52 protein-coding genes and 2 pseudogenes (2 of these 54 cut by a window edge) are annotated in these 57,671 nt (G+C 68.8%); 24 read left to right on the forward strand and 30 right to left on the reverse strand.

The features are described 5' to 3' along the window. The 3 genes from AC07EQ_RS04750 to AC07EQ_RS04760 all read right to left on the reverse strand — a co-directional run. Positions 1-361, reverse strand: partial view of a cupin domain-containing protein gene (locus AC07EQ_RS04750; protein WP_478386575.1) — the 5' portion only. The gene continues 113 nt to the left of window position 1, outside the view; the window shows 361 of its 474 coding nt (coding positions 1-361); it begins with the start codon at positions 359-361; its stop codon lies beyond the left edge, outside the window. A 63-nt stretch (positions 362-424) separates the two neighbouring features. Further along, positions 425-1,633: a cytochrome P450 gene (locus AC07EQ_RS04755; protein WP_478386576.1), complete on the reverse strand. Its 1,209-nt coding sequence runs from the start codon at positions 1,631-1,633 to the stop codon at positions 425-427. Then, positions 1,633-2,748, reverse strand: a complete 1,116-nt coding sequence (locus AC07EQ_RS04760; RefSeq protein WP_478386577.1) for a type III polyketide synthase — start codon at positions 2,746-2,748, stop codon at positions 1,633-1,635. The genes AC07EQ_RS04755 and AC07EQ_RS04760 overlap by 1 nt, the downstream gene beginning before the upstream one ends. 958 nt (positions 2,749-3,706) lie before the next feature. Between AC07EQ_RS04760 and AC07EQ_RS04765 the strand changes: the two genes are divergently transcribed. Next, the gene (locus tag AC07EQ_RS04765; protein WP_478386578.1) at positions 3,707-3,877 is read left to right on the forward strand and encodes a hypothetical protein; all 171 of its coding nucleotides are present in this window, start codon (positions 3,707-3,709) and stop codon (positions 3,875-3,877) included. Between the two features lie 561 nt (positions 3,878-4,438). On the opposite strand, the gene AC07EQ_RS04770 is transcribed toward AC07EQ_RS04765, so the two are convergent. Beyond that, positions 4,439-4,918, reverse strand: coding sequence for a riboflavin kinase (locus AC07EQ_RS04770; protein ID WP_478386579.1), 480 nt, complete (start codon positions 4,916-4,918; stop codon positions 4,439-4,441). A 28-nt stretch (positions 4,919-4,946) separates the two neighbouring features. After that, entirely contained in the window at positions 4,947-5,390 is a 444-nt protein-coding gene (locus AC07EQ_RS04775) for a hypothetical protein (RefSeq protein ID WP_478386580.1), read from the reverse strand. Between the two features lie 173 nt (positions 5,391-5,563). Here AC07EQ_RS04775 and AC07EQ_RS04780 point away from each other — a divergent pair, with 173 nt between their 5' ends. From AC07EQ_RS04780 to AC07EQ_RS04795, 4 genes are all read left to right on the forward strand, one after another. Continuing rightward, entirely contained in the window at positions 5,564-5,944 is a 381-nt protein-coding gene (locus AC07EQ_RS04780) for an ArsR/SmtB family transcription factor (protein ID WP_478386581.1), read from the forward strand. Between the two features lie 104 nt (positions 5,945-6,048). Continuing rightward, the gene (locus AC07EQ_RS04785; protein WP_478386582.1) at positions 6,049-7,938 is read left to right on the forward strand and encodes a cytochrome c oxidase assembly protein; all 1,890 of its coding nucleotides are present in this window, start codon (positions 6,049-6,051) and stop codon (positions 7,936-7,938) included. Between the two features lie 45 nt (positions 7,939-7,983). After that, positions 7,984-8,202, forward strand: coding sequence for a hypothetical protein (locus tag AC07EQ_RS04790; RefSeq protein ID WP_478386583.1), 219 nt, complete (start codon positions 7,984-7,986; stop codon positions 8,200-8,202). Then, positions 8,192-10,438, forward strand: a complete 2,247-nt coding sequence (locus AC07EQ_RS04795) for a heavy metal translocating P-type ATPase (protein ID WP_478386584.1) — start codon at positions 8,192-8,194, stop codon at positions 10,436-10,438. Before AC07EQ_RS04790 ends, AC07EQ_RS04795 begins: the two co-directional genes overlap by 11 nt. Before the next feature lie 352 nt (positions 10,439-10,790). Here the strand turns inward: AC07EQ_RS04795 and AC07EQ_RS04800 are convergent, their stop codons facing one another. Then, the gene (locus AC07EQ_RS04800) at positions 10,791-11,771 is read right to left on the reverse strand and encodes an MFS transporter (RefSeq protein WP_478386585.1); all 981 of its coding nucleotides are present in this window, start codon (positions 11,769-11,771) and stop codon (positions 10,791-10,793) included. On the opposite strand from AC07EQ_RS04800, the gene AC07EQ_RS04805 reads away from it, so the two are divergent. Continuing rightward, positions 11,756-11,959 (forward strand): CGNR zinc finger domain-containing protein, encoded by a 204-nt coding sequence (locus AC07EQ_RS04805; RefSeq protein ID WP_478386586.1) that lies wholly within the window; start codon positions 11,756-11,758, stop codon positions 11,957-11,959. The genes AC07EQ_RS04800 and AC07EQ_RS04805 overlap by 16 nt on opposite strands. Before the next feature lie 13 nt (positions 11,960-11,972). Here AC07EQ_RS04805 and AC07EQ_RS04810 read toward each other — a convergent pair whose 3' ends face one another. The 4 genes from AC07EQ_RS04810 to AC07EQ_RS04825 form a co-directional block, all read right to left on the reverse strand. Further along, entirely contained in the window at positions 11,973-12,518 is a 546-nt protein-coding gene (locus AC07EQ_RS04810) for a TetR/AcrR family transcriptional regulator (RefSeq protein ID WP_478386587.1), read from the reverse strand. Next, positions 12,502-13,992, reverse strand: coding sequence for an FAD-dependent oxidoreductase (locus AC07EQ_RS04815; protein ID WP_478386588.1), 1,491 nt, complete (start codon positions 13,990-13,992; stop codon positions 12,502-12,504). Before AC07EQ_RS04815 ends, AC07EQ_RS04810 begins: the two co-directional genes overlap by 17 nt. A gap of 198 nt (positions 13,993-14,190) precedes the next feature. Beyond that, positions 14,191-14,520, reverse strand: a complete 330-nt coding sequence (trxA, locus tag AC07EQ_RS04820; RefSeq protein WP_478386589.1) for a thioredoxin — start codon at positions 14,518-14,520, stop codon at positions 14,191-14,193. 67 nt (positions 14,521-14,587) lie between these two features. Beyond that, positions 14,588-16,006: a dihydrolipoyl dehydrogenase family protein gene (locus AC07EQ_RS04825; protein WP_478386590.1), complete on the reverse strand. Its 1,419-nt coding sequence runs from the start codon at positions 16,004-16,006 to the stop codon at positions 14,588-14,590. 462 nt (positions 16,007-16,468) lie between these two features. Between AC07EQ_RS04825 and lipA the strand changes: the two genes are divergently transcribed. Further along, the gene (gene lipA / locus AC07EQ_RS04830) at positions 16,469-17,503 is read left to right on the forward strand and encodes a lipoyl synthase (RefSeq protein ID WP_478386591.1); all 1,035 of its coding nucleotides are present in this window, start codon (positions 16,469-16,471) and stop codon (positions 17,501-17,503) included. Between the two features lie 457 nt (positions 17,504-17,960). Here the strand turns inward: lipA and AC07EQ_RS04835 are convergent. The 3 genes and pseudogenes from AC07EQ_RS04835 to AC07EQ_RS04845 form a co-directional block, all read right to left on the reverse strand. Beyond that, positions 17,961-18,297, reverse strand: a pseudogene (locus AC07EQ_RS04835) (IS5/IS1182 family transposase); the annotation flags it as partial. Positions 18,298-18,332: 35 nt separating this feature from the next. Continuing rightward, the gene (locus tag AC07EQ_RS04840; RefSeq protein ID WP_478386592.1) at positions 18,333-20,246 is read right to left on the reverse strand and encodes a BCCT family transporter; all 1,914 of its coding nucleotides are present in this window, start codon (positions 20,244-20,246) and stop codon (positions 18,333-18,335) included. 1,213 nt (positions 20,247-21,459) lie between these two features. Then, the gene (locus AC07EQ_RS04845) at positions 21,460-22,023 is read right to left on the reverse strand and encodes a CGNR zinc finger domain-containing protein (protein WP_478386593.1); all 564 of its coding nucleotides are present in this window, start codon (positions 22,021-22,023) and stop codon (positions 21,460-21,462) included. Between the two features lie 179 nt (positions 22,024-22,202). On the opposite strand from AC07EQ_RS04845, the gene AC07EQ_RS04850 reads away from it, so the two are divergent. Continuing rightward, complete coding sequence (locus AC07EQ_RS04850) at positions 22,203-23,066, forward strand: alpha/beta fold hydrolase (protein WP_478386594.1); 864 nt, start codon at positions 22,203-22,205, stop codon at positions 23,064-23,066. Positions 23,067-23,252: 186 nt separating this feature from the next. On the opposite strand, the gene AC07EQ_RS04855 is transcribed toward AC07EQ_RS04850, so the two are convergent. The 5 genes and pseudogenes from AC07EQ_RS04855 to AC07EQ_RS04875 form a co-directional block, all read right to left on the reverse strand. After that, positions 23,253-23,828: a Wadjet anti-phage system protein JetD domain-containing protein gene (locus AC07EQ_RS04855; RefSeq protein WP_478386747.1), complete on the reverse strand. Its 576-nt coding sequence runs from the start codon at positions 23,826-23,828 to the stop codon at positions 23,253-23,255. Between the two features lie 111 nt (positions 23,829-23,939). Continuing rightward, positions 23,940-24,056, reverse strand: a pseudogene (locus AC07EQ_RS04860) (DUF3322 domain-containing protein); the annotation flags it as partial. 129 nt (positions 24,057-24,185) lie between these two features. Next, a complete protein-coding gene (locus AC07EQ_RS04865) occupies positions 24,186-25,421 on the reverse strand; it encodes a HEPN-associated N-terminal domain-containing protein (RefSeq protein ID WP_478386595.1) in 1,236 nt (411 codons plus the stop codon). Between the two features lie 534 nt (positions 25,422-25,955). Beyond that, a complete protein-coding gene (locus AC07EQ_RS04870) occupies positions 25,956-26,177 on the reverse strand; it encodes a universal stress protein (RefSeq protein ID WP_478386748.1) in 222 nt (73 codons plus the stop codon). Then, positions 26,072-26,800, reverse strand: coding sequence for a universal stress protein (locus AC07EQ_RS04875; protein WP_478386596.1), 729 nt, complete (start codon positions 26,798-26,800; stop codon positions 26,072-26,074). The genes AC07EQ_RS04870 and AC07EQ_RS04875 overlap by 106 nt, the downstream gene beginning before the upstream one ends. Before the next feature lie 204 nt (positions 26,801-27,004). On the opposite strand from AC07EQ_RS04875, the gene AC07EQ_RS04880 reads away from it, so the two are divergent. Beyond that, positions 27,005-28,009, forward strand: a complete 1,005-nt coding sequence (locus tag AC07EQ_RS04880) for an Acg family FMN-binding oxidoreductase (RefSeq protein ID WP_478386597.1) — start codon at positions 27,005-27,007, stop codon at positions 28,007-28,009. Between the two features lie 167 nt (positions 28,010-28,176). Here AC07EQ_RS04880 and AC07EQ_RS04885 read toward each other — a convergent pair whose 3' ends face one another. The 3 genes from AC07EQ_RS04885 to AC07EQ_RS04895 are packed head-to-tail and all read right to left on the reverse strand — an operon-like array spanning position 28,177 to position 31,844. Continuing rightward, positions 28,177-30,348 carry a xanthine dehydrogenase family protein molybdopterin-binding subunit gene (locus AC07EQ_RS04885; RefSeq protein WP_478386598.1) on the reverse strand — a complete coding sequence of 724 codons (2,172 nt, stop codon included), beginning with the start codon at positions 30,346-30,348 and terminating at the stop codon, positions 28,177-28,179. Next, complete coding sequence (locus AC07EQ_RS04890; protein ID WP_478386599.1) at positions 30,345-31,331, reverse strand: FAD binding domain-containing protein; 987 nt, start codon at positions 31,329-31,331, stop codon at positions 30,345-30,347. The genes AC07EQ_RS04885 and AC07EQ_RS04890 overlap by 4 nt, the downstream gene beginning before the upstream one ends. A gap of 12 nt (positions 31,332-31,343) precedes the next feature. Beyond that, the gene (locus AC07EQ_RS04895) at positions 31,344-31,844 is read right to left on the reverse strand and encodes a (2Fe-2S)-binding protein (protein WP_478386600.1); all 501 of its coding nucleotides are present in this window, start codon (positions 31,842-31,844) and stop codon (positions 31,344-31,346) included. Positions 31,845-32,139: 295 nt separating this feature from the next. On the opposite strand from AC07EQ_RS04895, the gene AC07EQ_RS04900 reads away from it, so the two are divergent. From AC07EQ_RS04900 to AC07EQ_RS04950, 11 genes are all read left to right on the forward strand, one after another. Further along, entirely contained in the window at positions 32,140-33,729 is a 1,590-nt protein-coding gene (locus AC07EQ_RS04900; protein ID WP_478386601.1) for an ABC transporter substrate-binding protein, read from the forward strand. Continuing rightward, positions 33,726-34,760, forward strand: a complete 1,035-nt coding sequence (locus AC07EQ_RS04905; RefSeq protein WP_478386602.1) for an ABC transporter permease — start codon at positions 33,726-33,728, stop codon at positions 34,758-34,760. The genes AC07EQ_RS04900 and AC07EQ_RS04905 overlap by 4 nt, the downstream gene beginning before the upstream one ends. Positions 34,761-34,765: 5 nt before the next feature. After that, positions 34,766-35,608, forward strand: a complete 843-nt coding sequence (locus AC07EQ_RS04910) for an ABC transporter permease (protein ID WP_478386603.1) — start codon at positions 34,766-34,768, stop codon at positions 35,606-35,608. 8 nt (positions 35,609-35,616) lie between these two features. Next, positions 35,617-36,594 (forward strand): ABC transporter ATP-binding protein, encoded by a 978-nt coding sequence (locus AC07EQ_RS04915; protein WP_478386604.1) that lies wholly within the window; start codon positions 35,617-35,619, stop codon positions 36,592-36,594. Then, positions 36,591-37,361, forward strand: a complete 771-nt coding sequence (locus AC07EQ_RS04920; protein ID WP_478386605.1) for an ATP-binding cassette domain-containing protein — start codon at positions 36,591-36,593, stop codon at positions 37,359-37,361. The genes AC07EQ_RS04915 and AC07EQ_RS04920 overlap by 4 nt, the downstream gene beginning before the upstream one ends. An 11-nt stretch (positions 37,362-37,372) precedes the next feature. Continuing rightward, positions 37,373-38,446 (forward strand): sugar phosphate isomerase/epimerase family protein, encoded by a 1,074-nt coding sequence (locus tag AC07EQ_RS04925; protein ID WP_478386606.1) that lies wholly within the window; start codon positions 37,373-37,375, stop codon positions 38,444-38,446. Next, complete coding sequence (locus tag AC07EQ_RS04930; RefSeq protein WP_478386749.1) at positions 38,446-39,372, forward strand: sugar phosphate isomerase/epimerase family protein; 927 nt, start codon at positions 38,446-38,448, stop codon at positions 39,370-39,372. Before AC07EQ_RS04925 ends, AC07EQ_RS04930 begins: the two co-directional genes overlap by 1 nt. A 19-nt stretch (positions 39,373-39,391) precedes the next feature. Further along, a complete protein-coding gene (locus tag AC07EQ_RS04935; RefSeq protein WP_478386607.1) occupies positions 39,392-40,687 on the forward strand; it encodes a hypothetical protein in 1,296 nt (431 codons plus the stop codon). A 139-nt stretch (positions 40,688-40,826) separates the two neighbouring features. Then, positions 40,827-41,615 (forward strand): IclR family transcriptional regulator domain-containing protein, encoded by a 789-nt coding sequence (locus tag AC07EQ_RS04940; protein WP_478386608.1) that lies wholly within the window; start codon positions 40,827-40,829, stop codon positions 41,613-41,615. Positions 41,616-41,814: 199 nt separating this feature from the next. Continuing rightward, positions 41,815-42,543 (forward strand): TetR/AcrR family transcriptional regulator, encoded by a 729-nt coding sequence (locus AC07EQ_RS04945; RefSeq protein WP_478386609.1) that lies wholly within the window; start codon positions 41,815-41,817, stop codon positions 42,541-42,543. An 11-nt stretch (positions 42,544-42,554) separates the two neighbouring features. Further along, positions 42,555-45,137 carry a PEP/pyruvate-binding domain-containing protein gene (locus tag AC07EQ_RS04950; RefSeq protein ID WP_478386610.1) on the forward strand — a complete coding sequence of 861 codons (2,583 nt, stop codon included), beginning with the start codon at positions 42,555-42,557 and terminating at the stop codon, positions 45,135-45,137. On the opposite strand, the gene AC07EQ_RS04955 is transcribed toward AC07EQ_RS04950, so the two are convergent. Beyond that, positions 45,134-45,430, reverse strand: a complete 297-nt coding sequence (locus AC07EQ_RS04955) for a hypothetical protein (protein WP_478386611.1) — start codon at positions 45,428-45,430, stop codon at positions 45,134-45,136. The two genes, AC07EQ_RS04950 and AC07EQ_RS04955, sit on opposite strands and share 4 nt — an antisense overlap. Positions 45,431-45,463: 33 nt before the next feature. Further along, entirely contained in the window at positions 45,464-45,772 is a 309-nt protein-coding gene (locus AC07EQ_RS04960; RefSeq protein WP_478386612.1) for a DUF6221 family protein, read from the reverse strand. 235 nt (positions 45,773-46,007) lie between these two features. On the opposite strand from AC07EQ_RS04960, the gene AC07EQ_RS04965 reads away from it, so the two are divergent. Continuing rightward, entirely contained in the window at positions 46,008-47,117 is a 1,110-nt protein-coding gene (locus AC07EQ_RS04965; RefSeq protein ID WP_478386613.1) for a peptidoglycan recognition protein family protein, read from the forward strand. Positions 47,118-47,220: 103 nt separating this feature from the next. On the opposite strand, the gene AC07EQ_RS04970 is transcribed toward AC07EQ_RS04965, so the two are convergent. The 5 genes from AC07EQ_RS04970 to AC07EQ_RS04990 form a co-directional block, all read right to left on the reverse strand. Continuing rightward, positions 47,221-48,570 carry an MFS transporter gene (locus AC07EQ_RS04970; protein ID WP_478386614.1) on the reverse strand — a complete coding sequence of 450 codons (1,350 nt, stop codon included), beginning with the start codon at positions 48,568-48,570 and terminating at the stop codon, positions 47,221-47,223. A gap of 153 nt (positions 48,571-48,723) precedes the next feature. Next, positions 48,724-50,142: an aspartate ammonia-lyase gene (locus tag AC07EQ_RS04975; protein ID WP_478386615.1), complete on the reverse strand. Its 1,419-nt coding sequence runs from the start codon at positions 50,140-50,142 to the stop codon at positions 48,724-48,726. A gap of 71 nt (positions 50,143-50,213) precedes the next feature. After that, entirely contained in the window at positions 50,214-51,344 is a 1,131-nt protein-coding gene (locus tag AC07EQ_RS04980; RefSeq protein WP_478386616.1) for a M20 family metallopeptidase, read from the reverse strand. Beyond that, on the reverse strand, positions 51,344-52,021 hold the full coding sequence (locus AC07EQ_RS04985) for a DUF1028 domain-containing protein (RefSeq protein ID WP_397525781.1): 678 nt from the start codon (positions 52,019-52,021) through the stop codon (positions 51,344-51,346). The genes AC07EQ_RS04980 and AC07EQ_RS04985 overlap by 1 nt, the downstream gene beginning before the upstream one ends. Beyond that, the gene (locus AC07EQ_RS04990) at positions 52,018-52,440 is read right to left on the reverse strand and encodes a RidA family protein (RefSeq protein WP_478386617.1); all 423 of its coding nucleotides are present in this window, start codon (positions 52,438-52,440) and stop codon (positions 52,018-52,020) included. The genes AC07EQ_RS04985 and AC07EQ_RS04990 overlap by 4 nt, the downstream gene beginning before the upstream one ends. A gap of 290 nt (positions 52,441-52,730) precedes the next feature. Here AC07EQ_RS04990 and AC07EQ_RS04995 point away from each other — a divergent pair, with 290 nt between their 5' ends. Beyond that, on the forward strand, positions 52,731-53,978 hold the full coding sequence (locus AC07EQ_RS04995; RefSeq protein ID WP_478386618.1) for a flavin-containing monooxygenase: 1,248 nt from the start codon (positions 52,731-52,733) through the stop codon (positions 53,976-53,978). 53 nt (positions 53,979-54,031) lie between these two features. On the opposite strand, the gene AC07EQ_RS05000 is transcribed toward AC07EQ_RS04995, so the two are convergent. Together AC07EQ_RS05000 and AC07EQ_RS05005 are read right to left on the reverse strand one after the other, a co-directional pair. Then, complete coding sequence (locus AC07EQ_RS05000; RefSeq protein WP_478386619.1) at positions 54,032-54,943, reverse strand: LysR substrate-binding domain-containing protein; 912 nt, start codon at positions 54,941-54,943, stop codon at positions 54,032-54,034. A gap of 32 nt (positions 54,944-54,975) precedes the next feature. Next, positions 54,976-55,581, reverse strand: a complete 606-nt coding sequence (locus tag AC07EQ_RS05005; RefSeq protein ID WP_478386620.1) for a TetR/AcrR family transcriptional regulator — start codon at positions 55,579-55,581, stop codon at positions 54,976-54,978. A 115-nt stretch (positions 55,582-55,696) separates the two neighbouring features. On the opposite strand from AC07EQ_RS05005, the gene AC07EQ_RS05010 reads away from it, so the two are divergent. Both AC07EQ_RS05010 and AC07EQ_RS05015 read left to right on the forward strand, forming a co-directional pair. Then, complete coding sequence (locus AC07EQ_RS05010; RefSeq protein WP_478386621.1) at positions 55,697-57,172, forward strand: aldehyde dehydrogenase; 1,476 nt, start codon at positions 55,697-55,699, stop codon at positions 57,170-57,172. A 124-nt stretch (positions 57,173-57,296) separates the two neighbouring features. Continuing rightward, positions 57,297-57,671 carry the 5' portion of an aspartate aminotransferase family protein gene (locus AC07EQ_RS05015; protein WP_478386622.1) on the forward strand. Its footprint extends 1,026 nt past the window's final position, so only the first 375 of its 1,401 coding nucleotides appear in the window; it begins with the start codon at positions 57,297-57,299; its stop codon lies beyond the right edge, outside the window.

Consider the following 57,671-nt stretch of genomic DNA (forward strand, 5'->3'; position numbering starts at 1 on the left):
CGAAGTACCGCTCATGATGCGACGGCGGCGACGACTGGAAGAACATCCGCGCCGCAACCTCACCACGATTGGCGAACGCATGCGGACACCCCGGCGGCACGAACATGACACTGCCCGGACCAGCACGACAAACCCGCTGCCCCGACTCGCCCTCCCACTCCGACCAGCTGTCCCCACCACGCACGACCGGCTCGAACGCCAACAGCTCCAGCTCACCCTCCAGCACGTAGAACAACTCCTCGCTGGAGGCGTGCACATGCGCACCGACGTCGAAACCCGGCGGCACCACCACCTCGAAACTCGACGCCGCCGACGAATGCGCCCCCGTGACCTTGAACGTCACGTCCTGCGCACCCGTCACGATCCGCTTCCCATCACCAGGCGGAACGACCAAACCCTGCATCAGCGCTGAACCTTCCCCGAATCACCAGGTCACCGGCAGACCGACCGGGCCACGGATCATCACGTCCTCCCGCCACCGGACCTCCTCCGGCGGCACCGCCAACCGAAGCCGGGGGAGACGCTCCACCAAACCACCCAGCAGCACCTGCGACTCCATCCGCGCCAACAACGGCCCCACGCAGTAATGCGGCCCATGCCCGAACGCCACGTGCGGAATCTCCGCACGCCCCAGATCGAACCGCTCCGGATCGGGAAAGACCTCCGGATCCCAGTTCGCCGTCACGTACGAGACGTGCACGACATCCCCGGCCCGAATCCGAACACCCCGGATCACCACGTCCTCGGTGGCCACCCGCGGCTGCCCGACACCGCGCTTGTGCGGGATGAAACGCAGCAGCTCCTCCACCGCATGCGGAACCAGCCCGGGCTCGGCCACCAATCGATCCCGCAAACCCGGCTCCGTCAACAGCACGTACACCATGTTCGAGCTGTTGTAGCGAACCGCGTGCCACCCGTTCAGCGACACCAGCATCACCAGCGCGCCCAGCTCCTCGTCATCGATCTCGCCACGATCGCGCGCAGCACCCAGCACCGTCAGCAGATCATCACCCGACTCCTGGCGGCGCCGCGCCACCAACTTGTGGAAGTACGCGTACAACTCGTCCTTGATCCGACCGTTGCGAGCCACCTCCGACTCGTCGCGCGCCATGCTCAGCAACGTCTCCGAGCACCACATCAACCACGGCCGATCGTCCTCCGGAACACCCACGACCTCACCGATCATCGCCATCGGAAAGGGCGCCACCACGTGCTCCACCAGATCGGCCGGCGGCCCCGCGCTGACCAACGCCGCAATCCGCTCGGCCACCACCTGCTCGGCGCGCGCCCGCAACCGCTCGACGTTGCGCTGCGCGAAGACCTTCGCCGCCACCCGCCGGATCCGCGCATGCCCCGGCGGATCCGCATAGCTCACCGCCCGGTCCAACGGGATGACGTGCTTCGTCATCCGCGGGAACGGCTGGCCCGCGATCGCCGCCCGGCTGAACCTCGGATCCGAGGTGACGAACTTGACGTCCTCGTACCGCGTCACCAGCCACGCCTCACCCGACCCGAACTGCATCCGGATCCGCGCCACCGGCTCGTCCCGCAAGAACGCGGCCAGATCCGGATCGAACCCCACCCCGGCGATGTTCGGCGGCACGTAGCTCCGCACCGGACACCGATCAGACATCAGCGACCTCCCAACGGACGCGCAACCGCCATCTGCTCACCGCGGGGACGCACGATCGTAGGCTCCGGCGCCGAAATCCAACTGCCGACGGCCATCTCCGCACTGATGCCCGGGCCGAAACCAGCGATCAACCCACGCGCCCGATCGGGCACCGAACCCTCGTCGAACATCCGCAGCAGCGCATCGAGCACGACGCCGCTGGCGATGTTCCCGTACTCCGTGAGCGTCGCCCGGCTGTACCGGAACGCCACCGGCGGCACTCCCAAGAACTTCGTCAGATCGTCGAGGATCCGCGGCCCACCCGCATGGATGATGTAGAAGTCCAGCCCCGCGACATCCCACCGATGCCGATCCGCCAATGCACGAAGCGCCGGCGCCAGCGGCTCCATCGTCGTCGGCACCCGCTTGTCCAACCGGAAGTGGAAGCCGGTGGCCTTCACCTGGTAGGAAATCCAGTCCTCGGTATCCGGGATCATCGCCGCGGCATTGCGCTCCAGCAGAACCCCGCTACCGCCGGAACCCCGCACCACGGCGGCCGCGACGGCATCGCCGAACAACCCGTTCGACAGCAACGAACCGATGTCGTGGTCGTCGGGCTGGTAGCACAGCGAGCAGAACTCGCAGGCGACGATCAGCGCGTTCAAGTCGGGGTAGGCGGTGCAGAAGTCGTGCGCGCGGTTGATCGCCGCGCCACCTGCGGCGCACCCGAGCTGCGCGATCGGCAGCTGCCGCGTGTCGTGGCGGAACCCCATCGAGTTGATCAGCCACGAGGTCATCGACGGCATCATGAACCCGGTGCACGACACGTACACCAGCAGATCGATGTCCTCGGCCCGCAACCCGGAATTGGCCAGCGCCCGGGACACGACGGCCGGCACGCGCAGCTTGGCCTGCTCCTCGTAGATCCTGTTGCGCACCTCGAACCCCGGGTGCTCCAACGTTTCCGAGATCGGCCGGACGAGGTGGCGCTTGCGGACCCCGGTGTTGCCGATCAACCGCAGGGCGAGGGGGAGTTGCGGGTGATCGGCGTGGACTCGACGGGCGTGCTCAAGAGTTTCCTCCACCGTGATGACGTGCTCGGGAACCGCAACCGCCGGTCTGCACAGAACTGCCACCGATGCCTCCAGACGTACGAGCAGACCTGCTGCGAAGCGAATTGGTCGGCACTCATCATCCGGTGCGGTGGGAGGAATGGTCGTCCATGCAGGGCCGTTTCCCCCGGCATAGCCACTGATGGGAGGACGCGACGGTGTTGAGTGACCAACTCACGTGAAAGTTGTTCGCGCCCAACGTGTTTCCGGATCCAGCAACACGATTCGACTTTGAGGACAAGGGGAGTGGGGCGACTCCGTCGCACAAGCCATCAACCCATTGCGATGTGTCCATCTCTAGGGTGTTGATCTCGGACGGGACACCGAGGGGAGAGGCGGCCGATTCCGGCGGTCCGGCGCAGCTTTTCTCGCTGGCGCACAACTGGCGAGTCAGACTCGCGGGTGTGCGACCAAGCATGCACTCGAAGCCAGGAGCCGCCTTTCCGTCGCTCGGGATACCGAGGCGTTGATGAGCGCGGCGGACTCGGTGTGCAGTCAGGTCGCGCGATAACGCGCCCGGGACGTGGCCGGAGGCCGGGGTGGCGGTCGGGGCACCTCGCAAACGCATTACTTAACATAATGTACATTATCGGCGTTTAATCGACCTGCAGAGACGGCGGCCAGAAGGGCCTGTTCTTTCGGGTTTTCACGCCTTGTCGCATCCGGCTTCGACGCCAGGTGCCGACGAGCCGGACAACGCGCCTGGCGACCGGCGACGCCGACTGGCTGACTCGTCGGCGCCAGCTGACATCGCGTCGAGCGCTGAGCGCGATATCGACCATGGGATTGCGCCGTGAGCCGAGTTGACGTTGGTCGACGTGTGCCGTGAGGCTCCGTCGCCGCAGCCGGCTTGTGGAGCGCCGAGTTTGGCCGGCTGATGGTGTCGGATGCCGACGAAGGCTCTCCGGTCGCCCATCCGGCTCGATCTACCAGGTCTCGGCCCCCCTCCGCCTATTAACGTCACTGTGACAAAATTATGTAGGTGGAACGGGACGTCCAACTGCGGGCCATCATCGAAGCAATCCGCCGGATCATGATCCACATGATTCGCGGCGGGCCGAGCCAGATCCGCCGGGCGCGTCATGTGGAACGATCTGGCCTGATGATTCGGCCGGTCGGCAAGGCGCGTGGTGTGCCGATGCGGAGCCGTTGAACGTGCGGACCGCGAGAGAGCCGATCGGCCTGGGTGCGCGACCATCAATCCCCCGGGAAGGGCTCCGGCTCTCTCCTCGCGCCACATCTCCATTTGATGGATAATCAACATTATCCATCAAATGGAGAAACAGCGAAGCCTGTTTGCTGCGCTTGAAGCCTTGTGTGGCTTCCTGGGCTCAGCAGTACTGCCACTGTGCGCACTCCCGTGCCTTTTCTGCGGTGCCAACAGCTCCCCCGCCGAATCACGTTTGCCCCCTTGCGTGAGCTCATAATTCGTCGACGCGACGGCGTACTAAGCGAATCCGCCGTCGCACTCGCTGCCGAAGGTCCAGCACTCGAAGGGGCGATAGCCGACATAGCGGCGCAACATGGTGCGCACGAGGCCCCGTTCCCCGATTCGGTCGGCGGAGACGTTCTCACCCGCGGCAACGATGCGACCGCACACGTCCGCGCCCTGGATTCATCTCAGCGATTCTCATTGTTCAGACCTCCGGGCTCGTCGCCTGCGAGTGCCTGCCGATGTGCTTTCTGCATCGGACGATCTCGCTTGGGGCGATATCTATGCGAAATGCGGCCTGGCCACGTCTCCGGCTGTGGTGGGACTGCTAGTGCAGCCGACCACAGCATCCGGTGCTGCCTCCTCGGCGGCACCGGACGTGCCGGGTGCCTGGGCGAGTAGGGCGCGTGTGCGGCGCACGTCGTCACGGATGAGATCGACGAGCGCGGACGTCGAGGAGCAGGCGACCTGTCCGCGCAGCAGGTCGGTGGGTTCCACGCTGATGTGGCGTCCGTACAGGTCGCCGTCGAAGTCCAGCAGGTGTACCTCGGCGAGGTGGACCGAGTTGGCGTCGTAGTAGGTGGGGCGGGTGCCGACGGAAACGGTCGCCGGCCACGTGCCCCAGCCGGGGACGGCCGCGCAGGCTGCCCATACGCCGTCGTGTTCCGTTCCGCGCGGCATGCGCAGGTTCGCGGTCGGGAAGCCCAGCAGGCGACCGCATGCGTCGCCGTGCTCGACGACGCCCTGGATGACGATGCTCATGGGAATCTTCTCCTCCCGGCTTCAGTGCTCACCGCGCAGCCGACCCTCGGGCAGGTGCGTCTCGGATCCAGACCCCGACAAACGCCGACATCAGCCTCCGCGGGACAGCCAAGACCAGCGTCCGCGTCGCCTTCGTGATCGCCGATGCCTCCCGCACACGTTGCGGCAGGTCGATGTCAGCGACGACTCCCCGGCCGAACTCGGCGTACTGGTCGGGGTCGATGACGATCTGGCCGCCGAAGCAACTCGGATCCGCGACGGGATCACCGCCATCCATCCTGCCGTCGAACGAGCCCTCAGACTGTGCTTCACCTATGCCGCAGTGGTGAAGCCCCTGGCTCGCTGTGGCGGCCCCGATCAGCCTGGCCAAAACCAGCCGCCGCGGGTTGATCTCGATCGCAACCAAGCACGCGCCCGGCATGGGCGCCCGGCTCGTCAACGAGCTGTTGCCGGTCCTGGCCGAGCGGGCCATGGTCGTTCCTGGCGCCGCTGTGGCCGACATGGCCCTGCCCCGGTTGGCCGAGGTCCTGAAGAACGTGTTGGAGCGACGCAAAGCGCTCGGCCGAGGCCCTGACCTATGCCTGGCATCGGGGTCAGGACCGCCGCCCTGATCGGATTAAGCCCCCAGGGAGGTATCATCGCCGTATGGCGATGAAAATGAAGTCTGCGCAATCTGATGTTGCCGTCGTGGAAGTTGACGCGATGGTCCCTGCTGCTTCCCTGTTCCATAGCTTCAGTGACCCGTCTCGGCTGGTGATCTTGCACCATCTGCAGCTGAGTGAGCACCGTGTGGTTGACCTCGTGAAGCATCTCGGACTCTCGCAGAGCACGGTGTCGAAGCACCTGACGTGCCTCAAGGACACCGACATGGTGACATCGCGGCCGCAGGGGCGGGCCTCGGTCTACTCCCTCAAGCATCCGGAAGCACTGGTCGAGCTGCTCGCGGCCGCGGAGAAGATGCTGGCGCTGACCGGCGACGCCGTGACCTTGTGCCCACTGCACGGGAAAGACGTCGTCACGAGCTGATTCTGGCACCACATGCGGTGACGAGCTCGATCTCCGCCGCGAAGCTCTGGCGTGCCCGCACTAAGGACCGGGAGGTCAGCGGACTGCTCACGCCGTGAAATCAGGTGAGCGACGAGAAGGCAGGTTCAGGCACGGTGACAAGCGAGACGCATACAGAGCGAACGGTCGTGCGCAGCGGCGAAGGGCATGCCTCCCGACGTTGGGCATTGGATGCCAGAAAAGTGCGGCGCAGCGCCGTTGCGGTGGCCTTCAGCGCGACCGTCGGGTTGTTCATCGCGGTCGCGATTCCCCTGTCGACGACCGTCTTACTTGGCCCTGACTCCTTTGAACGAGTTCTTCTCGGTTTCCCTGGCTTGGCGACTACTGTGACCACGACGGTCTTGCTGGTGGGCGCCGAGTTGTCGGCGCTGGTGACCGTCGGGGCGCTCATCTACTGCCTGTTCCTGCGGGAGGCAGGTGCGAAAGCAACGCAGGTCGTCGACCTCAACATCGAGAACGCAGTTCTGAAGGCGGCATCGGGCGCTTGGGCCACCTTCTCCGGCGGACTGGTCGTATTCACCGCCTTCGACACCAATGGGCTGTCCATCGCTCGGCTCGCCGACCCGAACGAGCTCCCGAACTTGTGGGCGGTGACGGACGCACCAAGGGCTTGGACCGTGACCTTCCTCGCCGCCCTGATCGTGTTGTGCTCGGCTTTCTACGGGTGGCGGTGGACAGGACTGCTGATTCCGCTGTGGGCCTCCGCCTTCGGCGTGCTCGCCCCAGTAGTGACCGGGCAGGCCCTCGTCGGCCCCTCGCACGACCTCGGCAGCGATGCTGCCGTGTTCCAAACCCTCGCCGTGACCGCATTGTTCGGCGTGCTGCTCGTCGCCCTGATCCGAGTTGCCTCGGGTAGGTTCGTCCCAGGTGAGACGCTGCATCGCCTCGCCCGTCTCGCCTCAGTCGCGTTTCCCGTGATCGTGGCCACCGATGTCGTCGTGGCCGCGTTCAAGATTTCCGGTACGGGCCTGCTGAATTCGCTCACCGGCAAGTTCATCATTGCTAGATGGGGTGCTTTGGCGGTTCTGCTCGCCGTGGCGGGGTACTGCTGGATCTTGCGCCGACGGGGCCAGTTGCGCGACTCTCGGATCGCCCAGCTGCTCACGATCTCAGGTCTGGCCATTGTCGGGTGGGTCGGGATCAGCGTGGCAATGACACGGGAGCCACCGCCGCAGTTCTTCGCCCCGACCAGCATCCAACAGGTCTTCCTCGGCTTCGACGTACCGGACTCCCCTACCCTCGAGGTCCTGTTCACGCAGTGGCGGCCCAACATCCTCTTCGCGGGTATCGCGGCTGTCGCCATCGCGGTTTACCTGATCTCGGTTCGTGTCGTGCGCCGACGCGGCGACCCCTGGCCGGCCGGACGCACCGCCACCTGGTGCCTCGGCTGGGTCCTGGTGGTCTATGCGACCAGTTCAGGCTTCGGGAAGTACTCGGCTCCCGACTTCGGCGTGCACATGGCCGTGCACATGACCCTGAACATGCTTGCTCCCGCGATCCTCTCCCTCGGCGGGGTTCTCACCCTGCTGCTCCGCGCCACGAGCAGGAAGCGACAGTTCGCCGGGGTGCACGACTGGATCACCTGGATCATGCACTGGCCGTTCACGCGACTCGTCTACCACCCGCTGCTGGTGTTCGCCTTGTTCGCCGGCTCCTACTACGGCCTCTACCTCACGCCAATCTTCGAGACGCTGATGCCCTTCCACTGGGGCCATCAACTGATGAACCTGCACTTCCTCATCGTGGGGTATCTCTTCTTCAGCCTGGTGATCGGCGTCGACCGACCACCAAGAGCGCTGCCGCACATCGGAAAGCTCGGCTACGTGCTGGTCGCGATGCCCTTCCACGCCTTGTTCGGTGTCGTCGTCATGCAGGGCAGCAGGAGCGGGATGCTCATCGCCGAGGACTTCTACCGCCGCCTCGACCTGCCCTGGACCGATCTCATCGCCGCCTAGCAGATGGGTGGTGGGGTCGCGTGGGCCGGCGGTGAGGTCCCACTGATGATCGTCGTGATCGTCCTTGGCATCCAATGGGCCAGGCAGGACGCACGTGAGGCCCCTCGCAAAGACCGACACATGGACGCCGGGACCGACACCGAGTTCGACGACTACAACGCCATGCTCGCCCGCCTGGCCCAGCACCAGCCGACCCGGCCGCAACGCGTGTCACCAGCATCGAATTCCAGCAGCGGCGAGGAAGCCCCAACGAATGAGCACTGACACCACCGAAACCGCTGTGGAACTCGACGTTTCTGGCATGACCTGCGCTGCTTGCGCTGTTCGGGTCGAGCGCACGCTGAACAAGATGGACGGCGTGCACGCCTCGGTGAACTACGCGACCGAAGGCGCCGTCATCACCGGATTGCCCGCCGACGATGTCGATCTGGCCATCGGCCGGATCGAGAAGGCCGGATACGGGGCTCGGCTGAGAGACGGCGCCGATGACACCTGGTCGCAGCGCGCCACCGAGACACGCATCACTTCGCTGCGCCGCAGGCTCATCGCGGCTGCGCTGCTGACGGTGCCGCTGATGGACATCACCATCATCCTCGCCCTCGTGCCCGAGTGGCGGTTCCCGCACTGGCAGTCGGTGTGCGTGCTTCTAGCACTGCCGATCGTCACCTGGGCAGCATGGCCTTTCCACCGCGCCACCGTTCGAGGACTGCGCCGCGGACAGGTCAGCATGGACACCCTCGTCTCCCTGGGTATCGCCGCCTCCTACGGGTGGGCAGTGGCGACTCTGCTCTTCGGCCCCTCATCTGGCGAGGATGGCTATTGGCTCGGGTTCGGTGCCATCCCCGCAGGAGCGGACTCGATCTATCTGGATGTTGCCGCTGGCATGACCACCCTCCAGCTGGCCGGCCGCTACTTCGAGATCCGCTCGCGCAGGAAGGCCGGTCACGTCCTCAGCGCCCTCAACGCCTTAGCCGCCACCCACGTGCGCGTCCTGAATGGAGCAACCGAGTCCATCCGGCCCGCCTCGCAGCTACGCGTCGGTGACATATTCGTTGTGTTGCCAGGCGAGATCATTCCCGCCGACGGCACCGTGGTGGCCGGCGCCGCCGCGGTCGATACCAGCATGATGACCGGCGAACCCATGCCACTCGCCGTTAGCCCCGGGGCCGAAGTAACCGGAGGCACGATCAGTACCGATGGGCGCCTCGAAGTCACCGCGACCTCCGTCGGGGCGCACACCCGACTGGCACAGATGGCATATCTGACCGAGCAGGCCCAAGCCCGCAAAGCCCGCGTACAGGCGCTGGTCGACCGTGTCACCACGTGGTTCGTCCCCGCGGTGATCGCTCTGGCCATCCTCGTAGGAATCGGCTGGAGCCTCGGCGGGCTCCCCACGCAGGAAGCTCTCGGCAATGCGATCAGCGTGCTCATCATCGCCTGCCCCTGCGCGCTGGGGCTGGCCACCCCGACCGCGCTCATGGTCGGAATCGGCCGCGGTGCGATCCACGGCATCCTCATCAAGGGCCACGACGCACTCGAAGCCAGCGGCACCATCACCACCGTCGTGCTCGACAAGACCGGCACCCTGACGACCGGACAGATGACCGTCACAGAAGTCACCGCCTGCGGCATCAGCGAACGCGAACTCCTCACGCTGGCAGCTTCGGTCGAGCAAGGCTCCGAACACGCCATCGCCCGGGCCATCGAACACGCCGCCGAGTATGCCGACTTACCACTCTTGCCACTGTCAGACTTCACAGCAATGCCCGGTCTGGGAGCGCAGGCCCAGATTGACGGCAGCGACATACTCGTCGGCAGCCCGGGCCTCGCCGAGTCCCGCGCAATCGACATCACCACCGACGCCGCTCACGCGATCTCCAACGCGGAACAGGTCGGCCACACCACTGTGGTCATCGCCCGCGACAACGTGCTGGTCGGAGTGCTCGCCATCAGCGACCGCATCAAGCCCGACGCCGAGCAGGCAGTGAGCGACCTGCACGCCCAAGGACTCGAGACGATCCTCCTCACCGGCGACTCATCCCAAGCCGCCGAGCGCATTGCTTCCGAGCTCGGCATCGGCGAGGTCCGGAGCCGGGTCAAACCCGACCAGAAGGCCGGAGCCATCGCCGAACTCCAAAGGCAGGGTAAGAGGGTGGCGATGGTCGGCGACGGCATCAACGACTCCGTCGGCCTGGCCACTGCCGATCTCGGCATGGCCGTCGTCACTGGTTCCGATATCGCCTTGAAAGCCGCGGACATCATCCTCGTTCGCGACCGACTCATGGCGATCCCCGAAGCGCTCGTGCTCTCCCGCAAGACCCTGCGCACGATCCGCGTGAACCTCATCTGGGCGTTCGGCTACAACATCGCAGCCATCCCCATCGCCGCCGCCGGTCTGCTCAACCCCCTCATCGCAGCCGCCGCGATGAGTCTGTCCTCAGTCCTCGTCGTAACCAACAGCCTCCGGCTGCAAAATACCCGGCTCGTGACACCGCAGTGACCAAATCTCATCCTCAGCCCAGCGCGGACAGAGCACGACGGCGGATCAGCGTCGTCATAGCGATCACCGCTACCTGGAACGTCATGGCGCGTATAGACGGCAACAGAAGAAGGGTGATCCGCCGAAATTGATCACGGCTGGCGCTCTTACACCGGCCGCCAGTCTGATCCACAGCTTCAGTGATCCGGCCGGGGTTCATCTATGAGCGCCTGCAGCTCGGCCTGTCCCAGTGTTCCTTCTGGCGAGGACAGTCCAGCCGCCGTGTATCGACATGCATAAGGCGGGGCGCAGTCCAGGTGGGCGCTGAGGTTCCGCCACCCGCACCGCCACGCACAACGAGGTTGGAAAAATCTCAATCACACAGGGGTTTTCCGGCTGGTTCGGCGACGGCGCTGTGTTGCTCCGGCCCAGCAGTCGGTCGTGCACTGAGTGTGACGAGGGCAAGTATCCCTGCTACGACAAGCAAACTGGCCGCGACAAACATCGCGGTGCTGTACCCGGCCACGAGGTTAGCCTCAATTCCGAGAGTGGTGTTCTCGGGCTTGGCGGAGGTGGTTGCGGCGATTCCGGCCAGTACCGCCAGGCCGAGGGCAACGCCGATTTGCTGGGCCGAGTTGAGCAGGGCCGAGACGCTCCCGGACCTGTCCGGTTCGACGCGGTAGACCGCCGCCTGAATGAGTGCCAGGATGCCTAGCCCGAATCCGAGTGCGATCACGAACATTGCGGGTGCCAGGTGCAGCCAGTAGCTCGTATCGACAGCGATCGTGGAGAGCCAGAATGCGGCTAGGGCGCTGAGCAGCGCGCCGACTCCGGCGACGAAGCGCGGGGCGATCCACTGCAGCAGCTTCGGGGCGCCTCCGGTGCCGAGCACGATCCCTGCTGCGAACGGCAGCCAGGCCGCACCGGTCTGCATCGGATTCAACTGCTGCACCTTCTGCAGGTAAAGGGTGATGATGTAGAGCGTTCCCATGGGGCCGATGGCGAGTAGCAACACGCTGGCGTAGGCACCGGTGCGGTTGCGGTCCTGGAACAGGCTCAGCGGGACCAGCGGACTACGACTCCGGGCCTGGGCGGCAATGAAGACCGCGAGAAGCACAGCCGCCGTACCGACCAGAGTGAGTGAGAGTGGGTCGGTGAACCCATCCTCGCCGAAGCGCGTGATGGCGTAGACGAGGGCGATCATGCCGCCCGTGCCCAGGACCGCGCCCGTGATGCCGAGGTAGCCCTGGTGACGGTCTGCGCTGACCAGGGTACGGCTGCCGAGGAGTACGAGCAGGCCGATCGGGACGTTGATGAAGAACACCCACCGCCAGCCGAGTGCACCAGCCAGCACACCACCGAGACGAAGTCGCAGATCAGCTGGAGCTGCTGACTGTCGGCCTGGTCGGCCTGGCCGGCCGCGCAGGGCTACCTGCAGTTGCTGGCGACGTCGGCAAGAACGGCACCCGTCGCTGGCGCTCGATGGCCACCTGCGGCAACCGATCCAAGGCGGCCCGGCACTACGCCCGGGCGAACCGATGAACGTTGTGTGCGGTCAGCCGGCGGCCATCGACGTCGCCACCGGCTTGACCCTGGCGAACGCGGCGCCGCCCTCGTCCACCGAGGCGATCTTTGCCCCGTCGAGGAGCGCCAGGAGGATCTGGGCGACTTCGACGCGTTCGGCACGACTCGGCCGGGTCACGTTCTGCTCGAAGTAGTCCAGCACGAACGCCCGGTGCTCGGCGAGGATCTCCTTCGCGCGACTGCTGGGGTCGAGGTGCTCGGCAGCCGCGTTGAGGAAGTGGCAGCCCTGGTAGCCGTCCTGGTCGCAGGCGGCCGCTGCGTGGTCGAAGACCGCCGCGACCCGCGCCGGTCCGGACTCGGTCTCGTCGCCGAAGCGCTGCAGCTCGTCGCGCACCCGGTCCGCTTCGCGCTGGAGGTAGGCCTCCACGAGCTCGTTCTTCGACCGGAAGTGCGCGTACAGGCTGGCCTTCGCCACCTTGGCCTCCGCGATCACCCGATCCACGCCGACCGCCCGCACGCCGTGGGCGTAGAAGAGCCGGGCGGCGGTGTCCAGGATCCGATCACGCGCCGCTGACACACTTGCTGCTTTTTGCATAAACTACACCGTAACAGACAGGTCTGTCTGCCTCATTGGTGCCGCACCGCGAGCGGCCGGCGTCGATGACGGTCGCCCCGGCCTTATGTACGGAGTCGAGCTCGTGCCATTGGACGGTGCGTGAAATGCCGGTCGCCAGGTTGTCGGCGATCAGGCCGGCCATGACGACCGGGTCCTTGGCGGAGCCGTAGGGCGGCGCGTAGGCCAGCTCGATGTCGGCAAGCTCCGGGGCGGTCAGACCGCCTGCCATGGCCGTGGCGATAACGTCGATGCGCTTGTCGACGCCCTCCGCCCCTACCGCCTGAGCGCCCAGGATGCGCAGGTCAGCCGGGTCGAAGAGCACCTTCAAAGCAATCGTGGAAGCACCCGGATAGTAGCTGGCGTGCGAACCGGGGTGCAGATGGACGGCCTGATAGGGCAACGCCGCCGCGCGCAGTCGTTTCTCGTTCCAGCCGGTGGCAGCCGCGGTCATCCCGAAGACCTGGACGACGGCGGTGCCAGCGGAGGCGCGGGCAGTCACCGGCCGCCCGGCGATCGCATCGGCGACCAACCTGCCGTGCCGGTTGGCGAGGTTGGCGAGGGGGATCAAGGTTTCCTCGCCGGTCAACGCATCCTGCTTCTGCGCGGCGTCGCCCACGGCGTAGATGTCCGGATCGCTGGTGCGGCCGGTGGCGTCGACGGCAATGCCGCCGCGTTCCCCGATCTCCAGGCCCGCCGCGTGGGCGATGCCGGTTTCGGGCCGCACGCCGATCGCCAGCAGGACCACATCGGCGGGCAGTTCGCGCCCGTCAGCGAGGACAACCGACCGGTGGCGCACTTCAGCAAGGGAGGTGCCCAGCTCCACCTGGACTCCCTGGGCACGCAGCTCGGCAGTGAGCGGCGCCGCCATCTCGGGATCCAGCAGCGGCAGCACCTGCCCAGCCAGCTCGACGAGATGGACGTCCAGGCCTTGGTGACGCAGGTTCTCGGCAGCCTCTACTCCGATGAAGCCGCCACCGACAACGACGGCCGACCCGGCGCCGGTATCGAGGGCATGCACCACGCGGTCGGCGTCGCTGACGTCCCGCAGCGTCAAGGCCCGCTCGATGCCGGGCAGATCAGGTACGTAGGGGCGCGCACCTGGGCTTAGGACGAGCTGGTCGTAGACCTCCTCGTATTCCAGTCCGTTCTCCAGATCCCGCACATGCACGGATCTGAGCCCGCGGTCGACCGCCGTGACCTCGTGCCGTACCCGCACATCGAGTCCGAACCGGGCGCGCAGCGACTCGGGACTCTGCACCAGCAGCGCGTCCCGCTCGGTGATGACCTCGCCCAGGTAGTACGGCAGGCCGCAGTTGGTGTAGCTGACGTGCGGACCGCGCTCCAGGACCACGACCTCCGCCTCCTCGTCCAGGCGCCGCATCCGGGTGGCGGCGGACATACCGCCGGCCACACCTCCGACAATCACGATCTTCATGCAGGTTCCCATCGGTGAGGACAGCTCGGATCTCGAATGCCGCCAGGCATCGAGGCATCCCTGGAGGTATTGCTTCGCTTAAAGCCAAGAAGGAGCGCACAGCGATGGCTGGCGGCGCTGACTGCTCCTTAGAGGCGGCAGCTGGTTACCGGCCTCGAAGGAGCCATGTCATTGATGTGCAGACGGCCACCGGGAGCCTCACCCGAGGAAGGACTTGAGCTCGCCTTCGATGGCCTCCTTCGGCAGGGCGCCGACGATGGACTTGGCAACCTTGCCCTTGTGGAAGACCAGCATTGTCGGGATCGACATGATCTTGTACCGCACGGCGAGGTCCCGGTTCTCATCGATGTTGACCTTGACGACGGTCAGGGCATCGGAGTGCTCTTCGGCGATGGCATCCAGCACGGGGGCGATCATGCGGCACGGCCCGCACCAGGCCGCCCAGAAGTCAACCAGGACGGGCTTGTCACTGGTCAAGACCTGCTCTTCGAAATCAGCGCTGGTGGCGGTCACGGTTGCATTGGACATAGCGTGCGGTGCTCCTCTTCGGTGAATGGAGTCGGGTACCGGCTGCAACGCGAACAGACCCGGGTTCTCAGGCTTCCGATGCGGGCGGCAGCTTCGCGGCGATCTTCAGGGATTCCGTCACGGTCAGGAACGGCGCCCAGGTCTGCGCCAGCTGCTGGACGGTGAAGCCGGCCTCGAGTGCGTAGGTGGCGGCTGTGATGACCTCACCCGCCTCCGCGCCGACCACGTGCACGCCCAGCAGACGCTGGGTGTCGGGATCGGAGAGCAGCTTGACCATCCCGTGCGGTTCGCGACTGAGAAGCGCCCGGGGCACGTGCGCCATCGGCAGCTGCCGGACCTCGTAGGCCTGACCGGCCTCCTCGGCCTGGTCCTGCGTCATGCCCACCCCTGCTGCAGCCGGAGAGGTGAAGGTGACGTGGGGCAGGAACTGGTAGTCCAGCGTCTGCTTGCGTCCGTCGAAGGCGTTGGCCACCGCCAGCTCAGCCTGCTCCGCGGCCACGTACTCGAACTGCCGGGCACGTCCGGTGACGTCTCCGACGGCCCAGATGCGCGAGTGATCGGTGCGCTGGTAGTCATCGACCACCACCTCGCCGGCCGGGCCGGGCGCCACACCGACTGCTGTCAGATTCAGCCCGTCGGTCGCCGGGCGGCGGCCGGTGGCGATGAGGATCTGTTCCGCCTCGAGCTGCACGGTCGTCGCGCCGTCCGCAACAGTCAGCACGATGCCGGAGTCGCTGCGCGCGACGCCGGTCGGCGTCACCCCCGTACGGAACGTGATCCCCCGCTCAGTGAGCGCCTCTTCCAAGGTCGCGGACACATCTGGGTCCTCGCGCGGTGCAACCCGCGGAGCCATATCAACAACCGTGACAGCGGCCCCCAGGCGCACGAAGATCTGAGCCTGCTCCAGCCCAACAGCGTTGGCACCGACCACCAGCAGAGACTCTGGCACGCGGGCCAGGGACATCGCCGTGGACGACGTGAGGTAGTCCACCTCCTCCAGCCCGGGGATGCCGGGGATGATCGGCCGAGCTCCCGTGGCGATGAGGACCTGCTCGGCGACGACGCGCGTCCGGATGCCGTCCGGGCTGGTCACCGCCAGCATCGGAAAGTCCAGTGACTCCCCGAACTCGGCAGTGCCGACCAGCAGGTCCACACCCTGTTTCGCCAGACCCTCGGGACTAAGACCCAGCCCGGCGATGGTCCGATCCTTGTCCTCGATCAGCGCCGCCAAGTCGACCTCGCCGACAGAGGTGGCGACCCCCGCGAACCGCGGAGCGGCGGCGTTCGCGCGAGTCGCCGCCGCAGCGAGCAGCAGCTTGGAGGGAACGCAGCCGACATTGCGGCAGGTGCCGCCAAGAGGCCCCTTCTCAATCATCAGGACCGCCTTGCCGCGGCGGCGGGCAGCCGCAGCCGCATGCCCACCGGCGGGGCCGCTCCCGATGATCGCGAGATCGTACGAGCGGACGGCGGTGCTGTCGTGCTTCATGATCTGTGCGCTCCCAATCCGTAGTGAACAGACAGGTCTGTTCGGTCCGTCGAGAGCTAAGGTAGACAAACCTGTCTGGTCGTGTCAAATGCCCACTTCGCGCCCACTGCCGCGAAGCCTTGGCACTCCAGGACAGACCGCCACCCGGCGCGCCGAACTGACTCGTACCGCAACCCCGGAGGCGCCGTCAGCTCGATGGCGATCCGCAAAGACCGGCGCGCGGCCAACACGTGGTGTCATCGCCAGTTTGCGATGACACCACCCTAATTGACTAGTTCGATGCCTGGTCACTAATGTCGGCCGCGTGAACCTCCGTCAGCCCCGCACAAGCTTTGCGCCGCTCAGCTCGCTGGCCCCGCGCGCTGCAGACCTGCACGATGCACACCACCCCGACACGCATCTCATCTGTTCCACCGGACACAACCGGGTGGCGTTCGACGGAGGCGCGCCGGAGGTGACCCCGTGAGCACCTCGCCCGAGAAGCGCACCGACGACGGTGCGCGTGCCGTTCCGCCACAGCCCGGCGGACGCCGGCTGCTCCGCGTCGAGCAGCGCAATGCCCAGACCCCGATCGAGCGCAAGCCGGACTGGATCAAAACTCGCGCCCGGATGGGGCCCGAGTTCCGCCAACTCCACGCCCTCGTCGAGAACGAGGGGCTGCACACCGTCTGCCAGGAGGCGGGCTGCCCCAACATCTACGAATGCTGGGAGGACCGCGAGGCGACCTTCCTCATCGGCGGCTCGATCTGCACCCGGCGCTGCGACTTCTGCCAGATCACCTCTGGCAAACCGCTTCCGCTCGATCGCGATGAGCCGCGCCGCGTCGCCGAATCGGTCCGCACCATGGGCCTCCGCTACGCCACCATTACCGGCGTCACCCGCGACGACCTGCCGGACGCCGGAGCATGGTTGTACGCCGAGACGATCCGCCAGCTCCACCAGCTCAACCCCGGATCCGGCGTCGAAGTGCTCGCCGATGACCTGGGTGGCCGCCCGCACGACTTGGCGCTGGTCTTCGACGCCAAGCCCGAGGTGTTCGCTCACAACCTGGAAACGGTCCCCAGGATCTTCCCCCGCATTCGCCCGGGATTCCGCTACCAGCGCTCTCTTGACGTGCTACTCGCCGCGCGGGAAGCGGGCATGATCACCAAATCGAATCTGATCCTCGGCATGGGCGAGACTACCGACGAAGTGGTCGAAACAATGCGCGAACTGCATGATGCAGGCTGCGACATCCTCACCCTCACCCAGTACCTGCGCCCATCCAAGCTGCACCATCCTGTCGACCGATGGGTACGCCCCGACGAGTTCACGGCCCTCAAGGCCGAGGCGGAACGGATCGGATTCTCCGGTGTCCTCGCCGGCCCATTGGTCCGTTCCTCCTACCGCGCCGGACGGCTTTGGGCACAAGTCATGGTGGCCAAGGGCCGGCCGATCCCGCCTTCCCTGCAACACCTCGCTGCGGCCGGGGATAAAGCATTTCCCCAGGCGATCTGAGGTCCACAAGCACCAGGGCCCCGTATTCCTGCGGGAAGGCGCCCTCATACCGCCAGGCCCAGCAGCCCACACACAGCACTCTTTTGCTTACGCCACCGCACACCTCGCGGCTTCGTCGAACTTCACACCCTCGAGCACCGCGCGCCTGCCACCCCCTCCACCACCAACACGCGCCATAAACCGCCGTCCGGCACGCCGTTCTCAGCCTCTCGGTTCCTAATCCTCAGCAAGGCAGAAACCTAGGAGCAGCACCGGGGCGAGACCGAACGACGACATCTACCCCGCCGGGTTCATGGACGAAGTGAACGCGCTTGGATTCTTCAGGCTGCCCCGCGGGCTCAGCTGGGGCCGCAGCCGACAGTTGAGGTGGACGCCCAGTCCTCCCGCCGGCGGGGGTGCCCGCGGACTGCAACAGACTTCGGGGGTGTCTGAAGTAGGAGCATCGCCCTTTGATGCACTAGTAAGTTCCTCTCCGGATGAGAGTGGTGTCGTCCGTTATGCGCCTGGTGAGGTTGTGGACCGAGACGATGTGGATCATGCTTCAGAACCGACGATGGGGGTCTCGTAGTCGCCGGCGAGATGGCGATGCATCATGGTCCAGCCTGTACTCCGCTTGCCCCCAACGCTTTTCACGACATGCAACCCGCGGGTATCGGGTTTCTGTTGACGACTTCGACGTCAATTCCGAGGCGGGCACCGTGCTCGACGACAGCGTTCTTGAAGCCGGTGTCGACCCAACCCTCGGAGATAATCGGGCACTTCTCCTCCATCTGGTCGAGGAGGAGCATTCCCAGGACCACGAGGTCCGCACAAAGGTCACCGCGACTGGTCAGCTCGAATGAGCCTCATGAGCAGCGCCGGCAGCCGAGGCGCTGAACTCCGGTGTGTCGAAGACTTCGCCACCAATCGGGTCCTGGACCGCGGCATCGTCGTCGACGACAATGGTGCCGTCCTGGGCATCGACGACCACCGTTTCCGGGCTGAGTTCGTGGAAGGCCACGATAGACGTCTTCGCTTCCACCGAGGGGGTCTCCGAGGGGGTCTCCGAGCCGGTTCCCGGGGCAAGGCCAGCCAACGACACCGAGGCTCCGTACCGGCGGTCGGTCCTGTTCGATTCGGCCTCGTGCGAACGGACCAGTTCGCGCAGGCCCGGCACTGCCCGGTTCGCGCCTGTGCATTCCCCGTCAACGGACTCCAGATCACTCACGGTTCGTCCGGTGATCTTCATGTACCGCGGCATGACCGCGATCTCGTACCGGAAGACCTTCCACAGAGCGACCATGCCCAGGGCGTAGACGACCGACAAGGGAGCGGCCCCGGCCAGGGAACTGACCTGGAGCACGGTCAAGGCCGATTCGCCTCCGGCCAGCAGGAGCACACCACCGGACACACCCACGAGGACGGCCCAGAACACACGAGTGCGTCGAGGGGTCTCGCTGCGGCCGCCGTGGGCGAGGACGTCGACGACCAACGCGCAGGAATCGGCCGAGGTGATGAAGAACAGCATGATGACGATGATCGCGATCACGCACAGGACGGTGACCATGCCGGATCCGATGGGCAACTCGGTGAACAGCTGGAACAGCGTGGTGTCGGTGTTAACCACTCCGTCGGGGCCAACGAGGTTGCCGCGCTCGAGCTGGTAGAGCAGGCCGGTGTTGCCGAAGATCGTCAGCCACACCACAGACACCGCCGTCGGCGCCAGGAGCACGCCCAGGATGAACTCGCGGATGGTCCGGCCGCGGGAGATGCGGGCGATGAACATGCCGACGAACGGTGCCCAGGACAGGAACCAGGCCTGGTTGAACAGCGTCCAGGCCAGCGTCCAGCCGTCGTCGGCACCGGCACCGGTGACAAAGGCCAGCTGGGGAATCGCCTGCGCGTACTCACCGATGTTCTGGACCATCGACCGCAGGAGGAAGACCGTGGGCCCGATGATCAGGACAGCGAGGCCGAGCAGTCCGGCCATGCCCATGTTCGTGTTCGACAGCCAGCGGATGCCCTTGTCCACGCCGGAGACAACGGAAAGGGTTCCGATCGCGGTGATCCCGACGACGAGGACGATCACCAGGGTGTTCGACGGCTCGAACCAGCCCAGGTGGGCGAAGCCTGCCTGGATCTGCAGCACGCCCATGCCCAACGAGGTGGCCACGCCGAAGACGGTCCCGATGATGGCGACGGCGTCGATGATGTGCCCGACCCAGGACTCGATGAGCCTGCGTCCCACCAGCGGCTCGAGCAGCCACCGGACCGACAGGGGCCTGCCATACCGATAGGTCATGTACGCAAGGCCGAGCCCGACGACGGCGTAGATGCCCCAGGCGTGCAAGCCCCAGTGGAACAAAGCCTCGCCCACAGCAGCGTTGGCCGCCGCCTGGCTGCCGGCCTCGTCGCCGATCACCTCTGGCGGAGCGACCAGATGGGTGAGCGGTTCGGCGACGCCGTTGAACACGAGACCGATGCCCATGCCGGCGGAGAAGAGCATGGCGAACCACGACACGCGCGAGAACTCCGGGCGCTCGTCGTCGCGTCCCAGACGGACGCGCCCGACCTTGGAGAACGCCGCCCAGAAGGCGAAGGCGAGACACCCGGTGACGACCAGGACGTACCACCAGCCGACCGTCGTGCCGATCCCGTCGCGCAGATTGGTGAAGGCTGTCGTGGCCTCGTCGCCGTAGGTCGCCCCGATCCAGGTCGCAACCCCGAGCGCGACGAGAATAACCAGCGCCGCGGGGACGAACACCGGTCTCAGGATCCGTGGCCTGGCGCTTGCCGTGCCGATCCTCTGCTGGTCGGCTGCCGAGAGCTGCTTCGACGTACTCAACATTCTCCTTCGTCTTCAAAGGCGCCGGTCGGCTCGGGCGACTCCGATGGAATCAGGCGGTGCCGCCTGTGAGCGGCCCCACGAGCCGTTCTGCCGATGAGCCAACTGGCGCCGTTCATCAACCCGACAACCGCTCGGTGGAGTTGGCGATCGCCGCCCGGCGGCCCGCCTGGTGTTCCGACATCGGCGTGTGCGGACGACACGAAAAACTCCTCATCCTTCCGGTGCGCCACGAACGCCGAGCACGACGAACCCCGTCCGGGCTCGATGGACGACCGCATCGACGCGGCACGCGATCGGCGCCTTCACGACGCGAGATCCGGCCCGAACGAACCCCGGGCGGCTGAGCGGAAACCAGTCCAGCGCCCGGGATGCGACCGGTGACCGCCGTGGTGGCCTATCGCACCAGTCCCGCCGCGCCGGGGTCACCCGCGTCGAGGCTGGTCCCGGGACGACCGAAGCGTCGGTCGTCATCGCAGTGGCTCCCGGCGACAGCGGCTGGAGCATTCCGGGCGGCGCCTCACCAGGCTGACACGCAACGACCTGTCGACACAATCACACGGTTTTACAGGCAACCTTGCAGGAATTTTGAACGATCGAACCCGCCGCGAAACCCGAGTGATCCAGCTCTCCGCCCGGGCCCGTCCGCGCGAGCCGATGCTGTCCGCATGACTGCCGTCACTTTCTCGGCGCGAGCTCCAATTTGCGCCCAGCAATCCCTACGAGGTGAGTGCGTTGATACTGCCGCCGCAGCCGCCGAACATCTCGACCTCAGCAGCCGCGCGAAAGAGATCCTCGCTGAGCACCGGTTGTTCGTCCTGGATTACTTCGCACGGAACGTGGCCCGGTCGACCCGATCGAAACGTATCGAAGTCGCCCAAATCCTCCTGGCACTCCTGGACGGGGCCAAGATCGCCTCAGTGGACGAGGGCAGTGCCGCATTCGGCCGGGTCAAGCCAGGGGCGATGTCGATGGCAGCTGAGGAGAGCCCGCCCGAACAACTCCAGCATCGAAGCGCCGCCTTCTGCGACTTACGAGCGAACCTCCGCCTAGTGCACCGCAGGTCACCGGCAGGACCGCTCTGCCGGGCAGCAGGTTGGCCAGCTCCGGCCGAAGTTCAGCAGCACGACATTCACCGATCGGGCGACGTCGTGCCGCGGGCGTAGTGGCGGGCCGCTTTGGACCTGTTGCCGCAAGTGGCCATCGAGCACCAGCGGCGAGTTCCGTTTTTCGAGACGTCGTAGAAGTACAGGACGCACTCCGGATGGGCGCAGCGCCGGATCCGGTCAGGCGCCTGTTCCAGCAGCTGCAAGTAACCTTGCGCTGCCGACCAGGCCGGTAGCCAGCTCGGGCTGTCGACCTCGACGACGTCCTGCGGCTGCCCGGCTTCCAAAGTTCGGCGGACACGCCCGTGCTCCAGCACCTCGTTCAGCGCTCGCTGCCCCCTCGGCGACTGCGGCCCCTTCGCCAGGAGCACATCTAGCGCCTCCCTGGCCAGCAGCAACGCCTCCAACGTCGCCTCGTCCGCGGGGGCGCGACCGGCGAGGTCGTTGACCTGGAGCCACGCCGCCAACCCGCCGGGTGCTGCCAGAACATCGCACGAGCCGTCCGGGCTGATCCACCGCGTGTTGGCCAGGTCCAGCGGCAACGGCTCGTTGCGCAGCGGCCGCGGATCGGAGACCGACTTCGACGACACGGCAACCCCTCCTGGTCTGAAGCGCTCCCATTCTAACCGATGATGTGCGGATGACTGGTTCTGGACGGCGCAACGGCAGCAAGCGACCAGGGCCAGATCTAACCGTTGACAAGAATTTGACAGGTTACACCTCCTCGCCTAGGTTTCTAACCGTCTTAGTCAAGTTAAGGGGTTAGAAAGTGACTCATCACCGCTATGCCACAGTGGACGGGCACCAGATCTTCTACCGGGAAGCAGGCCCGGCCGACGCGCCTGCCGTCGTGCTATTGCACGGCTTCCCGACCAGTTCGTTCATGTTCCGCGAGCTGATCCCACGACTGGCCGACCGGTACCACGTCATCGCGCCGGACCACCTGGGATTCGGGTTTTCGGACGCGCCATCCGTCGACGAGTTCGAGTACACCTTCGACGCGCTGGCAGCGCTGACCGCAGGCCTGCTCGACCAGCTCGGGGTGCGCAAGTACGCGATCTACGTGCAGGACTACGGCGCGCCGGTGGGCTGGCGGCTGGCGCTGGCCGACCCGACGGCCATCACCGCCGTGATCAGCCAGAACGGCAACGCCTACGACGCGGGATTCGTCGAGGAGTTCTGGCGTCCCGTCTGGGATTTCCAGGAAGCGTGGACCTCGGAGACCGAACGCGCCGTTCGCCAGGCGCTGACGCTCGATGCGATCCGCTGGCAGTACACGCAGGGCGTGCCGGACCTCTCAGTGGTCAGCCCGGACACCTGGCACCACGACCACGCGATGCTCACCCGGCCGGGCAACGATCTCGTCCAGCTCCACCTGTTCCGGGACTACGCCACCAACCCGCCGCTGTACCCACGGGTGCACGAGTACCTCCGCAACAGCGGAGTCCCAGTGCTGGCCGTGTGGGGACGCGGTGACGAGATCTTCGGACCGGACGGGGCACGCGCCTTCGCCGACGACAGCCCGAACGCCGAGATCCACCTCCTCGATGGCGGGCACTTCCTCCTCGAAAGCGCCCTGGACGAAGTCGTCCCGCTGATCCGCGACTTCCTGGACCGACACCGCTACCGGTGACGCGAAGGGCAGGATGCGCTCACACCGGGTGGGAACGCCTCGCACAGCGATGAGCCCGAGGCGTTCCCACCCGGGGCTTGCGTCACCGAGCCAGGTCCTCGGAGCGAAGCCCCGTCGGACGCGAGTGAGAAGACGATGCGGGCGGGGCGCAACTCAGCACCGAGTGCCACGGCCCGGTAGTGGTGATCACTGGGGCGGCGTCGCGATGCCAGCTGCTGTGAGCAGTGCGGGATAGGCGGTGTCCCAGGGGATGCGTTCCTGTTCCAGGAGAAGACCGGTACTCGTGTCCGCGGCGTGCTGGGCGAGTCGCATGTAGAGCGCGCGCTCAGGGTCAGTGAGGTGCGGCGGGATGGTGATGCGCTGAGCGGCGGTGCCCTCGACGGCCAGGTGCCGGTATTTCTCCAGGGTGGCGATGTCGGTGAGGATGGTTCGGGCAGGCACGCCCAGCGCGCGGAGGTCGCTGACGAACTGCAGCCCGGGGAGGTCGATGTCGCCCCAGTAGAGCACGGTCTGCGCTGCCTGCACCCAGCTGATACGGGCGTAGTGCTCAACGTGGAAGCCGTGGCCGTGCAAGATGACCATGCCAGGATGGTCCTCGGTGACGGCGAAGGCGGTCTCTTTGTTCTCCAGGATGACCACGGTGTGGGGGTGGCGGGGCCAGCGGTTGAGGTCTGCGACGGTGGCCGCCAGGTGGCGCATCCCCGCCAGTTGGGCGCGGAGGTCGGGGTCGCAGACGCTGACCTGGACCAGGTCGGGCACCACACGGAGCCCGAGCCGGTCGTGCAGGGCGCGTTTGGCGGTGGTGGGCAGCTCACCGCTGGGTTCGGCGTCCTGGTCTGGCGTGGGGGTGTCGCCGAGGCCGAGGGCGGCCAGGACGAGGCCGGCGTGTCGGGCCAGCCACTTGGTGTCGATGCCTTCGATGGGAAGCTGCCGCAGCAGCATTCCCGAGGTGGGGTGGGTATGCAGCCAGATGACGGTGGTGAGCAAGCGTTCGTAAGCAGGCCATGACGAACAGGACGTTCCTTATGGCCGCGAGCCGGCATGCGGTCTTCCCGTCTTACTTGCCAGCGGACCGACCGGAGCAATGCGGCTGCGCGCCGTTGATGAGTGCACTCCCGGCTAGGAGGCAGCGGAGGTGGGCTCGATCTGGATGCAGTGCACCGAATGGGGACACAGCTGCAACCACGGCTCGGTGTGGAGATCGCGTGGTTGACCTGGGTTGATGCACCGGCGGCTGTCGCAAAACAGGACGCAGCAGACGCCATTATTCTGCGCGCTGCGGTAGAGGATGCCGTCGACGGCGTTGGTGGAGACGTAGCGCAGGTACTCGGTGAGGACCTGAGTAGGGACGTACTCGATGTGCTCGCGGTCATCGAGCGTGATTGGCTTGCCCAGCTCCGAGGCGAATCGATGGAGGAACATCAGGTCATAGCGCTGCGGAGTACGCCCCGCAGCAGAGTAGAGGCTCGGCACTGGGGGCAATTCGGTGAGGTCGAGCAGAGTGAGAGCGCAAACGGTCTCGAACTGTCCGAGGACGGCGTGCCGCTGCTTGCTGTGCGCACTGATCTCTGCGACGGCGGTGTCGATGTCGTTACTTCCGTAGAACATGGTGATACCGGCCGGGCTCATCCGGCTGTTCGACGCGGACTCTCGTGGCGGCGCCCCGAGGTGGGCAGCGTCGTTCCACATGTGGACGTTGGTGGGGTCGTCGGTGAGGCGTCCGCGCCAGAACCTGCGACCGGCAGGGACCGGAAGCAGGGTCCCGTTGTCCCGAAGAACCGCGTCGACCTTCTGCAGGAACTCCTCAGTGGTGAACTCATCCGGACGGTCGGAGTGCTCTTCCGGGGTGGACAGGAACACGAACCTCGAGCGGTACATCACCTTGCCCCGGAATGCTTCCCAGCTGAAGCGCAGTGCCTCGTCCGGCCGCAGCTGAGCGATGTCATCGGCCGTCCAGTCCTGCTCGGGGACGACCTCAGCGATGGCCTCCAGGACGGCGTCAGTGACGTCATAAGCGCAAAATTCGTAGATCGCCTCGGTCGCGCTGACCACCTCGCCGCCGACCCACTCACGGTCCTCGCTGTCCCATGCAAGAACGTGTTCTGGCGAGGTGTACACGAACTGCAAGGCGTCCATGACGATTCCCATGAAGTCGTCGAAGGACGCGGCGATCGGTGCGTCGACACCCTCGTCTGCGACGACACCACAGAACGTGCACGCCCACTCCGCGAGATGCTGTCGGGCCTCGGCCTGCAGAACGTCATCGAGGATGCAGTCCATGCACACCGCTCGGCCGCCAGTGTCACCGAAGCCACGAGCAGAGATCTCTGCCGCCCACTTCTTCGCCAATCCCATTCGCTTATACAAGCATCCTGGTGTCGACGGGCAGGAGTCCGGCCGCTGATATGGGTACAACCCTTCCGAACGGATCCGCGGTGCCCAAGACCCTGAGTTTTCCGCGGGCAAGCCGCACCACACCCCTCAGCATCTCCGTCACCGTGACGAAATCAACTGCCCCTTCTGGCATAGGAGGGTCAATGCAGTTGACGGGAGGGCGGCGGCCATCTGACGAAGGTGCGCGGCGAGGTCGCCGGCGGCAGGAAGGAGGCTTCGTGGTCGCGAATGGCTGCGGTGATAGCTCGGACTCCCGGCCACAGGGGGTGTTCTGGGCAGGTTTGCCAGGCCCGGACTTGTTGGTACTCCACGCACATTCGCCCCTGGAAGCCGCTGGCCTCGCTCCTGGAAGCTCGCTTCCCCTGCATCTGCTGGAAAGGCCTATCCCCTCGCCCTACGAGGTCGGCCCCAGTCCCCTCCCCGTACAACAGAGCGCGGGTCGGTGCGCAGGCTGCCCTTCCCCGCCGCATCGCGCCCCTCGATCGTCCACAGAGGTCACGTCGCGGAGCGGGCGATCAGGACCGGGCATGGGGCCATGTGCAGCAGGGCTCGGCTGGTCGAGCCCAGCAACATGCCGGTCATGCCGCCTCTCCCCCTGCTGCCCACGACGATCAGCTGGGCTTCCCTGCCGTGTCCGACCAGATAGCGGACCGGCCGGTCCCGTTCCACCACGCGACGCACCTCGACGTCCGGGTACTTCTCCCGCCACCCGGCCAGGCGCTCGGCGAGCACCGCTCGCTCGGCCTCGTCGATTCCCATTCCTGGTCGTCGTCGCGGGCGAGCCAGGGCTCGACTTCGACGTCCATCCAGACGTGCACGGCCACCAGCGGCGCGTGGCGCACCGAAGCCTCCTCGAAGGCCGCTGCGACGGCCGCCTCGCCGACGCGGGACCCGTCTACGCCGACGAGAATCGGCCACGGATCTGCCGGTTCGACGTCGCGAGCACGCACTACGACCACCGGGCACTCGGCGTGCATGGCGACCGTCTCGGCCGTGGACCCGACCATCATGCCCCTGCCTTCGCCGAGGCCCCGGATTCCCACGATCACCCGGCGGCCCTGTGCGGATTCCTCGACGAGAACGGCGTGCGGGGCGCCTCGGCGCAGTTCCGACGTCGTTTCGACTCCTGGTGCGACCTCGTCGACCTGCTCAGCGGCCGCGGCCAGCCAACGGCGTCGTGCGGACTCCTCGGCCACACGCGCTTTGTCCGGTAGTGACTCCGCTCCGACCGAGATCAACCGCAGCGGCACGTGGTGCAGCGCGGCGTCGGCCGCGGCCCACCGCACGGCGTTCAGCGCCGACTCGGACCCGTCGACGCCCACGATGTTGGCCTTGCGCATGCTCGTCTCCTTCCCTCCGACCGACCGTAAGGCCGCGCCAGAACCGCACAAGTCGGGCAGTTCCTGGGGGACTTCGTGCCCAGTCGGTGCAGGTCGGAAGCGTCGGGTGCCACGGGCGATCCGATGCTGTTCGAAGGCACTTGGACCCTCGCCCGGCGGACTCCGAGCGGTCACAGTGACAGCATCGAGGGTGAGGAGTCGTGCATGCGAACGTTCCCCGCTGCCTTCGGGCTGACATCCGCCCAGACGGAACAGATCGTCCGGCTGGCCGGGATGGCTCCGTCGCTGCACAACAGCCAGCCGTGGCGCTTTCGGGTCCTGCCCCACCTGATCGAACTGCACGCGGATCCGAAGCGGCACCTACCGGTCGCCGACCCGGAGGACCGGGAATTGCGGTTGGCGTGCGGGGCGGCGCTGCTCAACCTGCGGCTCGCGCTGGAACAGGCGGGCATCCGGCCGGTGGTGACCCTGCTTCCGCGCCTGGCGGCCGCCACCACGTTGGCAGAGGTGCGCAGCGGTGGTCAAGCGGATCAGCGCCCGGCCAACCTCCGGTGCTACGAGGCGATCACCGAGCGGCACAGCCATCGGCAGCCGTTCCGGACCACTCCGGTGTCCGCATCGGACCGGCATTTGCTGATGCGTGCTGCCCATGAGGAGCAAGCGTGGCTGCATGTCGTCCAGCCAGGCGAGCACGGTGCGCTTGAGGGCCTGGTGCACCGCGCGCATCGAGCACAGATGGCCGATGCTCGCTTCCGGACCGAGATGGCGGCTTGGACGGGCCGCACCGATGACACCACCGAGGGCGTGCCGGTGTCGGCCGCGGGCCCCAAACCGGAGCCGAAGGACCAGTGGGTGCACCGCGATTTCACCGCGGGGCGCACCGAGCGGTCGCCGGGAACGGAGTTCGAGTCCCATCCTTTGCTGGTCGTGTTGTGCACCCGGCACAGCGGCCGGGAGGCGGACCTGCAGGCCGGGCAGGCTTTGCAGCGGTTGTGGCTGACCACGACCGCGCAGGGCCTGGTCGCCTCGATGATCTCCGAGGTCGTCGAGGTGCCGGAGACGCGTGAAGAGCTCCAGCGGATGCTCGGTGGGAACGTGGTCCCGCGTGCCCTGCTGCGGATCGGGCACGGTGCACCGTCGGTGCCCTCTCCTCGTCGCGATGTGGGCGACACGCTCGTCGATGACGCCTCCGAAGCGTTCGAAAGCTGAGCGCTCTTCGTTCGGGCGAGATGTCCGTTTGAGACGTTCCTAGGCAGCCCGAGCAGTCGCAGGCGGCTTGCAATCCGTTGCGATCGTGGTGGTCGCGATGCGACATGACCCCGTGCTGGAAGTGACCGGCGGACGGTTCATGTGAGCCGCGGTCGGCCCGTCGCAGGTCAGGGACGCAGCAGCATCTCCGGCGTGATGGGCAGGGTGCGCATCCGCAGGCCGGTGGCGTGGTGGATGGCGTTGGTGATCGCCGGAGCGACGCCGATCGCGGCGATCTCGGCGATTCCCTTCACGCCGAGTGGGTTGACGTGCGGATCGTCCTCGTCGACGAACACCGGGTCCAGCTCCCCGATGTCGGCGTTGACGGGCACGAGGTAGTCGGCGAGGGTCGCGTTGATGACGTGACCGTCGCGGGGGTCGACGGCGGTGTGCTCCAGCAGCGCCATCCCGATGCCCAGCACCATGCCGCCGATGGCCTGGCTGTGCGCGGTCTTCGGGTTGACGATCCGGCCTCCGCCGAACGCGGCGACGACCCGCGGCACCCGGACCAGGCCGAGATCCGGGTCGACGGCCACCTCGGCGAACACGGCGCCGTACTCGTGCATCGAGTACCGGGCGGTGTCCGCGCTGGGCCGGTAGTCGCCGCCGGCTTCGACAGAGTGCCCCAGTCTGCTCATGACCTCGGTGAGATCGGCGTGACTGCTGGTCTCCCCTGCCTGTTCGAGGGCTTGGCCGCGCGCCGCGGCGCAGGCGGCGTGCACGGCGGACCCGACGCCGCCCATGGTCGCCGACCCGCCGTGCGGTGGGGCTTCGGGCAGGTTGGCGTCGCCCAGCTCGAAGCGCACCTGTTCGATGGGCAATCCCAGCGTTTCGGCCGCGACCTGCGTCATCGACGTGTAGGTGCCCGGCCCCATGTCGCTGGTCGCGGAGGACACGACGGCGATCCCGTCGGGATGCACGATCGCGCGGGCGCTGGCCGGGAAGTTGTAGACCGGGTAGGTCGCCGAGGAACATCCGAAGCCGATCAGGCGTCCCCGCTCGTCGCGCATCGATCCGATCCGGGGGTCGCGGTCGTCCCAGCCGAAGCGCTGCCCGGCGACGGTGAGGCATTCCCGCAGGGATCGGCTGGAGAAGGGCAGGTCCCGGTCGAGGTCGCGGTCGGCGTCGTTGCGCAGCCGGAGCTCGACCGGGTCGATGCCGAGGGCTTCGGCGAGTTCGTCCATTGCGGACTCCAGGGCGAAGATCCCGCTGATCTCGCCCGGGGCTCGCATCGCGCAGGGAGTGTTGACGTTGAGCTCGGCGAGCCGGTAGCGGGTGGCGACGTTCGGGCAGCCGTAGAGGAACCTGGTGGGGCCCAGGAGGTTCTCGGCGTATTGCTCGTACGTCGAGGTTTCCGCCGTGCCTTCGTGGCGGATGGCGAGGAGGTGGCCGCCGCGGTCGGCGCCGAGCACGACGCGCTGCTCGGTGTGCGGCCGGTATCCGGTGAGTGGGAACGTCTGCCGTCGCGTCAGGACCACCTTCACGGGGCGGTCGGTGTGGAGTGCCGCCATCGCCGCGAGCGTGGTGTGCGGCCAGACGCGCAGCGCGGAGCCGAAGGCGCCGCCGACGAACGGCGATATCACGCGGACGTTCTCGGGCGGGATCCCGAAGGTCGCGGCGAGTTCGGCGCGCGTGTTGCTGACCCACTGGGTCTTGTCCCACACGGTGAGCGTTCCGGCGTCCCAGGCGGCCGTCGTGGCGTGCAGTTCGATGGGGTTGTGGTCCTCGCGTGCGACCACGTACTCGGCGTCGATCGTCACCGGGGCGGTCTGCAGTGCGTCGTCCGGGTCGCCGCGTCGTGTGTCGCCGGGCTGGCCGAACTTCGTGTTGCCCGGTCCCGGTGGTGCGGCATGGGCGGCGGCGTCCTCGAACGATGTCGCGGCCGGTTCCTCGGTGTACGAGGCGTGCACGAGTGACGCCGCGTGCGTGGCGTGTTCGAAGGTGTCCGCGACGACGAGGGCGATGGCTTGGCCGAGGTGGACGACGCGGTCGTCCTGCAGCACGTGGATCCGTTCGCCGTCCTGCGCGTCGACGAGGGATTTGTGCTGTTGGTAAGGGAGTTCGGGGGCGTTGAGGTGGGTCAGCACGGCGATGACGCCGGGCGCGGACCCGGCCGTGGCGGTGTCGATCTCGGTGATGCGTCCCTTCGCGATGGCCGAGCCGACGATGACGCCGTGCGCCGTGCGCGGCCCGGGGTCGAATTCGGCGGCGTAGGTGGCCTCTCCGGTGACCTTCGCCCGGCCGTCGACCCTGCTGACCGCCTGTCCGATGTAGGAGGTGGGTGCGGCTGTCGTCGTCATGACCGGCCTCCCGCTTCGCGCAGGGCGCGGACGATGGTGCGCTTCATGAGTTCGAGCTTGAACCGATTTCCCGGCCTGGTGACGGCGTCTTCGGTGGCGTGCTCGGCTGCGGCCCGGTAGGAGTCGACGTCATCGATGCGGTCGGTGAGCGCGTTCTCGACGGTGCGCAGGCGCCACGGTTTGGTGCCGACTCCGCCCACGGCCACCCGTGCTTCGTGGATCGTGCCGTCGTCGACGTCCAGGGCCACGGCCGCGGAGGTCAGCGCGAACTCGAAGGACACCCGGTCCCGCACCTTGAGGTAGTGGGAGTGCCGGGTGGCCGGGGACGGCGGCACCACGACCGCGGTGATCAGTTCTCCGGGTTCCAGGACCGTTTCGAGGTGTGGGGTTTCGCCGGGCAGCCGGTGCAGCTCGTCGAGGGGCACGACGCGGCTGCCGTTGGAGCCCAGCACGTGGACTTCGGCGTCCAGTGCCACGAGTGCCACCGCGACGTCGGAGGCGTGCGTGGCGATGCAGTGGGCCGAGCCGCCCAGCACCGCGTGCGTCCGGTTGGCGCCGTCCATCGCGGCGCACCCGGAGCCGGGATTCCGCTTGTTGCAGGCGGAAACTCCGGGGTCCCGGAAGTACGGGCAGCGGGTTCGCTGCAGGAGGTTGCCGCCGATGGTGGCCATGTTGCGCACCTGTCCCGACGCCGACAGCAGCAGGGCTTCGGCGATCGCCGGGAAGGCGCGGGACACGTCGGGGTTCGCCGCGATGTCGCTCATCTTGGCGGCGGCGCCCAGGTGCAGCGATCCGTCGGGTGCGGGGTCGATGCGGTCGTCGAGCACGCCGTCGAGCGCGACCAGGTGTTCCGGTTGCCGGATCTCGTCGGTCAGCAGTTGCATCATGTCGGTGCCGCCGGCGATGTATTCGGCGGATGGGGCGGAGCCGAGGCGTGCGGCCGAGTCGGCGTCGCCCGGGCGTTCGAGGGTGAAGGGAAACATCGTGCACCCCGGCTACTTCTCGTCCGGTCCGGTCGTCGCCGCGACCTCGGCGATGGCGGCGACGATGTTGGCGTACGCGCCGCAGCGGCACAGGTTGCCGCTCATGAATTCGCGGATCTCGTCGGCGGAGCTCGCATGCCCTTCCCGCAGCAGCCCTGCGGCGGACATGATCTGGCCGGGCGTGCAATATCCGCATTGGAATCCGTCGTGGTCGACGAACGCCTGCTGCAGCGGGTGCAGGCCCGTCTCGCTGCCCTGGCCGAGCCCTTCGATGGTCGTGATCTCCTTGCCGTCGTACAGCGCGGCCAGTGCCAGGCACGACTTGATCCGCCGCCCGTCGGCCAGCACCGTGCACGCCCCGCACATGCCCAGTCCGCAGCCCTTTTTCGAGCCGGTCAGTTTCAGGTGCTCGCGCAGCGCATCGAGCAGGGTCGTGCGGCTGTCCAGTTCGGGCAGTGGATGTGCTTCACCGTTGACGTGCAGGGTCACGGAGACCGCGGGTGTCGTGGTCATCGGTGGCTCCTCACCGGCCGCCGTGCGTCGGCCTCGGAGTGCGGTGAGCTCGCCGCCGGTGCCTCGCCGGCGGAGACCAGCGGCATTGCCCGGCCAGTATCGGTGGGCGGCGGCGGTGCCGCGATTCGATGTCCCGGTGCTGGTCGGAGGCGGAGCGCGCGGGTTTCGGCGCGTTTCGGGTCGGTAACCACCTCGTCGCCCCATTGCATCGGCAACTACGCACGGATTAGCTTGTACGCGATGCGAGCGTATGTACGTAGAGCGTACATACGGAGCCTTCGCGAAAGGAGCCCAGGTGGCCGGTAGCGGAGCGAGATCGAGGCCGCGACGCCTCGCCGCGGTGGTGGTGACCCTCGCGTTGGCCGCCACCACGGCCGGGGCGTGCAAGGCCGGTGGCCGGGCGGGCGCCACGGCGGGGAACGGGCGGAACATCGTCGTCGCCTACAACAACAAGATCAATTCGCTGGATCCGATCAACGTCGAGTACCAGCAGGCCAACGTGGTGCTGCAGGGCCTCTACGACACGCTGGTCACCTACGACGCCGACCAGCGCCTGGTGGGCCGGCTCGCGTCGGGTTTCGCGCTGTCCCCCGACGCCACCTCCGTCGACATCACGCTGCGCGAGGGCGTCACGTTCCACGATGGCACCCCGCTGACCGCGGCCGACGTCGCGTACACATTGGACCGGACGGCGCGGCTGGCCCGGGGCGCGGCGACCTACCTGACCGGGTACGCGGGCACCGAGGTCCGCGACGCCGGGCACCTGACGATCCGGCTGACCAAGCCGAATTCGCTGATCCTCGGCGGGCTCAGCAAGATCTACATCCTCAACTCCGCCCTGGTGCGGCGCAACGAGGGAACCGACGACGCGCAGAGCTGGCTGTCCGCCAACGACGCGGGCAGCGGCCCGTACCGGCTCACCGAGGCTCGGCAGGGCGACACCTTCGGCATCCATCGCCACCCCGGCTACTGGGAGTTCGACCCGGCCCGGCCCGGCGAGCTCTCGTTCCGGCTGATCACCGAGAGCGCCACGCAACGCGACGAATTGCGCGCGGGCAATCTTGACGTGGCCACCACCCTGACCGCGACCGACGCGGCCACCCTCACCGGCATCGACGGGATCACCGTCCGCACCTCCCCGACCAACCTGGAATCGGTGGTGGTGTTCAACATGGTCGACGGGCCGACCACGAATCCCGCGGTGCGCAAGGCGATTCAGCTGGCTTACGACTACCAGGGCGCGCTGCGGGCCTTCCGCGGCGGTGCGGGATCCGTCGCCGCGGGGCCGCTGCCCAACACGATGTCGTGCCGCCCGGACCTGCCGCCGGCGCATCGCGACCTCGCGGAGGCGCGGCGGATCCTGGACCGGGCGGGCATCGGCGAGCTGACGCTGACCATGAGCTTCCAGCCGTCGTCGACGGTGTGGAAGCAGGAGGCGACGCTGCTGCAGTCGAACCTGGCCGAGATCGGGGTGACGCTCAATCTCGAACCGATCGCCTTCGCCGACTACCTGAGCCGGTTGTCGGACCGGTCGAAGATCCCGCAGATGATGCTGCTGGAGGAGTTCGCCCAGTTCCCCGATCCGGGCGCGCTGCTGGTGCGGGGCTACCACTCCGAGTCGGTGGGCACGAACCGCTCCGGCTACGCCGATCCCGAGCTGGACGCGCTGCTGCAGCAGGCCCTGGCCAGTCCCACCGCGGAGCAGGCCTGCCCGAGCTACCTGCGGGCCCAAGAGCTGATCGACCGCCAGGCGATCACCCTGCCCATGTACACGCTGGAGAAGTCGATCGGCTTCGCCAACCGGGTGTCGGGGGTGCGCCCGGCCACGGTCGGGTCCGGGGTGTCGGTGCCGGACCTGCGGCTGTCCGCGGGAGGCGCCCGATGAGCGGATCACGACAGGCGATCTGGTTCCTGGCGCGCCGGCTGGGTACCGCGCTGCTGACGGTGCTCGGGCTGGTCACGCTGGTGTTCGCGATGATCAAGCTGATCCCGGGCGACGAGGCGCAGGTGGCCGCCGGCGACGGTGCCACCCCGGCGCAGGTCGAGCGGACCCGCGCGCAGCTCGGTCTCGACGCCTCGGCGATCGTGCAGTACTTCCGCTACCTGGGCCGGCTCGTGCACGGTGATCTCGGCACCTCCACGGCGACCCGGCACCCGGTGCTCGACGACGTGCTCGCGGTGCTGCCCGCGACTGCCGAGTTGGTGGTGCTCGCGCTGCTGCTGGCGCTGTCGGTGGCGTTGCCCGCCGCGACGTTCGCGGCGCTGCGGCACGGCGCGGCCACCGACGCGGTCAGCCGGATCCTGGTCGTCATCACCGCCGGGCTGCCGACCTTCTGGCTGGGGCTGCTGCTGCAGTGGCTGCTCGGTACCAAGCTGGAGATGCTGCCGATCTCCGGCCGGTTCTCCGCGGGCGTCGAGGTCCCGACACGCACGGGCATGGCGATGCTCGACGCGTTGCTGGCCGGTGACCTCTACGCGTTCTACGACGCGCTGCAGCACTTCGTGCTGCCCGCCTCGGTGCTGGCCGTCCCGGTCGCTGCGCAGCTGTTCCGGTTGCTGCGCGCGGAATTGCTGACCGTGCTCGCCCGCGAGCACATCACCGTCGCCAGGGCCAAGGGGGTGCCGATGCGGCGGTTGGTGCGCGGGCACGCGGTGCCGAACGCGATGGGTCCGGTGCTGACGCTCACCGGCATCGAGGTCGGCATCCTGGTCGGCTCCGCGGTGCTGGTCGAGTCGATCTTCGGGCTGTCCGGTGTCGGCGCCTACCTGCAGAACGCGGTGGAGCAGCGGGACATCTTCGCGGTGCTGGGCACGGTGACGGCGATCGGTGTGCTGGTCGTGCTCGCCAACCTCGTGACCGATGTGGTGCAGCTCGTGCGGGATCCGCGGCTGCGCTCGATCCGGATGGGCGGGTGAGGACCGTGCCGCAACTCATCAGGTCGACGCGGTCGACCAGGCGGAGCACGCTCGATGCGATCGTGATCGCGCTGGTGTGCCTGGTCGTGGCCACCGCGCTGCTGGGTCCGTTGCTGGCGCCCGAGTCGGTGTTCCGCTCCAACGTGCTGGAAGCCCTGCAACCGCCCAGTGCGGCGCACTGGTTCGGCACCGACGACCAGGGCCGGGACGTGCTCTGGCGGCTGGTGGCCGGGGCGCGCGAAACGCTGCTGGCCGCGATGCTGGTGGTGGTCAGCTATTCGGCCATCGGTTGCCTGGTCGCGGTGCTGGCCACCGTCGGCGGCCGGTGGCTGGACGAGGTGCTGATGCGGGTCACCGACATCGCGCTGGCGCTGCCCGGGATGGTCGTGGCCCTCGGCTTCGCCGCCGCGATGGGGCCGAGCCTCAAGAGCGCGATCATCGCGATGATCCTGGCCGGCTGGCCGATGACCGCGCGGCTGTTGCGCGGGGTGATGCACGAGACCATGGCGATGCCGTTCGTCGCCGGGGCCCGCGTGCTCGGGGTGTCCCGGACCCGGCTGATGCTGCGTCACGTCCTGCCGAACTCGCTGGACGCGCTGCTGGTCAAGTGGGCGGGCGACATCGGGTTCACGGTGCTGCTGCTGGCGGGGCTGTCGTTCATCGGCGTCGGCGCCCAGCCGCCCAGCGCCGAGTGGGGCGCCATGATCTCGGGCGCGAAGGGCTACATCGCCACCGCCTGGTGGGTGGCCCTGGCCCCGGGCCTGGCCATCGCCGTCACCGCCGCGTCCTTCGGGCTGCTCGGCGATCTGCTGCAAGTCCGCCGCAATCCCGCGTTGAGGAAGAAATGAGGTCCGCGATGGTCGCGACCCCGCTGCTGGACATCCGCGGTTTGACGGTCCGGGTCGACGGGCCTGCGGGGCCGGTGACGCTGGTGGATTCCTTCGATCTCGCCCTCGCCGCCGGTGACCGGGTCGCGCTGGTCGGCGAGTCCGGGTCCGGCAAGTCCGTGATGGCCCGGTCGGTGCTCCAGCTGGATCCCGACGTCGCGCTGTCCGGCTCGATCCGCTTGGGCGGCAGCGAACTGCTGGGCAGCGGCGAGGCCGAGTTGACCCGGGTGCGGGGCGGCCGGGTCGGCATGGTGTTCCAGGATCCGATGGGCGCGCTGAACCCGCTGCAGACGATCGGCAGGCAGATCGCCGAACCGTTGCTGCTGAAGGGAGTTCCGCGGCGGACCGCGCTGAACCGGGCCCGGGATCTGCTGGACGAGCTCGGCGTCGACCGGGCCGCGCAGCGGCTGCGGGCCTACCCGCACGAGTTCTCCGGTGGGATGCGCCAGCGCGTGGTGCTCGCGATGGCCCTGATCGGCGAGCCCGAGCTGCTGATCGCCGACGAGCCGACCACGGCGCTGGACGTGCGGGTGCAACAGCAGGTGCTGGCGCTGCTGGACGACGTGTGCCGCCGCCGTGGGCTGGCGGTCCTGCTCATCACCCACGACCTGGGGCTGGTCGCGGGTTTCGCCGAACGGGTCGTCGTGATGTACGCGGGACGCAAGGCCGAGGAACGACCGGTGCGGCCGCTCTACGCGCAACCTGCCCACCCCTACACCTCGGGGTTGCTGCGCGCGGTGCCGCGCATCGACCGGGAGACGCAGCGGTTGGCGTCGATCCCGGGTGTTCCGCCGACGCCGTCCGCCCGCCCCGCCGGCTGCGCGTTCCACCCCCGTTGCGAGGTGCGCGTGGACCGGTGCAGCACCGAGATCCCGCGGCCGCGTGCGCTGGAGCACGGCGTCGCCGCCTGCCACCTGCTCGGCGATGATGCGGAGGCCCGCCCATGACCTTGCTCGACGTACGCGCGGTGACCAAGGACTTCCGCGGCACGCGCGCCTTGCACGCCGTCGACCTCGCCGTGGGCGAGGGCGAAACCGTCGGCCTGGTCGGCGAATCCGGGTCCGGGAAGTCCACGCTGCTGAAGTGCGTGCTGCGGCTGGAACGCCCGGACAGCGGCGAGGTCCGCTACGACGGCATCGACGTGATCCGCGCGGACCGGGCGCAGCGCAAGCGGTTCCGCCGGGAAGTGCAGATGGTGTTCCAGGATCCGCACGCCAGCCTCAACCCGCGGATGACCGTCGAGCAGCTCGTTTCCGAGGGCATGCTCGTGCACGGGCTGGAGCGGTCCCGGGCCGGCCGCCGGGACCGCGTGGCCGAGCTGCTGTCGATGGTCGGGCTGGACCCCTCGGACATGGGCCGCCGCCCCGGCTCGTTCTCCGGCGGGCAGCGGCAGCGCATCGCCATCGCGCGAGCGCTGGCAGTGCGACCGCGCCTGCTGGTCTGCGACGAACCGGTGTCCGCACTGGACGTTTCGGTGCAGGCGCAGGTGATCAACCTGCTCGCGGACATGCAGGCCGAGCTGGGGCTGGCGGTGCTGTTCATCGCGCACGACCTCGCCGTGGTCGGCCACCTCTGCACCCGGATCGCGGTCATCTCGCGCGGCGAGATCGTCGAATCCGGGCCGCGCGAGCAGGTTTTCGGCGTGCCGCGCCACGAGTACACCCGCGCGCTGCTGGACGCGGTGCCCATTCCCGATCCCACGATCGCACGATGAGAGGACGCCGGATGCGAATCGGAGTAGACGGGCGGAAGATCCCCGAGAGCGCCAAGCGCGGGCCGGTCGCCAGCCTCGACCACGGCCACGAGCTCGGCATGGCGGGGCTGTTCTTCCGGACGGTGCTGGACATGAGCCCGGCCCTCGACCCCGGCGAGCTCGGGGCGATCCGGCAGCGCGCCGACGAACTCGGCATGTACCTGGAGACCGGGCTCGGCAAGGTCAACCCCTACGCGCTCGCCGAAGCCCCGGAGCTGCGCGCGGTCGGCGACGGCGACGTGCTGCTGGGGTTCCGGCGCATGATGGAGGCCTGCGCGGCGATCGACTGCCGGGAGCTGTGGGTGGCCACGGCCAACTACAAGCCCGCGTTCCGCGGCCGGTGGGCCTACGACCGCTTCCGCACGGACGTGACCTGGGACGAGCAGCTCGCCGCCACCGACCGGCTCCTGCACCGGCTCGCGCCGATCGCGCGGGATCTCGGCATCCACCTGAACCTGGAGACGCACGAGGAGATCACCACCTTCGAGCTGGTGCGCCTGGTGGAATCGGTCGGCGCCGACGTCGCGGGAATCGTGTTCGACACGGCGAACGTCCTGCAACGCGTGGAACACCCGGTGTGGGCGGCGCGGCGGGTCGCGCCGTACGTCCGCCAGACGCACATCAAGGACGCCCTGATCGCGCACGAGTCCGGTGAGCTCGCCTACCAGATGCGCCCGTGCGGCTCCGGCGTGGTGGACTTCGCGGCGTTGCTGCCGATCCTCGCGGCGGCCAACCCGGCTCTGCACCTGACGATCGAGAACGACGAGTCGCTGGACGACCGGCCGCGGCCGCGCAAGCCCATTCTCATCGAGATCTACTCCCCGGAGTTCCTCGCCGGGCACCCGGACCTGACGGTCGAGGAGATGGCCGCGTACCTGGAGATGGTGCACGGCTACGAGCAGCGGATCCGCAGCGGCGAGCTGCCCACCAGGCAGGACTACGCCGAACAGCCCTACGGCTACGCCGAAACCGTGGCCTACATCCGGCGCAGCGCCGAGCACCTGCGGTCGGTGTGCGCGGCCGCGGACCTGCCGGTGACGGCGTGATGATCGCCGCGCGGCGGCGCGTGGAGATCTGCGCGCGCGACCTCCCGGGCGCGCCGTCCGGTCCGGCCGAGGCGGTCGGGAAGGCCCGCGAGCTGGGCTTCGGCGGTGTCCACTTCCCTTCGGTGACGGCCATTTCCGCGCGGCACGAGACGCGGGAGCTGGCGGAGTTCGCGGCGTTCGCCGCCGATCGGCAGGTCACGGTGTCGCTCGGGGTGGGCATGATCAACGCCTACCGCCTGGACCGGGCCGCCGAGCTGCTCGCGGCGGGGTCGGGCGATCTGCTGCGCGGATTCGGCCGGACGCTGGCGTCGGCCGCCGCGCTCGGCGTGCACGAGCTGACCGGGATCGTGGGCATCGAGGCGGACCGCTTCGACCCCGCGATCCCGTGGCCGGAGCAGCTGCGCGCCACCGGTGATCTGCTGGCGCGGCTGGCGCCCGCGTTGCGCGACGCGGGCAGCAGGCTGCTGATCAAGACGCACGAGGAGATCACCACCTTCGAGATCGTCCGGCTCGTGGAGAGCGTCGGCCCGGACGTGCTGGGCGTCGCCTTCGACCCGGTGAACGTGCTGGTCCGGCTGGAAGATCCGGTGGCCGCCGCCCGCCGCGTCGCGCCGCACGTCCGCGCGATCCACCTCGACGACGCCTGGCTGTGCCGGACCTCGCGCGGCCTGGCGCGCCGGATGTGCCCGCTGGGGCTGGGAATCCTCGACTGGCCGCGCCTGCTGCCGGAGGACGCCCGGCTGGTCCTGGACTTCCACCGCGCCGAGCTGGAGTTGCCGTACTTCGACCAGGCCTGGCTCGCCGCGCAGCCCGACGCGACCTGTGTCGAGCTCGCGGCGCTGGCGGCCAGCGCCGCGGCGGACCGCGCGCCGGTCTCCGACCTCGGCGTTCGCCTCACTGCGGCGCTCGACGCGCTGCCCCGATGACAGACCCCGGGAGGATCGCATGCCCAATCCCGACCAGACGCACCGCCGCGAGGGCAGCCACTGGGTGAGCCCGGTGAACTTCGACCCCGAGGTGCAGGGCGGTTTCCGCTGGCCCGATCCGTTCGAGCTGATCGACAGCACGTTGCGCAAGACGTTGTTCACCGCAGGGGCGACCACCACGATCGACGGTTTCCTGCGCATCGCCGAAGCGCTCGCCGACGCCGGCGTCAAGGAGGAGAGCCTCAACATCAACTGGGGCGGCGGCAGGGCCCCGATCCCCCGCGAACTCGAACTCTGCCGGGCTATCGCGGGCCGCGACTTCGGGTTCCGGCTCAACGTCTACGCGGACACGCTGCTGTCGGACGGGGTGAACCGGCAGCCGGTGACGGCCCGCGAGACGGCCCGGCTGCTGGCCGGTCTCGGCGTTCGCGTGCTGGCGCCGGGCATCGTGCAGGCGCCGTCGAAGGAGGCCCAGAAGCACCAGTTGGAGGAGCTCGCCGGCTTCTTCGAGCTGGCCCGCGAGCTGGGGATGGACGTCACGATCACGCTCGCGCACGTGGGCAGGCGCGACTGGGACAGCCTCGTGGAGGTGTCCAACGTCGCGATCGCGCTCGGCGCGCGGCGGATCGACCTGATGGACTCCACCAGCAGCCTCGCGCCGGAGGCCATGAAGGTGTTCATCACCCGCTACCGCGCTGCGCTGGTGCGTGACGTCCCGGTGACGATGCACGTGCACGACGACTTCGGGCTGGCCACGGCCGGGGCGATCGCCGCCGCCACTGCCGGGGCGTCCCCGGACGTCTCGGTCGCCGGGGTCTCCTACCGCGCCGGGTTCGCGCCGCTGGAGGAGGTGGTCACCAGCCTCGAGTTGCTCTACGGCGTGGACACCGGCATCCGGCTGGGCCGGCTCAAGCCGCTGGCCGATCTCGTGGCCGCCGAGATGGGGCTGCCGATCCCGCCGCTGAAGCCGCTGGTCGGCGAGTACGCGTTCCTCCGGCACATGCCCGGTGACGTGCTGTCCTGCCTGCGCCAGGGAACCGATGCGTTCCCACCGGTCTCCGCCTGCGTCGACCCGTCGGTCATCGGTTCGCGGATGCGCTGGGTCTGGGACGGCCTGAGCACCGACGTGATGGCCCGGGAACTCGGCAGGTCGCTGGGCGAGGAGCTCACCGGCGAGGAGGTCCGGGCGGTGCGCGCCGCGTTGGACTCGGCGGTGGAGCGGATCACCAGCTACCCGCGCTGGCTCACCTCGGACGAGGCCATCCGGCTGTGCCGGGAGACGCTCTCCGGCGTGCGATCGGCGAACGAGCGATGAGCGGCATCGCGATCCTCAACGCGTTGTGGACGGCCCGCGCGCAGCTGCGCAAGATCGTCGAGCTGCGACTCGGCCGGATCCGCGAGGCGGTACGCTGAGCGTGCAGATCGCACACGATGCGCCCGCGTCGGAGGTAGTGGTGGACGAGCAGGATCAGGCGGCACCGTACTTCGTCACCGCCGTGGAACGGGGCATGGCCGTCCTGCAGGCCTTCACCGCCGCTCGTCCCGAGCTGAACTTCACCGAGGCCGGCGAGCTGACGGGGCTGAGCCGCGCCACGACCCGGCGGCTGATGCTGACCCTGCGCGACCTCGGTTTCCTCACCTCCGAGGACGCCCGCACGTTCCGGCTGGCCCCCAAGGTGCTGCAACTCGGCTACAGCTACCTCTCCAGCATGCCGCTGCGCGACATCGCCCGGCCGCACCTGGAAACGCTGTCCGGTCGGCTCGGCGAGACCGCCGGGCTCGCGGTGCTCGACGGCGCGGAGATCCTCTACGTCGCGATAGCGATGTGCCCGAGGCTGACCGCGGTCCGGATCAACCTCGGCACCCGCTTCCCCGCGCCCGCGACCGCCGCCGGGCGGGTCCTGCTCGCCAACCTGCCGCCCGCCGCGCTGGACAAGGCCCTCGCCGGAACGGCGCTGGACCGGGCAGCGGGCACCACGTCCGAGCGGGTGTTCCGCGATCGCCTGGCCGAGATCCGCGACCAGGGCTGGGCGCTGGCCGACAGCGAGCTCGACGACGAACTCCGCGGCGCGGCCGCCCCGGTCGCCGATCAGGACGGCCGCGTCACGGCGGCGGTGAGCGTCTCGCTGCACAGCGGCCGCCAGACCGCGGAGGCCATGCAGCACGACGTGATCCCGCAGGTGACGAACACGGCGGACCTGATCGGCGCCGACCTGACCGGAACCCCCCGAACCCGGCCCTGAGCCGCGCAGCACCGGCAGGCTGTTCACCGTTCCGCTGTTCCTTCAAGCCCTGTACTCCCCTGCGTCCCGACCGGGCGTCAAGAGCGCGTAAATAGCCGCCCCTCCTGCTTGTCACCTCGGTGCGGCAGGCGTAGCTTATGCACTCATGACCGGATGAGTAAATCTGGTCAAAAATGTGGAGAACGTCGTGGAGGCTTGGGTGGCGGATGGCGCAAGGGATCGTTCCCTCGAACGCCGGCGGCGCGGTCAGCGGATTCTGGATGCCGCTGCCGAGTTGATCCTGCGCTGGGGTTACGACAAGACCACTTTGGACGATGTCGCCCGGTTGGCCGGGGTCTCGAAGGGGACGATCCACCTGCACTGGAAGAACCGGGAGCGGCTGTTCCTGGTCCTGCTGCGGCGGGAACGGGTCGGGCTGCTGACCGAGGTCCGGCGGCGGGTGGTCGAGTCGCCGCAGCAGCCGTCGCTGCACGACCTGCTGCTGCACACGGCGCTGGTCTACCAGCGGCATCCCCTGCTCATGGCCGTGCTGACGCGGGACATGGACGTGATCGGCAAGCTGGCCCGCACCGAGAAGGCGGCCCAGGCCGGGGACGCGTTGCGCAGCGATTTCGTGCGGTACCTGGAGGCACTGCACGAGCGGGGCCTGATCCGCACCGACCTGGGGCCGGCCGAGCTGGTGCAGCTGGTCAGCTCGGTGTTCCTCGGGTTCTTCCTGGCACCACCGCTGGTTCCAGCGGAGTTCGCGGTCTCCGACGAGACGCGTGCGCGGTTGCTGGCCGAGACGGCGTGCCGGGCGCTGGCGGCCGGGCGGGAGTCCACTTCGGAGGATGCCCGGGATCTCGCGGCGGCCACGGTGTCCTACCTGGACGAGTCCTTGAGCAATGCGGAAGCGAAGTACCGGGCCCTGTTGGGTACTGGGGAATGAGGGGTGTTCCGGTGTCTGTTGTAGTGCCGTTGGATGCCGCCGACGCGGACTTGGCGCTGGTCGGTGGCAAGGGTGCGTCGCTGGCGCGGCTGGCGGGCGCGGGGTTGCCGGTGCCGCCGGGGTTCGACGTCACGACGGTCGCGTACCGGGATTTCGCGGCCACCGCGGGTTTGCAGGAGCGGATCCTGGCGGCGGTGGCGGAGGTCGATCCGGACCGGCCGGAGACCGCGCAGGCGGCGTCGGAGAAGATCCAGCAGTGGTTCGCCGAGTCGCCGGTGCCCGCGGAGATCGCGGAGGCCGTCGGGGCGGCGTATGCCGGGATGGGCGAGGACGTTCCGGTGGCGGTGCGGTCGTCGGCGACCGCCGAGGACCTGCCGGAGATGTCGTTCGCGGGTCAGCAGGACACGTACCTCAACATCCGCGGCGAGGCTGCGGTGCTGGATGCCGTGCGGCGCTGCTGGGCGTCGTTGTGGACCGCGCGGGCGATCGACTACCGGCTGCGCAACGGGGTGGCCGCCGACGAGGTGGCGCTGGCGGTCGTGGTGCAGGAGCTGGTGCCCGCGGAGGCCGCCGGGGTGCTGTTCACCCGGGACCCGGTGACCGGGGCCGGTGAGGACGTCCTGGTGAACGCTGCGTGGGGGCTGGGCGAGTCGATCGTGGGCGGCCAGGTCACGCCGGACACCTACGTGGTGGCCCGCGACGGCCGGGTGCGCGAGCAGGTCGTCGGCGACAAGGCGGTGATGACGGTGCGCACCGCCGAGGGCACCAGGGAAGAACCGGTGCCGGAGGGGCGCCGGGATGTCCCGGTGCTCTCCCCCGCCGAGGCCGGCGAGCTGGCGGCGCTGGGGGTGCGGATCGAGGAGCTGTACGGGCGGCCGATGGACGTGGAGTGGGCTGCCCGGGACGGCCGGTTCTGGGTGGTGCAGGCGCGGCCGATCACGGGGCTGCGGGACCGGCCGGTGGAGACGTGGAACGACAGCCTCGGCGGGGATTACCTGTGGACGTGCGCGAATCTCGGTGAGGCGATCCCGAGCGTGATGACGCCGTGCACGTGGTCGCTGGTGGAGATCTTCATGTCGGAGACGATGGCGCTGTCGCGGGTCGGGCCGCACCGGCTCTCGGGCAACATCGGCGGCCGCTTCTACCTGAACCTGAGCTTGACGTTCGCGGTGGGCAACGCGCTGGGGCTGGGTTCGCTGGTGCGCGCCGCCAGCGAGCAGGCGTTCGGGCGCATCCCCGCGGATGTGGTGGTTCCGGCGCTGCCGATGTCGCGGTGGCGGGTGGTGCGGTCGGCGCTGGCGAGCGCGTTGCCGTTCCTGCGTCGTGTCGCGGCGTACCAGCGGCGGCTGCCGGAACTGCTGGCGTCCTCGCCGGATCGGTGCGCGCGGTTGCACGAGCGGATCGCCGCGGCCGGTGATGCCGGGGAGTTGCGGGCGTTGTGGCGTTCGGACGTGGAGCCGTTGCTGCGGGATTCCAGCCGGATGCTGGCGGCCGGGGCGCGGTTGGACGGCGCGGGTCTGGTGCGGATTCGGCCGCGGCTGCTGAAGCTGGTCGGCGAGGCGGACACGAACGCGTTGCTGACCGGGCTCAGCGCCGGCGGGGATGCGCTGGCGAGCCTGGGGCCGGTGATGGGGCTGGGCGAGCTGGCGCGCGGGGAGATCGACCGGGACACGTTCGCACGGTCGTGGGGGCACCGGTGCCCGGACGAGTTCGAGGTGTCCGCGCCCCGGCCCGCCGAGGATCCGGAGTGGATCGACCGGCAGCTGGCGGGGTTGCGGTCGGCGGCGGATCCGGCGGAGTTGCTGGCGCGGCAGCAACTCGCGCGGGATGCGGCGTGGGAGCGGCTGCGGTCGCGCCACCCGGGCAAGGAGCGGCGGTTGCGGCGCCGGATCGCCGGGGCCGCGCGGGCCGCTCGGGGCCGGGAGGCGGCGCGTTCGGAGTTGATCCGCGCGTTCTGGGTGCTGCGGGCCTTCGTGTTGCGCGCCGGCGAGCTGACCGGGTGCGGCGAGGACCTGTTCTTCTTGCGGATCGAGGAGGTCCTGGCGGTGCTCGGCGGTGCGCGGGAGCCGTTGGGGGCGGTTGCGGACCGGCGGCAGACCTACCGGGCGTATGCGGCGTTGGGGCCGTACCCGACGTTGGTCCGGGGGCATTTCGACCCGGTGCGGTGGTCGGCCCTGCCGGATCGGCGGATGGACGTGTTCGACGAGTCGGTGGCGTTGGCGCCGGTGTCGCATTCGGTGCGCGGTTTCGCCGGCGCGGCCGGTGTCGTCGAAGGCACGGCGCGGGTGCTGACCTCGGTCGACGAGGGCGATTCGTTGCGGCCGGGCGAGGTCCTGGTGACGACGGTGACGAACATCGGGTGGACGCCGTTGTTCCCGCGGGCCGCGGCGGTGGTGACGGACGTGGGTGCGCCGCTGTCGCATGCCGCGATCGTGGCCCGGGAGCTGGGGATTCCGGCCGTGGTGGGCTGCGGCAACGCCACGACGCGGCTGCGCAGCGGTGATCGGGTGCGGGTGGACGGCGCCGCGGGAACCGTCGAGGTCCTGACCGCCGATTCGGGTGTTGAGGAACATCGGGACGAAGACCGGCGCTAAGCCCTGGGGTTCCTGACCTGCTCGTTGCCGGCCATGATCAGGATGCTGAAGCCTCGCTGCAGTTCCGCCGCAGTGGGTTCGTCCTTGACCCCACAGGAGTCCAGCGGGCGACGGAGCGTGAACCGGTCCAGCACGCTTTCCGGTGCGACATCGTCCGGGGAACTGCCGGCGCAGGCTGGGGCGGCTATGACGATCTCGCCGCCTTCCGCGTCACGCCGGTAGATCAAATGCGCGAACGTGAGATCGCCTGTCACATCGAGACGGACCGGCCCCTCACCGGCGGGCGGGATCACGACGCGCCTCCCGGCGCCCCTGGACCGGCGGGTTCAGGGGCGCCAGCGGGCGATGTAGCCGGGGCGGTCGGCGTAGGGCAGGCCGAGGAGCGCCCGGGTGGGGCAGCCGCGTTCGTCCTCGGGCGGGTAGCTCTCCCCCAGTTCGTCGCAGGGGCCGGCGCCGGTGCCGCAGTGGTGGTGGGCGGAAAGCAGGCGGGACTTCAGCTCGCATTCCCGGAATCCCCGGATGGGGGTGATCAGGCAGGCGTGGGCGGCGCCGGTTTCGGCGTCTTGCCTGGCCACGCGCAGCAGCTCGAGGTCGATGTCGAGCTGGCGGCGCAGGAACGTGACGAACCGGTCCATCTTGCGCACTCCCGTTGTCCGCGGTGTTCGTCGGTCACAGACAGGGACGCGGCGGCGGTTCGGTTGTGACGCGTTCGACGCGGGTGATCTTGTCATCCGCAGGTGGCGTGGTGGCTTCTTGACCGGTTGTTGGCGGGTTGTCGCCAAGAATTCCCCGCTCCGGTTACCGCTGCGTACCGTTCGGGGCTCCGGGCTCGGCCCTGATCATGATGTTCGTCCGGTTTGGGGAGTGGCTATGGCGTTGCGCGATGTTCGGATGGCCCGTCGGGTGCTGTTAGCCGGTGGGCTGGCGGCGACGGCGGTCGGCGTGTGCGGGTTGCCGGCGGTGGCCGCCGGTGGGTCGCGGCGGGCGGCCGCGCCGGAGATCGCGTCGACGTCGGATTGGCAGGCGCGGGAGCCCAGTTCGCCGGTGGACGTGCTCGACAGCAAGCCGGTCAAGATCGTCGTGCACCACACCGCCTCGCCCAACGTCGACGACACCTCGCAGGAGGCGGCGTTCGCGCTGGCCCGGCAGATCCAGGACTTCCACATGGATTCCAACGGGTGGAAGGACACCGGGCAGAACTTCACCAACTCCCGCGGCGGCTGGCTGATGGAGGGCCGCCACCGGAGCCTGGAGGTGCTCACCGCCGGCGATCAGCACGTGCAGGGTGCGCACGCCGGTGCGGAGAACCCGGTGTCGCTGGGCATCGAGAACGAGGGCACCTACATCGACACCGACGTGCCGGAAGACCTGTGGGATTCGCTGGTGCTGTTGTGCACGTACATGGTGTCGCAGTACGGCATCGAGCCCGGCGAGATCTACGGGCACCGCGACTTCATGGCCACCGAATGCCCCGGTGATGTCCTGTATGGACGGTTGCCGGAGCTGCGCGAAGCAGTCGGCGCGGCCACGGGCCGGGCCGTGGTGCAGCCGGCGGTGTGGCCGCTGCTGCGCCCGGAGGCGGCGGGCCCGTCGGTGACGGCGTTGCAGCTCCTGCTGCGGGCGCAAGGGGTTTCGGTGCCGGTGGACGGCGTGTTCGGTCCGCAGACGCAAGCGGCCACCGGCGGGGTCGTCGCGGCCGCCGGCGCGGCGGGCGTGTCCTGCTACGCGACGCGGCTGCCGGAGCCGGGTTTGTTCGGCGGTTCGGCCTGGGCCGGTCTGACGCCGGTGCTGGGTCAGGGCGCCGGTGGTGATGCGGTGCGGGCGGCGCAGGTCTTGCTGACGTCTCGTGGCCGGTATGTGGCGGCGGATGCGCGTTTCGGCGACCGGATGGTCGCGGTGGTGCGGGAGTTCCAGGCGTCCAGCGGCCTGGCGGCCACGGGTGTGCTGGACCAGCGGACCTGGCAGCGCCTGCTGGGCTGATCACGGAGAACCGGCTGCACCTGAGCAGGTGCAGCCGGTTCTCCGTCATGTGCCGGACGGTCAGGTTCGCGTCCCCGGGTTCCGCCGGCACCGGGACTGCGGTTCAGGCTTTGGTGTGCTCGCCTGCGAGGTCCTCTTCCTGCAGCAACGGATTCCCCGCGGTTTCGCGCATGGAGAAGGCCGCGATCAGCCCGATCACGGCGGCGACCATGAGGTACGGGCCGGGCACGAGCGTGCTGCCGGTGGCCGAGATCAGGACTGTCATCAGGTAGGGCACGGTGCCGGCGAACAGGGCGGCGGTGAGGTTGTACGCGATGGACAGGCCGCCCTGGCGGGTGCGGGTCGGGAAGATCTCGGCGGACCACACCGCGTACGTGCCCAGGATCGCGGAGAGCACGACGCCGAGCGCAAGCCCGCCGATCCACGTGCCGGCGAGGCCCGTGCGCATCAGCAGGTAGGCCGGGGTCGCGAGGACGAACAGCGCGATGCCCGCGCCGATCAGGACCGGTCGCCTGCCGACGCGGTCGGACAGGCGGCCGAACGCTGGGACGAGGACCAGCCCGACGAGGGAGATGACCGTGGACAGGAGCGCGGCGTTGCCGGCGGAGTGGCCCAGGTAGTCGGTCTCGTAGGTGACCAGGTAGGTGAGCACGGCGTAGAACGGCACGTGCATCATCGTCATCAGGCCGGCGGCCTGGAGCAGCTGCTTCTTGTTGTTGCGGAAGAGTTCCCGCACGGGGCTGCGGGGCACGTTGTCGGTCGCTTCGAGGGTGCGGTACTCGGGGGTGTCCTCGATCTTGTTGCGGACGACGAATCCGACGATGCCCAGCGGCGCGGCGATGAGGAACGGGATGCGCCAGCCCCACGAGGTGAGCTGCGCGTCCGAGAGGCCGACCGACAGCAGGAGGAACATGAACGACCCGGCGAGGAACCCCAGCAGCGAGCCGACTTCGAGCCAGCTGACGCCGAATCCGCGGCGGCGGCGCGGCGCGAATTCGGCGAGGAAGCTCGCGGCGCTGCCGAACTCGCCGCCCGCGGCGAAGCCCTGCAGCAGCCGCAGGAAGACCAGCAGCAGCGGGGCCGCGATCCCGATCGTCGAGTAGTCGGGCAGCAGGCCGATGGCGAGCGTGGCACCGGACATCACGAAGATGACGATCGACAGCGTGCGCTTGCGGCCGATCCGGTCTCCGAGCGGGCCGAACACCAGCGCTCCGACGGGACGGATCCCGAACGACACCGCGAAGACCCCGAACACTGCGAGGAGGCCGGCGGTGGCGTTGCCGACGGGAAAGAAGACCGAGGCGATGGTGCTCGCGAGATAGGCGTACGCGGCCCAGTCGAACCAGTGCACGAAGACGCCGACCGCGCCCGCGGCGACGCTCCGGCGCAGCGTCGCGGGATCGGCGTTCGTCTCGGTGAGCTCCCTGGCCGGGGCGGATTCACGTGTGGTCATGGGCGGCCTCCTTGGACCGGATTTCGTGATGACGCTAGGAGCGGTCCGTGGCATCTAACAAGAAGTAATAACCAAAGCAATGCATCGAGAGGATCTATGCAGAGGCGCTGAGCCGGTCCGAAACGCGAGCTTGACGAGGCTGAAACGGCAACTTCACCGCAACCCGGGGACGGTCCCGCCGGTGAGGGCCTGTGGCGTGGTCAGCGCGCCGAGTTGCTCGTCGGTCAGCAGATGCCGTTCCCGCACCAGCTCCAGCGCGGGCCGGCCGGTGCGGTGCGCCTCCAGCGCGATGGTGCACGCGGCTTCGTAGCCGAGCGCGGGACTCAGCGCGGTCACCAGGCCCGCGGAGGTGGCGACGATGCCCGCCAGGTGCTCACGGCGGGCGGTGATGCCGCGCACGCAGTGCTCGGTGAGCACGCCTATCGCGGCGGTGAAGTGGTCGAGGCCGGCGGTCAGGGCCCGCGCGATGATCGGCTCGAAGGCGTTGAGCTGCAGTTGTCCGCCTTCCGCGGCAAGGGTGATCGTGACGTCGTTGCCGACGATCTCGAATGCGACCTGGTTGACGACCTCGGGGATGACCGGGTTGACCTTGCCGGGCATGATCGACGAACCGGCCTGCCGGGCGGGCAGGATGATCTCGCCGAGCCCGGCCTGTGGTCCCGACGAGAGCAGTCTCAGGTCGTTGCAGATCTTCGAGAGCTTGACCGCGACCCGTTTCAGGACGCCGGAGAGCTGGACGAACACGCCGACGTCCTGGGTGGCCTCGATGAGGTCGGGGGCGGAGACGAGCGTCGGGATACCGGTGAGCTCGCGCAGGTGCGCCACGGCGAGCTCGCGGTAGCCGGGGCGGGCGTTGAGTCCGGTGCCGATCGCCGTGCCGCCGAGGTTGAGCTCGTGCAGCAGCAGCCGGGCCTCGGCGAGGCGCTGCTCGTCCTCACCGAGCGTGGCGGCGAACGCGCCGAATTCCTGGCCGAGCGTCATCGGGACCGCGTCCTGCAGCTGGGTGCGGCCCATCTTGAGGATGTCGGCGAATTCGACCGCCTTGGCGGAGAACGCTTCCCGCAGCCCGGCGAGCGCCGCGAGCAGCTCGGCGAGGTGGCTGTCGAGCGCGAGCTTGACGGCCGTGGGGTAGACGTCGTTGGTGCTCTGGCCCAGGTTGACGTGATCGAGCGGGTGGAGCTCGGAGTGCTCGCCGCGGTCGTGGCCGAGCAGTTCCAGGGCCCGGTTGGCGATGACCTCGTTGGCGTTCATGTTCGTCGAGGTCCCGGCGCCGCCTTGGATCAGGTCGACGACGAACTGGTCGTGCAGCCCGCCGCTCCTGATCTCGGCGCAGGCCTTCGCGATGGCGGTGGCCCTGGCGCCGTCGAGGGCGCCGACCTCCGCGTTGGCGGTGGCCGCGGCCTGCTTGACCGCAGCCAGTGCCACGACCAGGTGCGGGCGGTCGGCGAGGGTCTCCCGCGTGATGGGGAAGTTGACGAGGGCGCGTGCGGTGTGGGCGCCGTAGTAGGCGTCCGCAGGCACGCTGATCTCGCCGAGCATGTCGTGCTCGGTGCGCGTCGGGGCGTGGGACATCGTTGTCCTTCCCGGAAAGGTGCGGATTCAGGACGTGAGCGTGCTGCGGATGCGGGCCGAGGAGCAGGCGGTCATGGCGCCACGCCTCGGTCCACTCCGGTCCATGCCAGTGCGATCGCGCCGTCGAGCAGGGCTCGTTGCGCGGTGCCGCCGACGCAGTGCGCGGCGAACTCGCGCTGGTGGTTGATCGCCGGCAAGGACCCGATGCCGATGTAGGGGTGGATGGCGGGCACGACCTGCGAGACGTTGCCCATGTCGGTGGAGGCGCGGTTCATGCGGGACGCCGTGCCGTCCGGAGCGAACTCGCGGCCGAGCTCGAGTGCGTTGGCACGGTAGGCCGCCAGTGCCGCCTCGTCCGCGCGGAACTCGGCGTAGGGCTTGCTTTCCGGTTCCACGGTCAGCTCGCAGCCGGTGGCCAGCGCGCCGGCTTCGAACGCGCGGAACACGCGCGGCTCCAGCTCGGCTAGTTCCGCGAGCGTCTCGGCACGCACGTACCAGCGGCCGCTGGCGTGCTCGGGGATCGCGTTCGGTGCGTCGCCGGCGTGCGTCACGATGCCGTGCACCCGCGCCGAGGCGGGGATTTGCTGGCGGAGCAGGCCGATGGCGACCTGGGCGACGGTGAACGCGTCGGCGGCGTTGATCCCGGCCTCGGGGTAAGCAGCGGCGTGCGCGGACTTGCCGGTGTAGGAGATCTTCGAGTGGCTGACGGCGAACGGCCGGGCCTCGGCGACGTCGACGGGCGCCGGGTGCACCATCATCGCGAGGTCCACGCCCGCGAAAGCGCCGCGGTCGAGCAGCTCGATCTTCCCGCCGCCGCCCTCCTCGGCCGGGGTGCCGTAGACCTCGATCGTCACCCCGGCGTCGTCGGCGACCGCGGCCAGCCCCAGTGCGGCACCGATGGAGCTGGCCGCGATGAGGTTGTGGCCGCACGCGTGACCGAGGCCGGGCAGCGCGTCGTACTCGGCGCACAGCGCGATCCGCGTCGGACCGGTGCCGAAGCTCGCGTGGAACGCCGTGTCCAGGCCGAGGTAGCCCGACGTGACGGCGAACCCGGCGCGGTCGAGCAGCTCCGGCACCGCCGCGGCGGCGCGGTGCTCCTCCCACGCCGTCTCGGGGTCGGCGTGCAGCCGTTCCGACAGGCGGATCAGTTCGTCGGCGTGCCGGTCGACCTCGGCGCGGGCCGCGTTCTTCAGTGCCGTCATCACTCGTCTCCCGGCACGCCGTAGGACGGGGCCGAGGCGGGGTTGAGCCCGCGGGTGACGTAGTCGTCGCGCTGCGGGAGCCACACGTCGAGCAACTCGGCGAGCCGGTCGACGGGGTCGTCCGCCCAGTCCACCCGGAGGTCGGTGACCGGCCAGTCCACATCGGACACCACGACGACGCCGGCGGAGTGGACCGGGCCCTCCTCGCCGCCGGCGTCGAGACCGGCCTGCAACGCGGTGACGAGCCGCTGCTCCAGCTCGCCGGTGGCGGAGGTGAACGCGTCCACAATGGCCTGCGGGATGTGGTTGCCTGCCAGCATGTTGCCCGCCGCCACGACACCGTCCGCGGCGACGGCACCGTGCTTGCCCAGTGTCCGGGAGCCGCTGTAGGCGAAGCCCGGGCCGGTCGGGCCGAGCACGGTGAGCTGCCGGTACTCGATGTTGTCCGCAGCGGCGGTGACCCCGGCGAGCGCCCGCTCGGCGTCGCCGTGCTCGGCGAGCCCGTCGAGCAGGTGGCCGCCGAGCCGCGGGTCGGTGATGTTCTGCGAGGCCGCGGCGCCGACGCCCGGGCGCAGGTGCGCGACGCGGGCGACGACGGCGGGGCTGGATGAGCTGGCCGCGACACCGAACCGCACGGTGCCGCCGGAAGTGTCGCGGGCGACGATCGAAAGGGTCACTTCTCCTCCTCCGGGATCACGGCGATGGCGTCGATCTCGCACAGCCACTCCGGCCGGGCGAGCGCGGACACCACCAGGCCGGTCGAGATCGGGTGCACACCCTTGGTCCAGCGCCCGACGGTGCGGTAGACGGCCTCGCGGTAGCGCGGGTCGATCAGGTAGATGGTGAGCTTGACCAGGTGCTCCATCCGGCTGCCGGCTTCTTCGAGGAGCACCTTGATGTTCGCCATCGCCTGCTCGGCCTGCGCGGCGGCGTCGCCGATCCCGACGGACTCGCTGGTGTCGAGGTCCTGCCCGATCTGGCCACGGACGTAGACGGTGCCGTTGGCGACGACGGCCTGGCAGAGGTCGTTGTCGAGGTTCTGCTCGGGGTAGGTGTCGCGCGTGTTGAACGGGCGGATGCGGCGATGAACAGTCACTTCGTGGCCTTTCCCGGCGGCGGTTGTCGGACGGATCGGCGGCGCCGTCGCCACAGCCTGACCTCGCCACGCACTTTCTGTCCAGTAGATGTTTCAGTACCAGTGCATCGAAAATATCGATCCACGGGACCGCCTCGACGCGGCCGTCATGAATCGAAAAATCAGATCTCGTGTACCAAAAACATCTGTTGGACACGGGAAGTGCGCGGCGGCGAGGATCCGGTTGAGACGCACAGAGGCATGGAGGCGGACCGGCGCGGTCCGCCCGCCGGTCCGGAGTGGAGGTCTGGATGTCGATCCAAGAGGTGGAGGCCCTCGTCGTGGGCGGGGGCCAGGCCGGCCTGGCGATGAGCGAGCACCTGAGTGACTGCGGTGTGCAGCACCTCGTGCTGGAACGCGACCGCATCGCCGAGCGCTGGCGTTCGGAGCGGTGGGACTCGCTGGTCGCGAACGGGCCCGCGTGGCACGACCGCTTCCCCGGCCTGGAGTTCGTCGACCTGGCGCCCGGCGATTTCGCTTCCAAGGACCAGGTCGCGGCCTACTTCGAGGCGTACGCGGAGAAGATCGCCGCGCCGATCCGGACCGGGGTCGAGGTGACGTCCGTCCGGCGGCTCGAGGGACGGCCCGGTTTTCGCGTGGAGACTTCGGACGGAACCATCGAGTCGCGTTTCGTCGTCGCGGCGACCGGACCGTTCCAGCGGCCCGTGATCCCACCGATCGTGCCCCGGGAAGCCGGCCCCCTGCAGATCCACTCCAGTTCCTACCGGAATCCGGAGCAGCTGCCCGATGGCGCCGTGCTGGTGGTCGGAGCCGGTTCGTCGGGAGTGCAGATCGCCGAGGAGCTCCGCCGGTCGGGGCGGCCGGTGTACCTGTCCGTCGGCCCCCACGACCGTCCTCCGCGCCAGTACCGCGGACGCGACTTCTGCTGGTGGCTCGGCGTGCTCGGCAAGTGGGACGCCGAGACGCCGCCGTCGGGGGCCGAACACGTCACCATCGCGGTCAGCGGCGCCCGCGGCGGGCACACGGTGGACTTCCGCGCCCTCGCCGGACTCGGGATCGACCTCGTCGGCATGACCGGCTCGTTCGACGACGGGATCCTCCGCTTCGCGCCGGACCTCGGGACCAACATCGCCAAGGGAGACGCGAACTACCTCGCACTGCTCGACGAAGCCGACGCGTATGTCGCGCGCAACGGCCTGGACCTCCCCGAGGACCCGGACGCCCGCACGCTGGGGCCGGATCCCGCCTGCGTGACCACCCCGATCCTCGAGCTCGATCTCGCCGCCGCCGGAGTCCGGTCGATCGTCTGGGCGACCGGCTTCGCCGTCGACTACGGCTGGCTGCAGGTCGACGCGTTCGACGAGAACGGCAAGCCGGAGCACCGTCGCGGCGTGTCTTCCGAACCCGGCGTGTACTTCCTGGGACTGCCCTGGCTGGCGCGCCGTGGCTCGAGCTTCATCTGGGGGGTGTGGCACGACGCCAAGTTCGTGGCCGACCACATCGCGACCCAGCACCGCTACCTCAGCCACGGGGACTGACCCGTTCGACCGTTTTGGGGCGGGGAGGCGATCGCCTCCCCGGCCCAAAACGGTCAGCGCGCGTAGAGGGTGCGGCACAACTCCCGGAACTCCTGCGCCCGCCGGGTGAGGCGGACCCCGCGCATCGAGGCGACGACGATTTCCAGCGACGGGACGTCGTCGGTCAGGGTGAGCGGGACGGCTCGCGCCCCCGAATAGGTGGTTTCGGCCGGCGGGCATTGGTTGAGGAGCGCGAAGCCGTGACCGTGCGCGACGAAAGCACGGACGGTCTCGTAGCCGCTCGTGCGGTGGCGGACCCGGGGTTCCACGCCTGCGTTGCTGAGGATCGACTGCAGGTACTCACGGCTGTGCGGCAGGTCGAGCAGCACCATGGGCTCGTCGGCGAGGTCCTGGAGCGACACCGTGCGGTTCTTCCGTCGCGCGAACCGGTGGTCCTCGGACACGAGGGCGTACGGGTGCGCGGTTCCCACGACCTCGCGGTCGATGTCGTCGTCCAGGTCGTAGCCGTACAGCAGGGCGAGCTCCGTCTCGCCCGAGCGCAGGGCCGATTTGAGCGCCTGGTGCTCGCCTTCGCGCAGGGACACGTGGACCTGCGGGTGCCGGGCCTCGAACTCCGCCAGCAGGCCGGGTAGCCGGAACGGCGCGAGCGTGGCGAAGCAGCCGACCGTCAGCGTCCCGACCAGCTCGGTGCCGGACTGCCGGGCGGTCTCCACCAGCTCGGCGCCGTGGGCGAGGAAGTCCAGGACCCTCTTGTAGAACACCTCGCCCGCCGTGGTCAGGCTGAGCCCGCGGGCGTGGTGGCGCAGCAGGAACTGCACGCCCATTTCTTTCTCCAGCTGCGCGATCGCGGTCGACACGGCCGACTGGGACACCATGAGTTCCTTCGACGCGGCCGTCATGCTGAGGTGCCGGGCCGCCGCCTCGAAGTAGCGCAGCTGCACGAGGGTGAAGGCAGGCTCGTTCATGGAGACATCCTGCCTCGCGGAGCCGCGTCCGCCTACGAGGTGGTCGCGCAGCCGGTGGCCTGCCGCGCGTACTCGGCGACCAAGTGCTTGGCGGCGTTGCGCTCGACGGAGGTGTTGTTGCTCATCAGGTGCAGCCCGAGACCGTCCTCCAGCGCGACCAGCGTCGCGGCGATCTCGCGCACCGGCCGGGAAAGCGTGAACCGGCCCGTCGCACGGCCGATCTCCAGCACCGTGCCGTAGAGTGCGACCTCGCGGTCGTACAGGCTGGTCATGAGCGCGGCGTGCGCGGAACTGCGGTCGGCGAGCCCGTGCATCTCGTAGAGCACGCAGGCGACCTCGTCGTCCTTCCCGGACGGCAAGCCGGTCTCGATGGCCGCGGCGAGCTTGAGCTCGGCACTCCCGGCCGCGTCGACGGTGTCGGCCCGGTGGCGGTAGAAGCGGTCGGTGACCGTGCGGTGCACGTCGAACATCAGCTCCGCCAGTTCCGGGTAGTGGTAGAGCACCGAGCCCGGTGACACACCCGCCTCCGTGGCGATGTCGCGGATGCGGACGTTGACGCGCCCGCGTTCGGTGATCGCCCGCAGCGCGGCGTCGATGAGCTGTTCCCGGCGTGCCCGCTGTGTCCTCGTCCGTGTCACGTCATCATTATTGATGCTCTGGTTCAAATTTTTCAATCTCTGACTTTGCTATTGACATGTGACTTTGCTGAAGTTTTGAATCTGCGTTCAAAGTTACTGAGCGAAGAGGAGAGCCATGCCAGCGTTCACCCACGAGCAGTGGCGCGAGGCCGCCGCGGGTCTCGCCCCGCGCACCGCCGCGTTCATCGGTGGCCGGTTCACCGCGGCGCTCGACGGCCGCACCTTCCCGACCGTCGACCCCGCCACCGGCCGCACCATCGCCGACGTCGCCGAGTGCGGCCCCGCCGACGTCGACGCCGCGGTGTCCGCCGCCCGCACGTGCTTCGAGTCCGGCGCCTGGTCGTCCGCCGGACCCGCCGAGCGCAAGCAGGTGCTGCTGCGCCTGGCCGACCTGATCGACGAGCACCGCGCGGAACTCGCCCTGCTCGATTCGATGGACATGGGCAAGCTCGTCACCGACGCCTACGAGATCGACGTACCCGGGGCGGCGGGCCTGTTCCGCTGGTACGCCGAGATGCTCGACAAGGACTACGGCGAGATCGCACCGACCGCTGCGGGAGATCTGGCCCTGGTGCGCCGCGTTCCCCTCGGCGTCGTCGGCGCGGTCGTGCCGTGGAACTTCCCGCTGGACATGGCCACCTGGAAGCTCGCACCCGCCCTGGCCGCCGGGAACTCGGTGGTGCTCAAGCCCGCCGAGCAGTCCCCGCTGTCGGCGCTGCGGCTCGCGGAGCTGGCCGCCGAAGCCGGACTGCCCGAAGGGGCGCTCAACGTCGTTCCGGGCTACGGCGAGACCACCGGCCGCGCGCTGGGCCTGCACCCCGACGTCGACTGCATCGCGTTCACCGGATCAACCGCCGTCGGACAGCAGTTCCTGCGCTACGCGGCGGATTCCAATCTCAAGCAGGTGTGGCCGGAATGCGGCGGGAAGAGCCCCAACCTCGTCTTCGCCGACTGCGCCGACCTGGACGCGGCGGCCGAAGCCGCGTGCGCGGGGATCTTCTTCAACCAGGGCGAGGTGTGCTCGGCCAACTCGCGGTTGCTCGTCGCCCGCGAGATCAAGGACGACCTGGTGGCCAGGATCGCGAAGCGGGCCGCCGACTACGCACCCGGTGACCCGCTCGACCCCGCGAGCCAGATGGGGCCGCTGGTCGACGCGGCCCACGCCGAACGGGTCGCCGGCTTCATCGCGGACGGCAGCCGCGAAGCCGAACTGGTCACCGGCGGAGGACGGCGCGACTGCTTCGTGGAGCCGACGGTCTTCGACGACGTGGCACCGGGTTCGCGCATCGAGCGCGAGGAGATCTTCGGCCCCGTGCTCTGCGTGACCGCCTTCGACGACGAAGCGCACGCGATCCGGCTGGCCAACGACAGCCGCTACGGCCTGGCGGCCTCCGTCTGGACCGCGGACCTCTCCCGCGCCCTGCGGGTCTCCGACGCGCTGCGCGCGGGAACCGTCTCGGTCAACACCGTTGACGCGTTGAGCCCGCAGACCCCGTTCGGCGGCTTCGGCCAGTCCGGCTTCGGACGCGACCTGTCCGCGCACGCGATCGAGAAGTTCACCGGCCTGAAAACCACGTGGATCAAGTACTGAAGGCAACCGCGGGACCACCGGCCCGCCCCTGACCTGAACCAGTGGCCGGCGCCCAGAACCACCGGGCGGCCGTTCCTTCCGAGCCACCGCAAGGCACCGAACACCGACAACTCTAGGGAGCACCATGTCCGCGGAGACGAGCACGACCGCCACCGTTGAAGAGCTGGCGAAGCGCCACCTGGTCATGAACTTCACCTCGGCGGCGAAGTATCGCAACGAGAGCCTGCCGATCTTCGTCCGCGGCGAGGGCTGCTACGTCTACGACGAATCGGGCAAGCGCTACTTCGACGGGCTGGCCGGGCTGTTCTGCACCCAGCTGGGCTACTCGCACGGAGCCGAGGTCGGCGAGGCCGTCGCCCGGCAGATGAGCGAACTCCCCTTCCAGACCACCTGGAGCGTCGCGCATCCGCCCGCGGCGAAGCTGGCCGCCGAACTGGCCGGGCTCGCCCCCGGCGACCTGAACCGGGTGTTCCTGACCTCCAGCGGCTCGGAGTCCAAC

The organism is Saccharopolyspora sp. NPDC045839 (genome assembly GCF_056431645.1).

Coding starts and splice junctions, on each gene's coding strand:
- AC07EQ_RS05010 (WP_478386621.1), top strand. CDS start 55,697: ATGCCAGCGTTCACCCACGAGCAGTGGCGCGAGGCCGCCGCGGGTCTC.
- AC07EQ_RS04770 (WP_478386579.1), bottom strand. CDS start 4,918: ATGAGCATCGTCATCCAGGGCGTCGTCGAGCACGGCGACGCATGCGGT.
- AC07EQ_RS04975 (WP_478386615.1), bottom strand. CDS start 50,142: ATGTCCCACGCCCCGACGCGCACCGAGCACGACATGCTCGGCGAGATC.
- AC07EQ_RS04895 (WP_478386600.1), bottom strand. CDS start 31,844: ATGACCACGACACCCGCGGTCTCCGTGACCCTGCACGTCAACGGTGAA.
- trxA (WP_478386589.1), bottom strand. CDS start 14,520: ATGTCCAATGCAACCGTGACCGCCACCAGCGCTGATTTCGAAGAGCAG.
- AC07EQ_RS04905 (WP_478386602.1), top strand. CDS start 33,726: ATGAGCGGATCACGACAGGCGATCTGGTTCCTGGCGCGCCGGCTGGGT.
- AC07EQ_RS04970 (WP_478386614.1), bottom strand. CDS start 48,570: ATGACCACACGTGAATCCGCCCCGGCCAGGGAGCTCACCGAGACGAAC.
- AC07EQ_RS04960 (WP_478386612.1), bottom strand. CDS start 45,772: ATGGACCGGTTCGTCACGTTCCTGCGCCGCCAGCTCGACATCGACCTC.
- AC07EQ_RS04795 (WP_478386584.1), top strand. CDS start 8,192: ATGAGCACTGACACCACCGAAACCGCTGTGGAACTCGACGTTTCTGGC.
- AC07EQ_RS04885 (WP_478386598.1), bottom strand. CDS start 30,348: ATGACGACGACAGCCGCACCCACCTCCTACATCGGACAGGCGGTCAGC.
- AC07EQ_RS04965 (WP_478386613.1), top strand. CDS start 46,008: ATGGCGTTGCGCGATGTTCGGATGGCCCGTCGGGTGCTGTTAGCCGGT.
- AC07EQ_RS04935 (WP_478386607.1), top strand. CDS start 39,392: ATGCCCAATCCCGACCAGACGCACCGCCGCGAGGGCAGCCACTGGGTG.
- AC07EQ_RS04775 (WP_478386580.1), bottom strand. CDS start 5,390: ATGGCCCGCTCGGCCAGGACCGGCAACAGCTCGTTGACGAGCCGGGCG.
- AC07EQ_RS04930 (WP_478386749.1), top strand. CDS start 38,446: ATGATCGCCGCGCGGCGGCGCGTGGAGATCTGCGCGCGCGACCTCCCG.
- AC07EQ_RS04915 (WP_478386604.1), top strand. CDS start 35,617: ATGGTCGCGACCCCGCTGCTGGACATCCGCGGTTTGACGGTCCGGGTC.
- AC07EQ_RS04755 (WP_478386576.1), bottom strand. CDS start 1,633: ATGTCTGATCGGTGTCCGGTGCGGAGCTACGTGCCGCCGAACATCGCC.
- AC07EQ_RS04780 (WP_478386581.1), top strand. CDS start 5,564: ATGGCGATGAAAATGAAGTCTGCGCAATCTGATGTTGCCGTCGTGGAA.
- AC07EQ_RS04920 (WP_478386605.1), top strand. CDS start 36,591: ATGACCTTGCTCGACGTACGCGCGGTGACCAAGGACTTCCGCGGCACG.
- AC07EQ_RS04980 (WP_478386616.1), bottom strand. CDS start 51,344: ATGACGGCACTGAAGAACGCGGCCCGCGCCGAGGTCGACCGGCACGCC.
- AC07EQ_RS04995 (WP_478386618.1), top strand. CDS start 52,731: ATGTCGATCCAAGAGGTGGAGGCCCTCGTCGTGGGCGGGGGCCAGGCC.
- AC07EQ_RS05000 (WP_478386619.1), bottom strand. CDS start 54,943: ATGAACGAGCCTGCCTTCACCCTCGTGCAGCTGCGCTACTTCGAGGCG.
- AC07EQ_RS04880 (WP_478386597.1), top strand. CDS start 27,005: ATGCGAACGTTCCCCGCTGCCTTCGGGCTGACATCCGCCCAGACGGAA.
- AC07EQ_RS04875 (WP_478386596.1), bottom strand. CDS start 26,800: ATGCGCAAGGCCAACATCGTGGGCGTCGACGGGTCCGAGTCGGCGCTG.
- AC07EQ_RS04925 (WP_478386606.1), top strand. CDS start 37,373: ATGCGAATCGGAGTAGACGGGCGGAAGATCCCCGAGAGCGCCAAGCGC.
- AC07EQ_RS04890 (WP_478386599.1), bottom strand. CDS start 31,331: ATGTTTCCCTTCACCCTCGAACGCCCGGGCGACGCCGACTCGGCCGCA.
- AC07EQ_RS04825 (WP_478386590.1), bottom strand. CDS start 16,006: ATGAAGCACGACAGCACCGCCGTCCGCTCGTACGATCTCGCGATCATC.
- AC07EQ_RS04815 (WP_478386588.1), bottom strand. CDS start 13,992: ATGAAGATCGTGATTGTCGGAGGTGTGGCCGGCGGTATGTCCGCCGCC.
- AC07EQ_RS04790 (WP_478386583.1), top strand. CDS start 7,984: ATGATCGTCGTGATCGTCCTTGGCATCCAATGGGCCAGGCAGGACGCA.
- AC07EQ_RS04865 (WP_478386595.1), bottom strand. CDS start 25,421: ATGGGATTGGCGAAGAAGTGGGCGGCAGAGATCTCTGCTCGTGGCTTC.